At 63.6% G+C, this 55,833-nt stretch carries 56 protein-coding genes and 3 pseudogenes (1 of these 59 only partly in view); 18 read left to right on the plus strand and 41 right to left on the minus strand.

Annotation, left to right across the window (positions count from 1 at the left end; genetic code table 11):
* The 4 genes from CQ13_RS18760 to CQ13_RS18770 all read right to left on the minus strand — a co-directional run.
* On the minus strand, window positions 1-814 hold an 814-nt coding region (locus tag CQ13_RS18760), incomplete at its 3' end, for an NADP-dependent oxidoreductase (RefSeq protein ID WP_057844324.1).
* A 133-nt stretch (window positions 815-947) separates the two neighbouring features.
* The gene (locus CQ13_RS18765; RefSeq protein WP_057844325.1) at window positions 948-1,460 is read right to left on the minus strand and encodes a hypothetical protein; all 513 of its coding nucleotides are present in this window, start codon (window positions 1,458-1,460) and stop codon (window positions 948-950) included.
* Window positions 1,457-1,600, minus strand: coding sequence for a hypothetical protein (locus tag CQ13_RS43130; protein ID WP_156433748.1), 144 nt, complete (start codon window positions 1,598-1,600; stop codon window positions 1,457-1,459). Before CQ13_RS43130 ends, CQ13_RS18765 begins: the two co-directional genes overlap by 4 nt.
* Before the next feature lie 45 nt (window positions 1,601-1,645).
* Window positions 1,646-2,263 carry a cytochrome P460 family protein gene (locus tag CQ13_RS18770; RefSeq protein ID WP_082637536.1) on the minus strand — a complete coding sequence of 206 codons (618 nt, stop codon included), beginning with the start codon at window positions 2,261-2,263 and terminating at the stop codon, window positions 1,646-1,648.
* Between the two features lie 484 nt (window positions 2,264-2,747).
* Here CQ13_RS18770 and CQ13_RS18775 point away from each other — a divergent pair, with 484 nt between their 5' ends.
* The gene (locus CQ13_RS18775; protein WP_057844326.1) at window positions 2,748-4,112 is read left to right on the plus strand and encodes an MFS transporter; all 1,365 of its coding nucleotides are present in this window, start codon (window positions 2,748-2,750) and stop codon (window positions 4,110-4,112) included.
* 391 nt (window positions 4,113-4,503) lie between these two features.
* Here CQ13_RS18775 and CQ13_RS18780 read toward each other — a convergent pair.
* The 12 genes and pseudogenes from CQ13_RS18780 to CQ13_RS18840 form a co-directional block, all read right to left on the minus strand.
* A pseudogene (locus CQ13_RS18780) lies at window positions 4,504-4,935 on the minus strand (DUF1993 family protein); the annotation flags it as partial.
* Between the two features lie 271 nt (window positions 4,936-5,206).
* Complete coding sequence (locus CQ13_RS18790; RefSeq protein ID WP_057844329.1) at window positions 5,207-5,782, minus strand: cytochrome P460 family protein; 576 nt, start codon at window positions 5,780-5,782, stop codon at window positions 5,207-5,209.
* Window positions 5,783-6,004: 222 nt separating this feature from the next.
* A complete protein-coding gene (locus CQ13_RS18795) occupies window positions 6,005-6,289 on the minus strand; it encodes a GNAT family N-acetyltransferase (RefSeq protein WP_245309226.1) in 285 nt (94 codons plus the stop codon).
* A 15-nt stretch (window positions 6,290-6,304) separates the two neighbouring features.
* Window positions 6,305-7,039: a peroxiredoxin-like family protein gene (locus CQ13_RS18800; protein ID WP_057844331.1), complete on the minus strand. Its 735-nt coding sequence runs from the start codon at window positions 7,037-7,039 to the stop codon at window positions 6,305-6,307.
* A complete protein-coding gene (locus tag CQ13_RS18805) occupies window positions 7,036-7,971 on the minus strand; it encodes a LysR family transcriptional regulator (RefSeq protein WP_057844332.1) in 936 nt (311 codons plus the stop codon). The genes CQ13_RS18800 and CQ13_RS18805 overlap by 4 nt, the downstream gene beginning before the upstream one ends.
* 292 nt (window positions 7,972-8,263) lie before the next feature.
* Window positions 8,264-8,734, minus strand: a pseudogene (locus CQ13_RS41205) (carboxyl transferase domain-containing protein); the annotation flags it as partial.
* 99 nt (window positions 8,735-8,833) lie between these two features.
* A complete protein-coding gene (locus CQ13_RS18820; protein WP_430649696.1) occupies window positions 8,834-9,190 on the minus strand; it encodes an acyl-CoA dehydrogenase family protein in 357 nt (118 codons plus the stop codon).
* Between the two features lie 137 nt (window positions 9,191-9,327).
* Complete coding sequence (locus CQ13_RS18825; RefSeq protein WP_057844335.1) at window positions 9,328-10,014, minus strand: antibiotic biosynthesis monooxygenase family protein; 687 nt, start codon at window positions 10,012-10,014, stop codon at window positions 9,328-9,330.
* Window positions 10,015-10,029: 15 nt separating this feature from the next.
* Window positions 10,030-10,161 carry a hypothetical protein gene (locus CQ13_RS46465; RefSeq protein ID WP_283807511.1) on the minus strand — a complete coding sequence of 44 codons (132 nt, stop codon included), beginning with the start codon at window positions 10,159-10,161 and terminating at the stop codon, window positions 10,030-10,032.
* Between the two features lie 103 nt (window positions 10,162-10,264).
* Window positions 10,265-11,011 carry a ferredoxin reductase gene (locus CQ13_RS18830; protein WP_057844336.1) on the minus strand — a complete coding sequence of 249 codons (747 nt, stop codon included), beginning with the start codon at window positions 11,009-11,011 and terminating at the stop codon, window positions 10,265-10,267.
* A complete protein-coding gene (locus CQ13_RS18835) occupies window positions 11,004-11,609 on the minus strand; it encodes a sulfite oxidase-like oxidoreductase (protein WP_057844337.1) in 606 nt (201 codons plus the stop codon). Before CQ13_RS18835 ends, CQ13_RS18830 begins: the two co-directional genes overlap by 8 nt.
* Window positions 11,610-11,876: 267 nt before the next feature.
* A complete protein-coding gene (locus CQ13_RS18840; protein ID WP_057844338.1) occupies window positions 11,877-12,290 on the minus strand; it encodes a cupin domain-containing protein in 414 nt (137 codons plus the stop codon).
* 368 nt (window positions 12,291-12,658) lie between these two features.
* Here CQ13_RS18840 and CQ13_RS18845 point away from each other — a divergent pair, with 368 nt between their 5' ends.
* From CQ13_RS18845 to CQ13_RS18860, 4 genes and pseudogenes are all read left to right on the plus strand, one after another.
* Window positions 12,659-13,726 (plus strand): sensor histidine kinase, encoded by a 1,068-nt coding sequence (locus CQ13_RS18845; protein WP_057844339.1) that lies wholly within the window; start codon window positions 12,659-12,661, stop codon window positions 13,724-13,726.
* A 30-nt stretch (window positions 13,727-13,756) separates the two neighbouring features.
* Window positions 13,757-15,619, plus strand: coding sequence for a Na+/H+ antiporter NhaA (nhaA, locus tag CQ13_RS18850; RefSeq protein ID WP_057844340.1), 1,863 nt, complete (start codon window positions 13,757-13,759; stop codon window positions 15,617-15,619).
* A 15-nt stretch (window positions 15,620-15,634) separates the two neighbouring features.
* Window positions 15,635-16,039, plus strand: coding sequence for a baeRF12 domain-containing protein (locus CQ13_RS18855; protein WP_057844341.1), 405 nt, complete (start codon window positions 15,635-15,637; stop codon window positions 16,037-16,039).
* Between the two features lie 585 nt (window positions 16,040-16,624).
* Window positions 16,625-16,876: pseudogene (locus tag CQ13_RS18860) on the plus strand (transposase); the annotation flags it as partial.
* Between the two features lie 471 nt (window positions 16,877-17,347).
* Here CQ13_RS18860 and CQ13_RS18865 read toward each other — a convergent pair.
* The 9 genes from CQ13_RS18865 to CQ13_RS18905 form a co-directional block, all read right to left on the minus strand.
* The gene (locus CQ13_RS18865; protein ID WP_057844343.1) at window positions 17,348-18,226 is read right to left on the minus strand and encodes a LysR family transcriptional regulator; all 879 of its coding nucleotides are present in this window, start codon (window positions 18,224-18,226) and stop codon (window positions 17,348-17,350) included.
* A 1-nt stretch (window position 18,227) separates the two neighbouring features.
* Window positions 18,228-19,241, minus strand: a complete 1,014-nt coding sequence (locus CQ13_RS18870; RefSeq protein ID WP_057844344.1) for an NAD(P)-dependent oxidoreductase — start codon at window positions 19,239-19,241, stop codon at window positions 18,228-18,230.
* A gap of 10 nt (window positions 19,242-19,251) precedes the next feature.
* Window positions 19,252-20,058, minus strand: a complete 807-nt coding sequence (gene phnE / locus CQ13_RS18875) for a phosphonate ABC transporter, permease protein PhnE (protein WP_057844345.1) — start codon at window positions 20,056-20,058, stop codon at window positions 19,252-19,254.
* A 3-nt stretch (window positions 20,059-20,061) separates the two neighbouring features.
* A complete protein-coding gene (phnD, locus tag CQ13_RS18880) occupies window positions 20,062-20,934 on the minus strand; it encodes a phosphate/phosphite/phosphonate ABC transporter substrate-binding protein (protein WP_057844346.1) in 873 nt (290 codons plus the stop codon).
* 30 nt (window positions 20,935-20,964) lie between these two features.
* Complete coding sequence (gene phnC / locus CQ13_RS18885; RefSeq protein WP_082637538.1) at window positions 20,965-21,723, minus strand: phosphonate ABC transporter ATP-binding protein; 759 nt, start codon at window positions 21,721-21,723, stop codon at window positions 20,965-20,967.
* A 406-nt stretch (window positions 21,724-22,129) separates the two neighbouring features.
* Window positions 22,130-23,824, minus strand: coding sequence for a caspase family protein (locus CQ13_RS18890; RefSeq protein WP_057844347.1), 1,695 nt, complete (start codon window positions 23,822-23,824; stop codon window positions 22,130-22,132).
* Entirely contained in the window at window positions 23,821-24,348 is a 528-nt protein-coding gene (locus CQ13_RS18895) for a DUF3592 domain-containing protein (protein ID WP_057844348.1), read from the minus strand. The genes CQ13_RS18890 and CQ13_RS18895 overlap by 4 nt, the downstream gene beginning before the upstream one ends.
* Window positions 24,349-24,515: 167 nt before the next feature.
* Window positions 24,516-26,474, minus strand: a complete 1,959-nt coding sequence (locus CQ13_RS18900; RefSeq protein WP_057844349.1) for a peptidoglycan-binding domain-containing protein — start codon at window positions 26,472-26,474, stop codon at window positions 24,516-24,518.
* Window positions 26,475-26,954: 480 nt separating this feature from the next.
* Window positions 26,955-27,338 (minus strand): YybH family protein, encoded by a 384-nt coding sequence (locus tag CQ13_RS18905; protein WP_245309227.1) that lies wholly within the window; start codon window positions 27,336-27,338, stop codon window positions 26,955-26,957.
* A gap of 72 nt (window positions 27,339-27,410) precedes the next feature.
* Here CQ13_RS18905 and CQ13_RS41210 point away from each other — a divergent pair, with 72 nt between their 5' ends.
* Window positions 27,411-27,791, plus strand: a complete 381-nt coding sequence (locus CQ13_RS41210; protein ID WP_082637540.1) for a winged helix-turn-helix transcriptional regulator — start codon at window positions 27,411-27,413, stop codon at window positions 27,789-27,791.
* A gap of 165 nt (window positions 27,792-27,956) precedes the next feature.
* Window positions 27,957-28,313, plus strand: coding sequence for a VOC family protein (locus CQ13_RS41215; protein ID WP_197427369.1), 357 nt, complete (start codon window positions 27,957-27,959; stop codon window positions 28,311-28,313).
* 231 nt (window positions 28,314-28,544) lie between these two features.
* Here the strand turns inward: CQ13_RS41215 and CQ13_RS18910 are convergent, their stop codons facing one another.
* On the minus strand, window positions 28,545-30,335 hold the full coding sequence (locus CQ13_RS18910) for a peptide ABC transporter substrate-binding protein (protein WP_057844350.1): 1,791 nt from the start codon (window positions 30,333-30,335) through the stop codon (window positions 28,545-28,547).
* A 181-nt stretch (window positions 30,336-30,516) separates the two neighbouring features.
* On the opposite strand from CQ13_RS18910, the gene CQ13_RS18915 reads away from it, so the two are divergent.
* Window positions 30,517-31,680: a Kelch repeat-containing protein gene (locus CQ13_RS18915; RefSeq protein WP_082637541.1), complete on the plus strand. Its 1,164-nt coding sequence runs from the start codon at window positions 30,517-30,519 to the stop codon at window positions 31,678-31,680.
* A gap of 19 nt (window positions 31,681-31,699) precedes the next feature.
* Here the strand turns inward: CQ13_RS18915 and CQ13_RS18920 are convergent, their stop codons facing one another.
* From CQ13_RS18920 to CQ13_RS18930, 3 genes are all read right to left on the minus strand, one after another.
* On the minus strand, window positions 31,700-32,047 hold the full coding sequence (locus CQ13_RS18920) for a hypothetical protein (protein WP_057844351.1): 348 nt from the start codon (window positions 32,045-32,047) through the stop codon (window positions 31,700-31,702).
* A 91-nt stretch (window positions 32,048-32,138) separates the two neighbouring features.
* Entirely contained in the window at window positions 32,139-33,089 is a 951-nt protein-coding gene (locus CQ13_RS18925; protein WP_057844352.1) for an oxygenase MpaB family protein, read from the minus strand.
* Between the two features lie 57 nt (window positions 33,090-33,146).
* A complete protein-coding gene (locus CQ13_RS18930) occupies window positions 33,147-34,331 on the minus strand; it encodes an MFS transporter (RefSeq protein WP_057844353.1) in 1,185 nt (394 codons plus the stop codon).
* Window positions 34,332-34,606: 275 nt separating this feature from the next.
* On the opposite strand from CQ13_RS18930, the gene CQ13_RS18935 reads away from it, so the two are divergent.
* Window positions 34,607-35,491, plus strand: a complete 885-nt coding sequence (locus tag CQ13_RS18935) for a lytic transglycosylase domain-containing protein (protein ID WP_057844354.1) — start codon at window positions 34,607-34,609, stop codon at window positions 35,489-35,491.
* A 72-nt stretch (window positions 35,492-35,563) separates the two neighbouring features.
* On the opposite strand, the gene CQ13_RS18940 is transcribed toward CQ13_RS18935, so the two are convergent.
* On the minus strand, window positions 35,564-35,881 hold the full coding sequence (locus tag CQ13_RS18940; protein ID WP_057844411.1) for a hypothetical protein: 318 nt from the start codon (window positions 35,879-35,881) through the stop codon (window positions 35,564-35,566).
* 178 nt (window positions 35,882-36,059) lie between these two features.
* Here CQ13_RS18940 and CQ13_RS43135 point away from each other — a divergent pair, with 178 nt between their 5' ends.
* Window positions 36,060-36,269 carry a hypothetical protein gene (locus CQ13_RS43135; RefSeq protein ID WP_156433750.1) on the plus strand — a complete coding sequence of 70 codons (210 nt, stop codon included), beginning with the start codon at window positions 36,060-36,062 and terminating at the stop codon, window positions 36,267-36,269.
* Between the two features lie 30 nt (window positions 36,270-36,299).
* On the opposite strand, the gene CQ13_RS18945 is transcribed toward CQ13_RS43135, so the two are convergent.
* From CQ13_RS18945 to CQ13_RS18955, 3 genes are all read right to left on the minus strand, one after another.
* Window positions 36,300-37,127 carry an ABC transporter substrate-binding protein gene (locus tag CQ13_RS18945; RefSeq protein WP_156433755.1) on the minus strand — a complete coding sequence of 276 codons (828 nt, stop codon included), beginning with the start codon at window positions 37,125-37,127 and terminating at the stop codon, window positions 36,300-36,302.
* A gap of 74 nt (window positions 37,128-37,201) precedes the next feature.
* Window positions 37,202-37,924, minus strand: a complete 723-nt coding sequence (locus CQ13_RS18950; protein ID WP_156433751.1) for an ABC transporter ATP-binding protein — start codon at window positions 37,922-37,924, stop codon at window positions 37,202-37,204.
* Between the two features lie 2 nt (window positions 37,925-37,926).
* Window positions 37,927-38,619: an ABC transporter permease gene (locus tag CQ13_RS18955; protein WP_057844356.1), complete on the minus strand. Its 693-nt coding sequence runs from the start codon at window positions 38,617-38,619 to the stop codon at window positions 37,927-37,929.
* Between the two features lie 92 nt (window positions 38,620-38,711).
* On the opposite strand from CQ13_RS18955, the gene CQ13_RS18960 reads away from it, so the two are divergent.
* Both CQ13_RS18960 and CQ13_RS18965 read left to right on the plus strand, forming a co-directional pair.
* The gene (locus tag CQ13_RS18960; protein ID WP_057844413.1) at window positions 38,712-39,596 is read left to right on the plus strand and encodes a substrate-binding domain-containing protein; all 885 of its coding nucleotides are present in this window, start codon (window positions 38,712-38,714) and stop codon (window positions 39,594-39,596) included.
* Between the two features lie 155 nt (window positions 39,597-39,751).
* Window positions 39,752-40,405: a class I SAM-dependent methyltransferase gene (locus tag CQ13_RS18965; protein WP_197427370.1), complete on the plus strand. Its 654-nt coding sequence runs from the start codon at window positions 39,752-39,754 to the stop codon at window positions 40,403-40,405.
* A gap of 151 nt (window positions 40,406-40,556) precedes the next feature.
* Here CQ13_RS18965 and CQ13_RS18970 read toward each other — a convergent pair whose 3' ends face one another.
* Window positions 40,557-41,759 (minus strand): threonine ammonia-lyase, encoded by a 1,203-nt coding sequence (locus CQ13_RS18970; RefSeq protein ID WP_057844414.1) that lies wholly within the window; start codon window positions 41,757-41,759, stop codon window positions 40,557-40,559.
* A 226-nt stretch (window positions 41,760-41,985) separates the two neighbouring features.
* On the opposite strand from CQ13_RS18970, the gene CQ13_RS18975 reads away from it, so the two are divergent.
* Entirely contained in the window at window positions 41,986-42,663 is a 678-nt protein-coding gene (locus CQ13_RS18975) for a response regulator (protein WP_057844358.1), read from the plus strand.
* Window positions 42,660-44,606, plus strand: coding sequence for a sensor histidine kinase (locus tag CQ13_RS18980; protein WP_057844359.1), 1,947 nt, complete (start codon window positions 42,660-42,662; stop codon window positions 44,604-44,606). The genes CQ13_RS18975 and CQ13_RS18980 overlap by 4 nt, the downstream gene beginning before the upstream one ends.
* A gap of 93 nt (window positions 44,607-44,699) precedes the next feature.
* Here CQ13_RS18980 and CQ13_RS18985 read toward each other — a convergent pair whose 3' ends face one another.
* Window positions 44,700-45,005 (minus strand): hypothetical protein, encoded by a 306-nt coding sequence (locus CQ13_RS18985; protein WP_057844360.1) that lies wholly within the window; start codon window positions 45,003-45,005, stop codon window positions 44,700-44,702.
* A gap of 240 nt (window positions 45,006-45,245) precedes the next feature.
* Between CQ13_RS18985 and CQ13_RS18995 the strand changes: the two genes are divergently transcribed.
* On the plus strand, window positions 45,246-45,485 hold the full coding sequence (locus tag CQ13_RS18995; protein WP_156433756.1) for a cysteine rich repeat-containing protein: 240 nt from the start codon (window positions 45,246-45,248) through the stop codon (window positions 45,483-45,485).
* 200 nt (window positions 45,486-45,685) lie between these two features.
* Here CQ13_RS18995 and CQ13_RS19000 read toward each other — a convergent pair whose 3' ends face one another.
* From CQ13_RS19000 to CQ13_RS19010, 3 genes are all read right to left on the minus strand, one after another.
* Window positions 45,686-46,393, minus strand: a complete 708-nt coding sequence (locus tag CQ13_RS19000; protein ID WP_057844363.1) for a hypothetical protein — start codon at window positions 46,391-46,393, stop codon at window positions 45,686-45,688.
* 107 nt (window positions 46,394-46,500) lie between these two features.
* Complete coding sequence (locus CQ13_RS19005) at window positions 46,501-47,196, minus strand: hypothetical protein (protein WP_057844415.1); 696 nt, start codon at window positions 47,194-47,196, stop codon at window positions 46,501-46,503.
* Between the two features lie 130 nt (window positions 47,197-47,326).
* On the minus strand, window positions 47,327-47,572 hold the full coding sequence (locus CQ13_RS19010) for a hypothetical protein (RefSeq protein ID WP_057844364.1): 246 nt from the start codon (window positions 47,570-47,572) through the stop codon (window positions 47,327-47,329).
* 148 nt (window positions 47,573-47,720) lie between these two features.
* On the opposite strand from CQ13_RS19010, the gene CQ13_RS19015 reads away from it, so the two are divergent.
* Window positions 47,721-48,371 (plus strand): hypothetical protein, encoded by a 651-nt coding sequence (locus CQ13_RS19015; protein WP_057844365.1) that lies wholly within the window; start codon window positions 47,721-47,723, stop codon window positions 48,369-48,371.
* Here CQ13_RS19015 and CQ13_RS19020 read toward each other — a convergent pair.
* Window positions 48,368-49,276, minus strand: coding sequence for a DMT family transporter (locus CQ13_RS19020; RefSeq protein ID WP_057844416.1), 909 nt, complete (start codon window positions 49,274-49,276; stop codon window positions 48,368-48,370). The genes CQ13_RS19015 and CQ13_RS19020 overlap by 4 nt on opposite strands.
* Before the next feature lie 95 nt (window positions 49,277-49,371).
* Between CQ13_RS19020 and pdxR the strand changes: the two genes are divergently transcribed.
* A complete protein-coding gene (gene pdxR / locus CQ13_RS19025; RefSeq protein ID WP_245309228.1) occupies window positions 49,372-50,814 on the plus strand; it encodes a MocR-like pyridoxine biosynthesis transcription factor PdxR in 1,443 nt (480 codons plus the stop codon).
* Window positions 50,815-50,841: 27 nt separating this feature from the next.
* Here the strand turns inward: pdxR and CQ13_RS19030 are convergent, their stop codons facing one another.
* On the minus strand, window positions 50,842-53,181 hold the full coding sequence (locus CQ13_RS19030; RefSeq protein WP_057844367.1) for a mechanosensitive ion channel domain-containing protein: 2,340 nt from the start codon (window positions 53,179-53,181) through the stop codon (window positions 50,842-50,844).
* A 311-nt stretch (window positions 53,182-53,492) separates the two neighbouring features.
* Window positions 53,493-54,473, minus strand: a complete 981-nt coding sequence (locus tag CQ13_RS19035) for an NAD(P)H-dependent flavin oxidoreductase (protein ID WP_057844417.1) — start codon at window positions 54,471-54,473, stop codon at window positions 53,493-53,495.
* A gap of 92 nt (window positions 54,474-54,565) precedes the next feature.
* Between CQ13_RS19035 and CQ13_RS19040 the strand changes: the two genes are divergently transcribed.
* Window positions 54,566-55,833, plus strand: partial view of an AMP-binding protein gene (locus CQ13_RS19040; RefSeq protein ID WP_057844368.1) — the 5' portion only. The gene runs 295 nt beyond the window's last position; only the first 1,268 of its 1,563 coding nucleotides appear in the window; the start codon lies at window positions 54,566-54,568; its stop codon lies beyond the right edge, outside the window.

Genomic DNA, 55,833 nt, shown 5'->3' on the forward strand with positions numbered 1-55,833 from the left:
GTCGTCCGTCCCGCACCCGCTGGACGATCTCACCCAGTTGGGCGCGATCGGACTCGACCACGAAATCGACCGTCAAACCGCTGGCGGGCCGTGCCTCGGCCGGGCCGGCGATGGTCACCAGCGTTCCTCCGGCTCGAATCAGGGCTGCGGACCGCTTCCCGATGTCGCCGCCGAAGACATCGAAAACTAGATCGACTTCGCCGACGTCTTCAAGCGCGTCGTTCTCGAGGTCGACGAACTCATTCGCGCCGAAGTCGAGCACCGCCTGACGGTCGGCAGCGCGTCCGGTGCCGATGACGTAGGCGCCTGCCTCACGTGCGAGTTGCGTTACCATCGAACCGACTACGCCGGCCGCGCCGTGCGCGAGGACGATCTGCCCTGCCCAAAGGCGGCCGTGCACGATCAGTCCCTGCCACGCGGTCAGACCCGGCATCGGCAAGCTCGCGCCCACCGTGAAGTCGACATCGCCCGGCAGCGGCGCAAGGTTGCGCGCCTCGACGGCCACATACTCGGCTAGGGTGCCGTCGCGAGTCCAGTCCGTGAGGCCGAACACCCGCTGCCCAACCGACAGCCCCGTCGTGCCATAGCCGAGGGCGGTGACAACTCCGGCCAACTCGTGCCCAGGGATCGTCGGTGTTCGGTCACGATCGAGGCGATCGGTCCAGGTCGGGGGCCACGTCAGCTCATCCCAGGTGAATCCCGATGCATGAACCTGAACGACGACGTCGTTTATCGCTGCCCGCGGCTCGGGCCGCTCTACCAGCTTCATCCCGGCCGTTCCCGCGGCCTGGTCCGTTACAACAATCGCCTTCATGCGAATTGTCTCCTCGGTTATTTGCCTCTTTGCTGGATATGTTCCAGCGATAAAAGCCCGTTCGACATCTCATGCCAGCGGCCATGGGTAGCTTGCGAAAGCGAAAGTGGAAGAGCGCTTTGCCATTGGAGCATCATAGTAAAGTGTCGACGGTCCATCGCTTCGAGCCGGCGAGACCCAGAAATAGGGCGCAGCACATCGCAGCGAATACGGAGTAGTCGAATGGCGACTTGATCCCAAACGAGATCGCCATAGCTGAACCGAATAGGAAGAGCAGGCCCGCGCTGCCGAAAGCCGCCCACCGCAGCGCGAGTCCGAGTACCAGCGTAACGCCAAATAGGAGCTCCAGCACCGTCGCGGCCGTGCCGAGAAAGGGCATCATCCATGCCGGTGCGAATGCATTTACCTTGGCCGCGTAGTCCAAAAATAATGTTCCCCAGGAAACTCCGCGCTCGCCTGGATTGCCGTAGAACCCGAGCCGGTCGGTCACCGACAACAGGAACGAGACTCCCAGTGCTGCGCGGCTTCCCAGCGAAAGAAGATCGAGGGCAAGAGAAGCTCCTTGCTCCGCGGATTTCAGCTTGAGGATGGGGTCGCTACGCGAAGTGCGCAGGACGCTGCGAAGCGTTTCGGTTGTTACCATCATGGTGCAATCCTACGGGTGGGTGACGCAGCAACCTTGGGGATCGGTACTGTGAGCGCGCCGTTGCCGACATTGTCGGCGGTGACGGCGCCAATCACAAACAATCCTGCCAGGGCGACGCCCGAGGCAGCGACGACCCTCATGGCACTGCTCCCTGTGTTGGTGAACCGGTAGCGTTCTCCACGATTTCATTTGTCCAGCAGCGGATAGAACTGGGTCCAGACGTCGTCTTTCTTAGCGCTCGCCATGTGGCAGAACGCGCATTCCGACTTTGGCTGCAGCTTGGCTGTCGGCGCCTTCGGCTCGTGGTGATTGAAGTTGTAGTAACCCCAGCCTCCGGTGTCGGCGTAGCGCTTGCTATCCTTGACCGTAACGTCCGCGCCGTTCAGCTTTCCGGGGAAGAAGCCTCGCCCGGAGGCCTCGGTGCGAGATCCATCCGGATTCTCGGCTGGGAGCGTCAGCTGTAGTTCCTTGAAGAAGATCGTTCCCTCCGGGAACTCACCTGTCTTCTTGTAGATCTCGTATGAGCCTGGTTCGATATAGACGTTGTGAAATTCAGGAAAATTGGCCTTGCCGGCGTTGAGCGCGTTAGGAGTGAGCGGTGAGCCGACGAACACCCACTCATTGAAATTCTTCGGCAGGATCAGTTCACCCGATGCGGTATATTCTGGGAGATAGCGCTTCCTCGTCGGTGCGCTGCCGTTATTGGATTCGGACTGCGCGAATACAGCTGTTATAGCAACTGCGATGAAAACCGCTCCGGCGATCAGTAGGGTAAGGCGCCTACCTTTTTTCTCCACGACCATACTTTTTTCTCACGCAATTGAGTAATATCCGTCCAGGTTGCCCTGAGCATTACTCGATGAAATCTGCGACAGTGGTACCCGTTGATCGCAGCGCGGGACGAAATTTTCCAATAACCGTTATGTATAGTTTCCATGGCAGCGGGGAATACTGCTGCGACGGTCCTCTCTGCCGTTCGTAAATCAAGGCAAGTTGCGCAGGCTGCGACGGCATCACGCCGCACGGCGAGGCAATAACGATCGTCTATCGACTCTATGGCGTGAGGTGATTTCCCTCACCGGAGGTTCGAACGCCACGGTGTGAGACCGCTGTCACAAGCACCTACAGCCCAAAACGAGACTGCGAATGACCACTCCTACAAACCAGAGACGGCGAGCTTGTCGCCACGAGGCGCAGCCGTTTGTAGAGCCTTGCAGTCGCGGCGTGATCGATGCAGAACCCTGCCCGCGAGAGCTCGGGCGGGAAGCGCCGCCTCGGTGCCGGCGCATGGTGCTCGCCGCCTGCGTGCTCGCGTCGTCGATGGCGTTCATCGACGGAACAGCGCTGCCCGTTGCGTTACCGAGACTGCGCGCTGATTTCGGTGCGGACCTCGCCTCCGTTCAATGGGTTCTCAACGGGTATATGCTGGCGCTCGCCTCGCTGACATTGATCGGCGGCGCGCTCGCGGATGTTTATGGCAAGGCGCGCATGCTCGCGCTCGGCTGCATCCTGTTCGGTCTGGCATCCGCGGCTTGCGCGATGGCGCCTTCGCCCGCCTGGCTGATCGCTGCCCGCGTCGCGCAAGGAGCGGCCGCAGCGATCGTCACCCCCGCCAGCCTCGCCCTGATTGGGGCCACCTATCCGCGCTCGGAGCGGAACCGGGCGATCGGCATATGGGCCGCGGCATCGGCGCTCACCACCGCCGGAGGTCCTGTCCTGGGCGGTTGGCTGACCGAGACCTTTGGCTGGCCATCCGTGTTCTGGATCAACCCGCCGATCGCGGTCGTAGCAGTAGGAGTTCTGCTGGTCTTCGCACCTAAAGATGGCCGCATCCAGCGCAGGTTCGACGTGATTGGCGCCGCGATCCTGGCTTCGGCGCTCGGGGCGCTCGCCTGGGCGCTCAGCCAGATCGGCCCCGGTGAAGCTCAAGCTGCGGCGGACGCACCGGCCCAAATGGGCACGGTACTCACGATCGTCGCAGGGCTCGGCATTGTCGGTCTCGCCGTGTATGCGTTCTGGGAGCGCAGAAGCAAACACCCGATGACGCCACCTCGCCTGGTGGAGAACCGCGCCTTCCTCGGGCTGAACGTCGCGACCCTGATGATCTATGGGGCGGTTTCGATCATGTTCTTCCTGCTCCCATTCGATCTCGTCGACCGCCGCGCCCTGCGGGCGACCGATGCCGGTTTGGCGTTCTTGCCCTTCGCGCTCGGCGTCGGACTCCTGTCGGGCGTGTTCGGCGGGTTGGCGGACAAGATTGGCGCGCGGGCCATGCTCATCGCGGGGCCTGCAGGTGCGGCGCTTGCTTATGTCTGGATGGCGCTCGGCCGGGAAGAATCCCTGATGCTCGGCGTGATCGGGCCCATGACACTGCTTGGCCTGTCCTTCGCTGTGCTCGTGGCACCGCTTACCGCGTCCGTCCTGTCGAGCGTTGACCAGACAGACGAAGGGCTCGCCTCTGGCATCAACAATGCGGCAAGCCGGATTGCGCAGCTTGCCGGCGTGGCACTGGCCGCCGGTGTCGCGTCTTTCGAGTCCGGCTACGAAGTCGGTCTTGCCGTAGCCGCTGCGGCCTCGATCGGCGGCGCCTTTACAGCCTCAATAACCCCGACGCCGGCCGCGGCGAAAGCGGGCGGCTCGGGAGGGGCTTAGAATCTGTACCGACGAGCGCTGCTGGTAGCGGCTCCGATCAGAGCGGAGGCCATTCCGGCGACCAAACAAAAGACCGCGCCATGATCTCCGCCCAAGCCGAAGATCAGTGAGACCAAGGCGGAACCAAGTGACCATCCGACGTAGCGAGCCGCAGCATTCATCCCACTTGCGGCCCCGCTACGCCCTATGGGTCCAGCCGTCATCATCGCAGTGTTGTTCGGGGTCTGGAAAAGACCAAAGCCGATACCGCAAAGGGCCAGCCGCCATACGACATCCCACTTCGCCGGAGTTCATCAGCTCTCTCGTTAGAACAGGTGCGGCGCCCGAGCGATTCCGGCCATGACAACAACAATCTTGAAGGCCTCGGCCCGTGCCGCGCACCGCGCGCTTCTCACGAATAGTCACCGCCACTCTGCTGAGTGAGGTTGCCGAGGTAATCGCGCTTCCCGATCTTCGCTCCGAGGTGCCGAAGGATCGCGTGCGCAATCGAGATGTGGAAAAAGAAGTCGGGCAGCACCAGGTGCCGGATGTAGTCGTCGCCGCCGAACCACCCGCGCACGATAGGCGGCGTCAGCTCGTATGTGTGGGACTGCGCGCCGGCGATCTCGTCCGGCTGCACGTTTTCCAGGAAGCCGCGCGTCTCAAGGAGCCGCCCCTTCAATACCGGGTACATCATCGGGATGTTAGGGGGTGCTGGCCGATCGCGCTGCATCAACTTCGCCATGTGCGCGTCCACCTTGTTGCAGCTTACGGAGAACTGTTCTCCGAAAGTCAGCATGTCGAGCGCGAGCCGCTCGCGAAGGATCCTCCCGGGCTCAAACCCCTTGGTCCGCTCGAGCGCTTGAGATAGTCGTCCATCACGTTCAGTCCATGCATCATGACAGGGACCGTGATGTCGTAGACCGAGAAGGACACACCGACCTCCATGCGCTCGTTAGTATTTTGAACGTCGGTCGGACCGGAAAGGTCGATAACCGAAACGAATGGTCGCAATGAGCCCTTCAATCTTCCGGCTGCCCACATCGGCTCGCAGGATTCGCCACTGGATCTCCGGAAAGCCGTCGCGAGAGTAGAGCGCCAACGCTTGCGGCCGCCTATTGACGCAGGACGGGATATCCGTTCACGTAAATCCAGTCCGTGGCCTGGGCGGGCACGTGGCAACCCTGGCAATCGGAATGGTAGTCCGTCGAGGTGGTCTTGAGCGGCTTGTCTACGTCGAACCACGACCATCCCCACCCGTCGCCCCACAACGGGTTGCCGGGGTGCGTTCCCTTGCTGTCTTTCACCATCACGAACCAGCCCTTGAGCTTGTCGGCGTGGCTTACTGTGCCGGTGGTCAACTCGTTCGTCGAGGTCTCGAAGACCTCTTTCACCAGGACGGCGCCGTCCGGGAAGTGCCCCGTCTTCCGGTAGGCGTCGATCGCCCCCGGGGATACGTAGACGGTGTGCATTTCCTTCGAGCCTTGGCCGCTGTCGGCGGCAATCGCCCAGGTGCCGAGCGCTTGGTATAGGGTTCGGTAGTCCTCCGGCACGCGCAGGTGTCCGGCGGCGTCCACCACATTCGCGGTCGGGCCGGCCGGAGTCGTTCCGCTGATCCGCGCGAGCGCTGCCACGGCGCCGGCGACCAGCGAGACGGCGACAGCTACGCCGACAGTCCTCGGTAATTTCATGGGGGTCTCCTTTGCTGCTCGCGCACGGCACGGTGACTCGCAACGGCTTCGATCACTGTTTCAATCGCTGTGGAGCCGACCGCGTGTGCTCGGCCGGCCTAGCAGACCCAAAGATCGGACGCAGCCGACGAAATTAGAAATTCCCTTTGGACATGCATTCGATAGGCGTGAGATATCGTCGTCCAAAAGCGCCGGGCGTGCCGGCGTCCCGTCTGTCGGTGATCAGCCGTCGAGGAGTGCGGCGTACTCCGGGTGCCGGGCCGCCGCGTAGGAAGACATGAAGGGGCACTTCGCGATCACTCTTTTCCCGTCGCGTCGCAACGCTTCGAAAACGCCATGCGCCAGCCTCGATCCGTACCCTAGGCCGGACAGCTCTTGTGGCACCTCGGTGTGGAGCAGGACGACGCGGCCGTCTTCGACCTTATAGTAGGCGACTGCGAGGGCGCTGCCGCCGAGGGGCATTTCAAACCGGCTCATTGCCAGATTGTCCCGGATGTCGCTTTCCACCTTCCGCCTCCCTCACTAGGGCGCGGAAGCCGCTTGGCGCAGCGAGGCCAGGATTTGCGCCGGCTCCTCCCGTATCGTGAAGTCCGGCTCGACGAATGCGCCGCGGATCCGGCCTTCCGCGTCGATCACGTAGGTCGCCGGAATAGGCAACATCCAGACCGGTGACCCGTGTCGGGCGCCGAAGTCGAAGCCTAGCCCGGAATAGTGCGCTTTGGTCTCGTAAGGCACCCGGAATAGCACGCCATACGACATGGCAACGCCGTAGTCGACGTCGGAGAGCACCTTCAGGTCCAAGCCGAGGCTCCGCTTGAGCTGCCGCGGGAAGTCCCTCGTCTCGGGTGTCACCACTGCGAGGGTCGCGCCGACGCTCTCGAACTCTTCCTTCGCGGCCTGGAGGGCGCAGAGTTCAGCGGTGCAGAACGGACACCAGCCGCCTCGGAAGAAACTTAGGACGAGGGGGCCGTTGCGGCGCAGCTGTTCAGAGGAGTGGAGACGGCCGTCGGCGTCCGGCAGGAGGAAGTCCGGCGCGTCGTCTCCGACCTTCAATGCATGCGATGCCACGTCTGTATCGCGGAGCCAGCCCACGAGGTGGTTGTAGGACAACCAATCCGCAGCGCTGAACGTCGTCAACAGCTCGGTACGAATCTGGGCGAGTGTCTTGTTGGTCTGATTTGGCATGGGTTGGGAGTCATCAGGCTGAGGATCGATTGGCTGGAAGCGGTTGGCCGCCAGCGTGCGTGTCGTGGTCATGCGGGCGCCCTCGCCACCTCCGGGACCGCTGCGTGCGGCACGTCCCGGTCGGGGACTTCGACCGACCAGTCGCGAAGCCGAGCGACCTTGACGAAAGCGTCCAGCGCCGGCGAGTAGCGGCGCCCCTGCACAGCCAGTAGCCGCACCTCCCGCGAAACCGGGTCGCCTTCGAGCGGAATGGTCTTGAGCGTCGGAAGACGCGGCATGTGCTCGGGCGCGAGTATCACGCCGAAGCCAGCGGCGGCCATGTGTTGCAGGTGCAAGTCGTGACCGCTGCAGTGGCCGAGTTGGGGCGGTTTCTCGGGGAAAAACGATTGCTGGATCTTCGGGGCGACGTCGCATCCGGCGCGTTCCAGCAAGACGGTCTCGCGGAGGTCGTCGATGCCGATGGAGGGACGGTTTGCGAGCTGGTGTGTCGGTGCGAGAACTGCGACGTACCGCTCCTCGAACAACGACCAGTCGTCGATGCGGGCGGGCACGTCATGCACGTCCCCGACCATTGCGGCGTTGATCTCGCCCTCAAGCAAGAGGTCGACGAGCTTCTTCGCCGCGCCCTCGCGCAGCTCGACGTGAAGTCCAGGGAGGAACTTTGCGATCTCCGCGATCGGATCGAGGACGAGCGACGCCGAGATGGAGGGGGCGAGGCCAATCTTCAGTGGCGCGACGTCCTTGCGTTGGAACTCCTGGGCCCGGCGACGCACCGCCTCTGCCGAGGCCAGTGTGCGCTCCAGCATCGGAAGGACTTCCTTTCCAAGATCGGTGAGTTGGGTCAGCTGGCGTTCGCGGTAGATCAACTGGCCGCCGAGTTCCTGCTCGAGCTTCTGCACCCCCTTGGTCAGAGCGGGCTGCGTGACATTGCACTGCTCGGCCGCGCGGGTGAAGTTGAGCGTGGACGCGACGGCGAGGAAGTAGCGAACTTGATGAAGCTCCATGGGTTGTTCTCCGTCAAGGTGCGGCTGTCGATACTGACGAGCCTTTGCACTCGACGACGTGATGGGCACGTCGCAATTGTGGGACGTAGATGCAACTTGCGTGCACACGTTGGAACGGCTCGGCCTATTGATTTGGACGCATGGACACGCTTTCTGGAGTCTCTGAGAGCCGGGCTAGTGCGCGGCGCGTCCACCTCCATGGACATCCCGGCAACTGCCCGGTTCATCGGTGCTGAACGCGCAAGATGGGGCAAAATCATCAAGTCTGCCGCTATCACGATTGAATAGTAGCCCCATTCTGCCGCTCGTCCGGAAAGATCTCGTCCTGCATCGGCAGGAAGGCGCCGCCGGAATCGACCATGTAGACGCGGGGTAGGTTGTTCTGTCGCGCGATGTCCTGCGCGCGCAGATGCTTTTTCACGGTCATCGGATAGTAGGTGCCGCCCTTGATGGTGGCATCGTTGGCGACGATGACACATTCACGGCCCGAGATGCGGCCCACGCCCGTGACGACGCTCGCCGAACATCGCCGCCGTACAGGCCGCAAGCGGCGACAGGTCGATGAACGAGGTGCCGGGATCGACTAGAAGGTCGCCCCGATCGCGCGCCGGCATCTTGCCGCGCGATGTATGGCGGTTGCGCGAGGCCTCGCCGCCGGCGACTTGGCTCCGCTTCTCACGCAGATCGGCGATGAGCGAGCGCATTGCTTCGCATTGCGCGCAAAGTCTTGGGACGACGGATCGATACTGGAATGGAGCGGCATATTTCCCGCACTTCTCTTGACGTGGTGGGGTGCTGTTGAAAGTTTGGCGTGCCGCGGCAGGTTGAACCATTGCCGCGGTAATTCCAATTGCGTCAGGGCTCACGCCATTTCCGCCACCAGTTCGCAGCCGCTCAGCATGGCCGCGCCTCCGAGGTGCCCGCGCCGATCTCGTAGAGTTTTGCATTGCGCCAGAGACGGCCGGTCGGAAACTCGCTGGTGTACGCCGCCGAGTGCCTGGATCGCCTCGCCCGCCATCCACGTCGCCTTCTCGGCCGAGTAAAGGATCGCGGCGGCGGCGGCGCCAGCGCGGTCGCAAGCACGGCCGACGGCGTAGACATAGGCGCGTGGCCTGCCAAGTCGAATACATGTCGGCGAGCTTGCCCGCATGAGCTGGAAGTCGCCGATTGGCTGGCCGAACTGCTTGCGCTCGTGCATGCAGGGCACCACCACGTCCATGCAGGCCGCCATGATGCCGAGCGGGCCCGCCTGACAGCACGGCGCGTCTCGGGGAGCCCGGCCGGACGCATGAATGGCTGGCTGGGCCAACGCAGAGTCGAGCTCGCGGCAGGCCGGCCCTTCCCGACGGAGCGGTGTCAGGCGTGGAGGGTCTCGCCGCCCTTGGCATCTGCGTAATACTGAGGCGCCTCGCGACGGTCGTATTTCCCGTAGTCGCGCACGATCCGCACTTTCCGGACCCTCGCCTTGTCATTCGGCGCGGAAGCGTCCTCGTAGGCCTGCGCCGCAGCGGCGTCCTTCCAGGATATCAGCAGAATCAGGTCGCCGGGCGTGAGCATGGCGTCGAAGATGTCCCAGGACGTGCTGTCGGCCGCCCACGGGTTCAGGCCGAGCCACTCAGCGCAGTCGTACGGGTTATAGGTCTGCTTCCACTCCGCGGGGCGCCTCGCGTTGATCAGCGTGACCGTCGTTCCCTCCCCGACTTCGGTCTCGTCGAGCCGCTGCTCCGTGAGGGCGTACCCCGCGGGCACCTGATTGTCGGCAGTGATCTGGCCGACGCGGAGACGGTAGTCTGCGAAGATTTCGTCGCGGCCCTTCTGCTGGGCCTCGTGATGGCGCGTGCGGATGCGCCAGCGGACGAGCGACTTCTCGTCCCGCCAGTTCGAGAGCGAAAGGATCCAGCCCTCGCGGGTCAGGCTCTTGTAGCGGACGTTGTCGACGAAGCCTTCGACCTGCTCCAGCTCGGGGCGCAACATCTTGGCGTTGTCGAGGTAGTCAGCCCAGTTCCCTTGACTGGGGAGGACCTCGAAAATCACTGAAAACATAGTCGTACCTCGCTCCTAGAGTGCTGCGACGTAGTCGATCTCGATGTCGAAGTGCCCGGCCAGGCGCGCCGCCTTCACGGCAGAACACCTTAAGCCGCCGACATCGATCGTTTTGGACAGCATCCGCGTGGCTCCCGTCTTCTTCACCGACACGTCTCCTTGCGCCGGTATGATCGTAGCTGGCGCCGGCCAAGTGGATAATCTGGCGTTTGCGGAAACTAGCCTCTCGCAAGACGAGAGGGATCGTCTCTCAAGCGCCATAGCGTTCGGTCTTGATCGCTCCGGCTTCCAGTCCCAAAGCGAGCGCGGCGTCCACCGCGATGTCGACGAAGGCGTTCGACCCGCACACGAAGGCGCAGCCGGGGGACCCAGGCAGCCGCGCCGCGACGTCCGCGACCATTCCGGCGTCGATCCGCCTGCTGAAGTCGGTGCGGCGCGTCGCAGGCTCGCGTGTCAGCGCCAAGGCGAGCGCAAAATCGGGAAGCGAGCTCTCGAGCTCGAGGAGTTCGTCCCTGAACAGCACGTCACCCCAGGTCTGGGAGGAGAGCGACAGCGCGACAGGCACGGGCTCGCCGCTGGCCTTCCGATACCGGATCATGGCCATGAGCGGCACGACGCCGGAGCCGGCGCCGATCAAGAGCACTGGTTTGTTGGAAGGCCCCGGCCAGAGAAAGTGTCCGCCAAGCGGCCCGCGAAGCTCGATTGTGTCGCCTACTCGGGCGACGTCGTGGAAGAACGGGGAGACCTCACCGTCCGGAAGGCGCTCGATCGCCAACTCGATCACCTTGGAATCGCTCGGGGCCGAGGCGATCGAGTAGCTGCGCATAGCAACGTAGCCGTTGGGCGCAGTCAGCCGCACGTCAACGTGCTGTCCGGCCGTATAGTCGAACGTTTCGGAGAGGCGGAGAAAGAAGCTCTTGATAGCCGGCGTTCTCGTTGCGATCTCGACAATCGCACAGCTCTGCCATCGCGCGGTTGCGGCAATCGCTTCAGTCATTCGTGTATCGCTGCTCATTCCACGGATCGCCGTACATGTGGTACCCGCGCAGCTCCCAGAAGCCGGCCTCGTCGCGCTCCGTGAACTGAAGCCCGTTCACCCACTTCGCCGACTTCCAGAAGTAGAGATGCGGCACGAGAAGGCGCGCCGGCCCCCCGTGGTCGCGCGGCAGCGGCTGGCCTTCGTACTTGAGCGCGACCATCGCCTTCCCCGTTGCGAGGTCGGCGAGCGGCACGTTGGTGGAGTATCCGTCGTAGCAATGTGCGAGTGCAAACGGAGTGGGTGCGCTAAGGCCAGCGTCGGCGAGGATGTCGTCGACGGCCACGCCCTCCCAGGCGGTATTGAGCTTCGACCACGAGGTCACGCAGTGAATGTCTCGCGTCATCTTGGTTCGTGGAAGCGCGTTGAACTCAGACCAGTTCCACGCTTTGACCGGACGAGGTCCGACCTTGAGCGTGAAAGTCCAGTCCACGGGCTCAATTCGCGGCGTGGGTCCGGCCGTAAGCACCGGGAAATTGTCGACGAGGTGCTGTCCTGGGGGAATCCGGTCCGATGGTTCTGATCCGGATTGGCGGCCTGTGAAACCGCGAGTGACCATTGCGAATTTCCTCCGCCGGCGGGTGAAAGGAGCTTAGTCCCGCACAACACACTAAGCTGCTGCGCGCGGGATGAGCAGAGCGGGATTCTTGCAGACGACGAGGCGCGTTGGCGCACCTCACCACTCCTGCAGCGATGCGCTAGTTGGTCCGAAGCCGGGAGGCCGTTAGGCACACCTGGTCGGCGCGTGGGATCAATCATCTGGCGCGGCCGGCCCGGGCCCGAGCGGGCGCACGTCCGCGAACGCCGCACCCCGCGGTCGCCGCCCCTAGGGGAACGTCAGGCCGAAAGCGGCCGGATCGGGCTGCTCGCCTTTCCGGGGGACCAAGAGGCGCTCCAGCCCACCCGGCACGAAGCTGAGCAGCAGGGTCGCCTGGTCGCCGACCACCTCGATCGTATGCGGCACACCGCGGGGAAGAGCCGCGTAGGCGCCCGGCCCCACCTCGACGCGGGCATCGCCGACCCGCGCGATTAGCTGCCCCTGCACCACGTACACCAGCTCGTCCTCGCGCGAGTGGGTGTGCAGCGGCGGCTCCTCCCCGGCCCGCACCGTCCACAGGACAGCGCCATATTCGCCTCCGGTCTGGCTGCTCTCCACTTTCATTTCGACGCTCGAGCCCCCGCTCGAATTCACCGTCTCGCCGCCGTGGGGCGGCGTGAGAACCGGCTGCTTCACTGACATTTGTAGCCTCCTGATTGTGGACCCCTTGTTCGGGTGTCGGAGTGGCGGCGAAAGGTTGCCGCTCACGCTCGTCAGCATGGGATTGCGCGCGGCGAATGGGAAATGACGTCACGCCATGAAGTCGATACCCGCGCGTTATGATGCGGTCGCCGAGAGTTCTGCTCGGGCGAGTGCTAGCAGACGGAAGCGCCGCACTCGCTCCGCAGCGTCTCTCAGCCACTCCGATAACGGTCGGCTATCGACTCCATGGCGAGAGGTGATTTTCCTTTAGACCGTCATAGACTCAATCTTCGAGCTGTAGTCGCCCGCCCTCGTGTACGGGCCGAAGTCGGCGTTCCGTTGAACGATCGCAAGCCAGGAGGTCCGACATGCAGATCAAAGAGACACCCCACGTTTCCTTACCCGGCGTGGTCGAGAGCCCTCCGCTGGAGGATGTCGTCGTGCTCGCGGACAGCGCCGGCGTCGCGCTTGGAGTACAGCGTGCATTCGGCGCGAGGGTGCGGAGCGTCCGCAATGGTGGCAGCGGCCTCATCGCGTCCAGGTTCGTGGAGATTCCGCTCGTCGGGCGTGGCGGCGAGATCTCCGGGGTCCTGTGCCGGACTGTCCCACGGTCCGACACGCGCGGCGTGTTCTGCTCCCACGGGCCGGAGGGGGCGGGGGCGATCAGGGACGTGGCGCAGTTCGTGGTCCACGACATCAACAACCTTCTCGCTGTGATCGGCAGCGGCCTGCGGCTGCTTGACTGCCAGAGCGACGCCGCATACCGAAAGGCCATTGTTAGCAAAATGCAGCACGCGATCACGCAAACAGCGTTGCTCAGCCGTCAGCTCCTCGACGCTGCGCGACCACGCGCCGAGTCGATCGGCGGGTTCGTCGCAGGCAGCCGCCTTGCAGCGCTGGCGGGCACGCTTGACCAGGCGTTGCGTCCCGACATCACGGTCCGCACCGATATCGCCCCTGATTTGTGGGACTTCGACGCTGACCCGGAGGAGCTGTACTTCGCGCTGCTGAACCTCTACCGAAACGCGGCCGATGCTATGCCGAACGGCGGCACGATCACCGTCGCGGCGCGGAACGTCGAGCCGTCCGCCGGCGCGATCCGGGAGTTCGTCGAGATCGTCGTCGCCGACGACGGGGAGGGCATGACCGAGGAGGTCCTCTCGCAGGCGTTCATCCCTTATTTCACGACAAAGGGCGCTGGCAGCGGCACAGGCCTCGGACTTGCCCATGTCCGGCGATTCGCCGAAGGGCGAGGCGGCGCGATCGGTATAGAGAGCGAGCGAGGTGCCGGCACGCTGGTGCGTCTTTTCCTCCCGCGCGTGCACGCAGCCGGGCTCCCCAGCAGTATCGTCGGCACGGAGATCGCGTACACGCCGTCAGCCAACGGCGGAGTATTCCACATCGTCAACCCAGCGACAGCTACGCCGACGTCGTAGCCGGCGCGAACACCTGGAGACGGTTCAGCGATGGAGCTCATGATCCCGCCCGGCCGCCTCGACCGTCCGGTCGACCACGAGACGGACCACGTGCTCGGCCCCGCCGATGCCGAGATCACGCTCGTCGAGTACGGCAGCTACGCGTGCCCGCACTGCAGGGCTGCCAACGAGCCCATCGCGCAAGCACGCGACCAACTTGGCGACCGCGTCTGCTACGCCTTCCGCCACAGGCCGCTCACCGACAACAGCCTTGCGTTTCGGGCCGCCGAGCTTGCTGAGCTTGCCCAGACGCCCGAGGCGTTCTGGTCCGCGCACATCAAGCTGATGACGAGGTCGATGCAGCTCACAGAGGACGACCTCGTCGCGGTGGCCGCCGACCTCGGCGTGAACGCTGACTTCGTGCTCGGCGACAGCGACGCAGTGCGGCGCGCGAGGGCGAGGGTGGAGGCGGACGTCACAAGCGCACGCGCAAGCGGCGTAAGGTTCACGCCGACCTTCTACATCAACCGCCGGCGCTACGACGGGCCCTGGGACGAGAGCTCTCTCGTCGACGCGATGCTTGGCACGCTCGGCCACCGCGTCCGTACGGCCGCCCTGGACTTCGCGAGCTGGGGCCCATCCGCGGGTATTTTGCTGATCCTCGCGACCGTGGTGGCGATCGTCGTGACGAATTCTCCGATCGGGCCTGCGTTCGACGCGTTCTGGCGCCAGGAGCTCGGCGTGAGCTTGGGCGACGCGGCCTTCCGGATGTCCATCCTCCATTGGGTCGACGACGGCCTCCTGACGGTGTTCTTCCTCGTCGTTGGACTGGAAGTGAAGCGCGAGATGACGGTCGGTCACCTTGCGAGCCGCCGTTCCGCCGCGCTTCCGATTGCGTCCGCGCTTGGCGGCATGGTCGTGCCGGCAGTTCTGTATGTGCTGGTCATCCCTGCGGGCCCGTGGTCGCACGGTTGGGGCGTCCCGATGGCGACGGACACTGCGTTCGCGATTGCCTTGATCGCCGTGATGGGCGCCCGCGTCCCCGTCGAGCTGCGCATCTTCCTCACCGCGGCGGCCATCGTCGACGACATCGGTGCGATCGTGGTCGTCGCTGTGTTCTACTCCGGCGAGATCCATCCGGGCTACCTGGCCGCGGCTGCGGCGATGGTCGTTGCGCTGGCGCTTCTGAGCCGATCGAGGGTCTATCTGCTGTCGCCCTACATCCTGTTGGGCGTCGCGTTGTGGGCGTTCGTCTACGCGGGCGGCCTCCACGCTACGCTGGCCGGCGTGGTACTTGCACTGTTCATTCCGACGCGGCCGCCGGCCGACTTGGCCGCCCTGATGACGCAGGCCAGCACCATCATTGCCTCCGAGGCCCGGCACGAGGGCGAGGTTCTCAGGCACGGCCCCTCCACGCCGGCGCTGCACGCGCTTGACGCAATCTACGACAGACTTGAATCGCCCGCGGACCGGCTGCTGCGGCACGCCGGCGCGCGGACGAGCTACGCTGTCCTTCCGATCTTCGCACTGGCTAATGCGGGCGTGACGATCAACCCGAGCGTCTTCGCTGGGCATGGCTGGCTCATGGCCGCGATCGTCGCTGGCCTCGCCATAGGAAAGCCGCTCGGCGTCTTCCTCGCGGCCGCCGCGGCCGTGCGCGCAGGCGTAGCCGTCAAGCCGACGGAGTACACGTGGCGGCAGTTGACCGGGGCGGGGGCCCTCGCCGGCATCGGCTTCACGATGTCGCTCTTCATTGCCGGGCAGGCGTTTCCAAGCGCCACCGACTTCTCGGCCGCCAAGATCGCCGTGTTCGCCGCGTCGATTCTTTCGGCCGTCGTTGGGACTGCCCTGCTCTGGGGCGCTTCGCGCCAGGAGCTTATCGAAAAGGCGCCGCAGAGCGCCGGCATGCAGTGAACGGGAGGTCTTTCGATGATTCTACCTACCGGTACGACAGTAGCAGTCGCTGACGGCAAGACGATCCGCCTGTTCCACAATACAGGCGTGAAACCTGGGGTGCACTTGGTCGAGATCACAGCGGCGCCGCCTGCGCCCGCCCGCTCAGGCTCGGGTGCGCGACATCACACCGGCCCTGCCAACCCCGATGGCAGGCGGCTCGTCGAGGACGACTTCGCGGCAGCGACGGCCGCGTTCCTGAACAAGCTTAGCCTGGACGGGACCATAGAACACCTGGTCGTTGTCTCCGACCCCAGGACCCTGGGGGAGATGCGCAAGCACTTCCACCGCGACCTGAGAGGCAAGATCATAGGCGAGTTCGCGAAGGACTTCAGCCGGCGTCCGCTCGAGGACATCGCCTCACTGATCGCCAACGCCTGACGCGCCTCTGGAAATGGCTGCCGGCGCAAGCCTGTCCCGTCATAACCTGCGCGAATACCCGGTCCAAAGATTCCCCGAAGCGGATGCGGGAGGCGATCGCGAAGTCGGGCGTCGACATGGATCGTCTCGACGCCGATCTACAAACCCACGCCGGCGAAATCACTAAGCTCTTGGGACGCAACCTCGCTCAGGGGATTCGCTCGGCCTTATGGGGACGCCGGCATACATCGTCGGCCAGTACCGGGTGACGCAGGCCCTGAACTACGAAGGTTTCAATCGCGTCGCCGTCGACTCGCGCTCACGCGGCACGAAGAACTGAGGGCGCCGTCTTTGCCTTAAGGGCGATTTAAATTGAACATCGGAACAGTGAGAGAGTCAGTCGCGCCGCCTCGGGACCGACGTTGTGCTAGCAGATTCCGGTAACATCGACGCAAGCCAGAAATGCCCATTGTGTTAATAGGCGTCCAAGAGTAACCCCTCCACCGTTCGATACATCAATAGCTTAGCTCGCCCATCGGCGTCGGGACCCCAAGCCGATTGACAACGATCACTGCCGCCCGCCGTCGAGGCTCGCGTTCCCACCCATTCCACCTGATGATCCGGCGCGGAGCGGCCGTCGAGCTGTCGCCATGGATCGAGCGCGCCCGTGCCAGTCTCGTTGCCTCATTCGCCCGCGGCGTTACGATTGAAGAAGCCGCGGCTCGCGCGGCAATTACATCGCCCTGGTCCAACGGACAGACTGAAGGTCAGATCACCCGCTTCAAACTCGTCAGACGGCAAATGTACGGCCGCCGCAAAATCGATCTGCTTCAGGCCAGACTAATCGGCGCAGAATAGAGTGGAGCCGCACCAAAACTGCGTCAGAGCCAAATTTGACGCGGATTGACACTTTCGCGCACCAAGCGGAACCGAGTCGACCGCAGAAGTCGTCCAGTACGAGATGGATGTCTCGCTCGGCATCGCGGGGCGCAATGGATGGGGTACGCATGACAAGACCTTCCCTTGACCTCGCGATATTACGTTAGGTCGATCCTGCCGGGATTTCGAGTCGGAGCCGGGTTCGATTCCGTTCGGGGCGATCGTGGAGACCGGAATGGCGCGGGGCGGGCCTGACGCCGGGGCGTCCTCCTATTTTATTTTGCAAGCTAATACTGCGCGTCAGCTTGTTGGCATTCCTGTTGGTGTCGACAGCAATCGATGATGAAAATCATTTCAAATTCAATTGGTTATGGTATTAGGAGACTGCCGGCCAGGGGCACCACGCTTCGCTACTTTGCAGCTTCGATTGCGAGCACCCGCCAACGACAACTAGACGGGAAGACCTCGCTGCCAGCTCTGCGCCGCGTCGAACATTGCCATTGCCGGGGCGGTAGGAGGCAACGTCGCTGGCACGATCAACTTGATCTCCTTGTCGAGTTCGACCCCGTCGATACGAAGAGCGACAAGCCGCCCTGTCGCAACTTCGTCGGCAACAGAGGCTTCCATGACAATCGAGGCACCGCAGCCGGCGCGGACCGCGCGCTTGACAGCCTCGGTGCTGCCGAAACCATCGATGATGGTCAGTGATTTCGCGATTGGTCCCAGTTGTCGGCGCAAGAGATAACCGGTTCCGGTGCCGGATTCACCGCCCAGCAGCGGCTCGGTCCGCAAGTCAGTCACGGACACGGACCCGCGCCGGGCCCAACGATGCCCGGATCCCACGATGACGACGAGCGGCTCTCGCCTCCAGGTGCGCGCGGTAAAGCCCGGCCTTCCATCCCACCATTCCATTGCTGCAACGTCAGCTTCGCCTCGTTCCAGCCGGGCGACGACCTCCGAGTTCGATCCAATCCATTGTTCGACCGGGATGCCGGCACTTTGCCGAAAGGCTGCGATGTGAGGCTGCAACAAATAGGTACCAACGTTGCTCGATGCTGCCAGACGCAGCGCCGGAAGGTGAATCAGGCTGCGCACGCGGCCGGCCGTCTCGACCAGTGCGCGCGCCAGCGGAAGGAAGCGCGCGCCTTGATCCGTCGGCATGGCGCTGCCACGCTGACGTACCACCAGAGGCGCAGCCAAGACTTCCTCCAACTGGCGGATATGATCCACGATGGTGGATGGCGCCAGATCAAGCTCACGCGCCGCTGCGCGAACGCCCCGCGTCGCGATCACGGTCACGAAGGAGCGGGCATGGATCAGATTCAGCATTTCATTTCGTCAATGCAGGATTTCTGATTTGTCCCGCCGGGCTGTTGATGGCCCCGCGTGGCCACTTGCCGGCCAAGGCCTCGATGATGCTGGTCGCTGCGGACAACTCGATCTCTCGCCGCACCGACATCACCGCCGAGCCGATATGCGGCGTCAATACGGTTCGGGCACCCGGCCTGGTCAATCTCGTGTCGATTGACCTTGGCCGGTCGGGCCGCGCCCAGTCCTCGCATTCGAAGACATCGGCGGCATATCCTCCGAGCTGACCGCTCTCGATCGCATCGGCCACGGCGGCTTCATCGACGAGTGAATCCCGTGCGGGGTTGACGAGTAACGCGCCGCGCCGCATCCGGCCGATCGCTTCTGCATCGATCAAACCGATGGTGGCCTCGGTCAGCGGCAGACCCAGCACCACGATATCGGCTGATTTCAACACATTCTCGAGCGCCATCGCCTCGATACCTTCGCTCTCAAATGGCTCCGCATCGAACGCGACGATGCGGCAGCCGAACCCGGAGAGCAGGAGCGCGATGGCCTGGCCGACCCGACCGAAGCCGACGATCCCCACCGTCGAGTTGCCGATGCCGGTTCCGTAAAGCTGAGGCCGCCAACCGGCGAATCCTAATTTGCGAATTCCCGCATCACCGGCGGCAATATGCCGCCCCAGCGCGATCATCAATCCGACGGCCAGTTCAGCCGTCGGTTCGGTGAGAAGGTCCGGCACGATTGTTACCTGGATGCCGCGTTCGCTTGCGGCATCGACGTCGATATTGTCATAGCCCTTCAACGCGGCGCCGACGACTTTCAGGTTCGGGCATTGCTCGAGAAACGCCCGGTCGACGCAATCGGTCATGAATGCCATGAGCCCGGCTGCTTCCCTGCAGCGTTCGATCACCTCGTGATAGCTCCATGGTTCGGGCTCATCGTTTGCAACGATGCGAGCAACGCCGTCGAACGCGGCGCGGGTCTCGGGGAAGACCCGGTTTGTCAGAACGATGAGCGGCAACTCTGTCATCGAGGCGCGGCTACTTGAGCGATTTTCGCAAGTACGCGCCGACGCTGTCGACGATTACAACGCATGCGAGGATCGAAAGCAGGATGGCCGAAACCTGGTCGTAGTTCAGGAGGCGCAGAGCCGAGATCAGCTCGAAACCGATTCCCCCTGCGCCAACGATGCCGAGCACGGCGGAAGCGCGGAAATGATACTCCCAACGGTAGATCGTGACATCGGTGAGCTGCGGCAGGACTTGCGGCAGAACGGCGTGCTGGATGACCTGAAACGGCGTCGCGCCCGCGGCGCGAGCCGCTTCCAGCGGCTTGGGATCGACATGTTCGATTGCCTCGGCATAGAACTTGCCGACCATGCCGATCGAATGCAGCGCCAGCGCAAGAACGCCAGGCAGCGCGCCGAAACCGACCGCGGCGACAAACAGAACGCCAAGAATGATCTCCGGCACCGAACGCAGGAAGGCGAGGAACGTCCGAACCGCCAGATAAACGATCGGGTGCGGGCTGGTATTGGGAGCAGCCAGAAGAGCGAGCGGCAAGGACAAGGCCACGGCGAGTGCGGTCCCCGCGATCGACATCGCAAGCGTATCCAGAAGCGGCCTCAGCCATGTCCGCCAGCGGCTGAAATCTGGCGGCACCATTTCGGAGGCCAGCGTACCGATCGCAGGCCCGCTCTCCAGAAATCGCTGCGCGTCGAAAAAGCCTGTGGCCGCCAGCGCCGCCACGCACGCAGCGATGATCAAGCCGACGAGGCCCGCCCCGCGCAAGGCGGAGCGGCGTTGTTCTTCGAGAATGGCGTCAAACGTGTGCGAAACCGATTTCATGTTTCACAGCTTGGCAATATCGAGCTGGAGCACTTTCGCCATGTCGCGCAGCACGTCGTAATCCTTGTCGGTCGCCGTCGCGATCGCCTCGACGCGGAACAGCTTGAGAATGGCCGGATCCTTCAGGTTGAGGAACGCCCGCTTGATAGCGTCCTTGAGCTCGGGTTTCAGAAAGCCCTGCACGGTGAGTGGATAGTTCGGAATCGGTTCGGATAGCGCGAGCTGCCTGAGCTTGGTGGAATCGATCTTCTTGGTCTCGACCAAGATCCGGTAAATGGATTCGGATAGCGCCCCCGCAGGCACCTGCCCGGCAGCGACGGCACGCGCAACCGCATCGTGCTGGCCCAGATGGACGACCTTATAGTCGGCGTCTCCGATGAGCCCCTGCTTGGCTAGAAGGGCGCGCGGGGCAAGATGGCTCGACGTCGAAGCCCGGTCGCCGAACGCAAACGGCTTGCCCGTGATGTCGGCCAGTTCCTTCACCGGACCATCCGCGGTGGCGATCAGGATTGACTGGTAATTGGGTTTGCCCTTTTCGACGCCGACGCCGAAGGGTTCGATTTCCGGTGCCTTCGACTTGGCGAGCACATAGGAGAACGGGCCGAAATAGCCAACCTCGATGCGTCCGAACCGCATCGCCTCGATCATCGACGAATAGTCCGTGGTGACGATGATCTCGACGGGTTTCCTGAGCACCTCCTCAAGGTACTTCTTGAGCGGCTGTGCATTCTGAATGATGGTCGACGCGTTCTCGTCGGGAAGCAGTGCGATACGCAGCTTGTCGGGATCTGTCTTGTCGGCGGCAAATGCCGGAGCGGCGAGCACGCAGAGCCCGGCCGCGGCCGATGCAGCGAGGAAGTTGCGGCGCTGAATCATCTGATTTCTCCATCCAGATTGAGGGCTCGACTAAGCCGCTTTGGCCAAGCCTTTGCGTTCCGTCGCATAGATACGATCGAGGGTAACCGACCCGAGTTGATCCGGCGCCCCTTCGAAAACGATGCCGCCCTGCGCGAGGCCGATGATGTGATCGGCGAACCGACATGCCAGATCGACTTGATGCAGGCTGACGATCGCGGTGATCCCGTCCTCGCGGCAGATCCGATGAAGATCTTCGAGCACCCGGACGGACGTGGCAGGATCGAGGCTCGCGACGGGTTCATCGGCGAGCATGATTTCGGGCTTCTGGGCCATGGCGCGCGCGATGCCGACGCGTTGCTGTTGTCCCCCGGAAAGCTGATCGGCGCGATCCAGCGCCCTGTCGGCAAGTCCGACCCGGTCAAGCGCCTCCAGGGCCAGCAGGCGGTCAGCGCGCGGCAGCGGAAAAATCGACCGCGCCACACTGTGCGCAGCAAGCCGTCCCGTCAGCACGTTGTCGAGCGCCGACAGCCGGCCGATCAAATGATGTTGCTGGAACACCATTCCAGTCCGCCGCCGATGCGCCCGCAACTGTGTGCGGCTGGAGAAGATCGATCCACGCCCCTCGACGCAAACCTCACCCGACGTCGGCCGCACGAGCCCGTTGAGGCTGCGCAGCAATGTCGATTTTCCCGCCCCTGAGGTGCCGAGAAGAACGATGAACTTTCCCCGCTCGAACATGGCAGTGGTCGGCCGCAGCGCCATGACCCCATTGGGGTATGTAACTGTCACGTTCTGGAGCGACAACATCTCGAACCTCGCAGTGTTCGCTATTCCCGAACAAAGTCGTCAGTTGTTTGCTTAGTCCGACTATCAAGCGTCCATGACGTCAGGATGACACAGGCCCAAAGCCTGCTGGCCCGAGCTACTCTCTCAAGAATACGTCCCAATGCCCCCAAATCTGACCGTGCTTGATGCCGTGTTGGCCTGTCGGATTGGCATGGTTGGCGTAGTCGGGTTTCGGAAATCCGCTGCGCAAGAGCGCGTATGCTCCGCACGCGCAGGAGACGCAGGGCCCACACTGGCACCGCAGCCGCGCGTCTGGGATGTGAGTAACGCCGTGGCTAGGCGAGGATTTTGATATTTACAGAATCGTCGAAAACAACGGACCGCGCTGTTAGGTCGTGTTGGATTTTCTGTACGCGATTGATCCGCCTCACCGCGAAGCTGTCGCTGCGGTACGGAAATAAAAGGGCTCGCTCGGCAGCGAGCCGTAGACAAAAGGCTCCTGCTGCCGTCCGGTTGCGGCCATCACATCATCGCGGACGAAGCGAAAGAGCATGGAGATCTCCAGCCCCGGCTGCTTCAGCCGATTGAGCAGCGCTTTCATGAACGGAGAGTTCTCGTCGTCCCCGTCATTCGCCACCTGACCGGCTTTCGCCGCATAGGCGATCATGGTCCCGCCCTCGGGCTCCACGCGCGCCAGCCCCGTTCCGAGCGAGCGCGTGCTGTTGGTGAAGCGCATCTGCGGCGCGAAAGGATTGTCCCGGCATGCATCCAGCACGATGAGCCGCAATCCCCGCACGCCTTCAATCGCGGTGCTGAGCTCGTCGATCGACACTGCTTCGAGGCGCACGTCGCGATCGGTCTTCAACTGCGCATCGACAGGTGCGAGCCAGTTGATTCCGCCCATCTCGAGTCCGTGGCCGGCAAAATAGATGACGGCCCAGTCAGACGTTTCCGCCTCTCTGGCGAAGGCTCGCAGGGCGGCAAACATCTGTTCGCGCGTCTGATCGCGCAGCAGCGTCACCTTGCGGAAGCCAAGCGAGTCGAATTCCGCCGCCAGCGCTTCGGCGTCGCGGCCCGCATTCTTGAGGGGTGAAACGTTCTGATAGGCGGCATTGCCGATCACCAGCGCGACCCGATTGTTGCGCTCGCGCGACGGCGTTGCGCCCGGCGCGACCGGTTCGCCGCGGGGCGGCGCCATTGCGCTATCCACCTCGCGCACAAGCTGCTCCGCCTCGCGGAACACGTCGGCGGCGTCCGGGCTGGACAGCGGCAGCCGGCGCGCGGTGGACAGCGCATCGCGCGCAGCCGCGACATTGTTCGTTCGGGCCAATGCCACGCTCTTGAGGGCAAACGCTTCCGCATTGTTCGGGTCGATCTTGAGCAGCGCACCCAGCACAGGAAGGGATTCCGAATAGCGCTTCATCGCAACGAGGGATTTGCCGTGCAGCACGCCAATGTCGGAGTACATCTTCTGCTGCGAAAAATTGCTGGTGGCCCGGGTGGCGCGAGCACGCGCAACCTGTTGGAGCGCCTCATCGGGACGGCCGAGTTGCAGCAGGAAGTCGGCTTGATTAATGAAATTGTAGACATCACCAGGTTGCAGCCTGGCCGCCTGGTCGAGGTCGGCGCGACTCTCCGCGATGTTGCCACGCCGGACGAACGCTGCGGCGCGGTTGCGCAGCGCGCCGGCGCGGTCCGAATTGCTGTTCGCCATGGCGAACGCCTGAGTAGCGTCCTTGATGGCGAGATCGAATTGGCCGAGTCCACTGCGGATCGTGCTCCGGTTCAGCCAGGCGTCGACGAAGGATGGGTTATCTTCAAGTGACCGGTCGCAATTCGCCAGTGCATTGCTGTAGTCGTGCCGCAGGATGAACTTGTAGCATCGATTGTAGTAGGCAGTAGCGCGCTCGCGTTTTGGAATGCCGCGCGTGTTGATGATCGCCATACAGGCTGTGAGCCCCGCCTCGCCGTCGTTCGTCTGGCAGGTGTGCCAGAGCTTTGCGCGATTGTCGGAAGGTGCTGCCTCGGATGCGCCGGCACCGGGCAACATCAGCGCAAGCGCTAGCACCATGGCATGGCCCGGCCGAGCGGCCTGCCGATGACCGAACGGAAGCGCGATCATGAACGTGTCCTATTGAGAACGGCGACTTGCCTCTGCCCCGGCGAACCAACCACATCCGCGAGATGCGATGGCTGGTCGAGAGCCCGCGCCCCCCTCTTGATCAGCACGATCATGACCGTTGCGACGAACAGGAAAATCGACCCGATGAAAGCCAGGATGATCGGCATCATCCAAAGCGGCAGCACGCCCAGGATGGCGGCCGATTCCGGCACGCCGGGATCGTAAACAACAGGCACTTCCTGCCCGGTGCGGTAAAGGGGCGGATTGGTTCGCAGGCCGGACTGGAATTCGACGGTCCTGCCGTCAATGGTGTCGAAACGCACAATTGGCGTAAAGAGATAGCCGTTGTTCTCGCTGTCGCGCACACGCAGCATCTCGATCACGGTACCCTGTGTTTCAACGGCGCGGGCGAGCCACGCTTTCGTGCTCCAGACGCTAAAGCCCGCGCCGAACAGCAGCAGCAGCCCGATCGGTATCAGCGCGAACCTCGCGAGACGGCTGAGAAAAACTGCAGGATCTTCCATGAAAAGACGCGCCCTGCGGCAAGCACTGTTGTAGGCGTGGATGTGTCTTGGCGTGGACCGAAAGGTTCAATCGCCACGCAGGTGTTATGGCACCAGCGGCGAACACAATTTCCGAACAGCGCGTCGCGGACGCACCGAGGTTTACTCTTCCAACCTCCGGCCTTCCCTCATTTCTTCCCGAACGCGCCGATCAGCCCGCCCAACAGCTTCGATGCAATCCCACCGAGCGCGCCGAAGCCGCCGGTGGCGCCGATTACGCCGGTGATGATCGGAATCAAGGTTGCCATGGTCGAGCCTGAAACCGGCGCAGTTGTGGTTGGCGCCTGACCGGCGATCGCTCCCAGATTGAAGGGCAGATTGAGAATGCCGGCCGACTGCAGCAGGGTGACGATGCCGAGCATGCCGGCAGAAAGCTGTACGCTCGGCCGCGACATGGCCGGCGCGAGCGGCTCGGCGGGCTTGTCCGGTTTTTCGGTACCCGGGAATGGCTTGCCGGTCAGCCGCTCGTAGAGCAGCGGCATCAGCACGGTGATGAGATCGACCGGCGCCGCGGCGGCCGGCTGCTGCGGCGTTGCCGGTTGCGAGACGACCGGCGCCGGGACAGTGTTGACCGGCTGCGAAAGCACCGGCGCGTTGGCAATCGGCGTGACCGCCGGCGCCGGCTTGCCGGTCGCAAGCACGGTAAGAAGCTGCGTGATGTCGACCTGCTTGCCGGTGAGCGCCGACTGCAGAATCAGCGGCAGCAGCAGTTCGAGGCCTTGGCCCGGCTTGGCAGGATCGGCGGCCATCGGTTTCTCCTTCGATAGCAACATGAGAATGAGCGGGAGCAGTTGCTGCAGGTCGAGCGCGGGAGCGGCAGCGGCCAGACCCGTCTCCACCACCGCGACGCCAGGCTTGACCGTTTCGGCCGCAAGCGAAACGCCGAGCGCCGCCGCCGTCTCCGGCCCGACCGCGCCATCGACGACCATGCCCTCGGCTTCCTGGAAACGCAGCACGGCGGATTGCGTGTTCAATCCGAACTCGCCGTCGATCAGACCGGGATCGAAGCCTTTGGCAGCCAGTGCCGCCTGAATGCGCGCAACCACGGCCATATCCATGTTTGGCGCACCGAGTTCGTAGATGACGGCAGGCGGGTTGACCTTGATCGGCGCGGCACTGTCATAGGAGATGCCGGGAATCAGGATGCCGGTGTGCCAGCCGCGGCCATGCACAGTGTCGGCCACCACGCCGTAACGCCGGCCCTTTGCCTCGATGGTGCCGCCGCTGCCGTCGCATACGGCGATGTGGCCCATCTTGCCCGGCCCAGGCGGATAGCGGAGCACGATGCCACCGACGGTCGCCGCTGCCTCCTCCACCGAAACGCGCTTGCCGAGCCGCTCGAGGTCAGTCTTCCAGGCGCCAGTATAGGCATCGGCCTTGGCCGGCGATGCCGTGTGGTCGACGCAGCCGTAAAGCGTGCCGGCTTCCTGATAGACCAGCCACGAGACAAACTCGGCGCAGTCCCACGGGCCATGCCAATCCGGATCGTCCTTCGGCACCAGCGTGTTGACGTATTGCTCGCCGATATGCGCGCGGGCGCGCTGCACCAGGCCCGCCCCCGAAGGCACACCGCTCGCGGGTGGCTGGGCAACGGCTATCGCCGGCAGACCATTTAGGAAGGCGTCGGCGCTGCCGGCTTCGTACATTTGATGGGCCTGACGCCACTGCTCCTCGGTCAGGTTATTGCCCTTGCCCGACTCGCGCCCTGCGATGGCTTTCAGCAAGGCAATCGCCTGCACGGGATCGTCGACCATCTCCTTTGTCAGGATGGCGTTCGCGTCATAGCCGGGCACGCCGAAACCGTGGGCGCCGGTCCACTTCTTGCCGGCCTCGCCGATCCGCATGCCGACATAGCTGCGCGACAACAGGTCGAAGTTCGAGGCGGCGCCGTTCACCGGCGAGGGAAAGCGCGCGATCTTGTGGCCGCCGCCGATGATGCCATAGCCGATCTGGCCGAAGCGCGCGGCGCGCGCGCTGGGATATTGAGCGCCGGGATTGTTATAGCGGAACGAAGCGACTTCGCTGCCTGCAACGTCGTCGCGATTGTTAGCCGTTGAGGGGTCGGTAGACCTGCCGATTTGACCCATTGCGCGCTCCCCCGTTGGTGTGCCTGTTGCCAGTTTCCTCTTCGCCGATCGCTGCGTCCTCGGCCTCGGTTTGCTGCTCATTGGCCGGCCCAGATCTGCCCTTTCGGCACGATGATCCGATCGTCGCGGCCAGTGACAACCGGCCGGACGCGCTGTCCGCACTATCGATATTGGTTTGCGCAGCCGGAGCATTACCGCTCACGGCGAACCGTGAAGAGCTTACATTGTTTTGCAGCCTGCACGTGTGAGCTAGCTAACAGTTGCGATGCAGGTCACCTGCAATTCGACATTCCCATCTGCCGCGCCTGAACAGGAGAGCGTTCATTGCCGCGGCTGCCGGCGCGACAGTCGGTTGCGCGCCGGCGCTGGCGCAGCATGCGGGCCATGGCATTACGGTGGCGGTGCACTCAATTGGCGCGTCACGCCTTCGCTGGCATCATCTGCGATTAGGCACCGTAATTCGCATGATAACCCTTCCACTTAGATGATGCGTGGCAGGGTAGCGCCCGCTGCGTGGTCGATGACGTAGCGCCAGGTACCATCGGACTGGCGGCGGACCAACTCGACCGAACTGCCGGACGCCACGATGGAGCCGTCCTGGGTGCGCATCTCCCAATCTGCGCGCAGCAGAGCGACGTCACCGTGCTGGACGCAAAAGTTATTGCGCGACGTCATTGTGCCGGGCGCTTGCAGCAGACGCTGCAATCCACTAGCGATCGCGTCGAGCCCTATCAGACTTCGCTCGCTTCCATCCACGCGCAGGACGGCATCCACCTCGTAAAGCGAGAGCAGATTGTCTATGTCACGGCTGTTGAAAGCTTGAGCGAATGCCTCGTTCATCTGGGCTGGCTCAGTCACGGTCATGTTTCATCTCCTCGTTGGGGAGAAGAAAAAAGCACGCCCCTTCAGTGCTAACCAAACGGGAAGGAAGCCGCATTGTCATCTGCTGCGCTACGATTAGAACTCGACAATCCGAAACCGCGTCGTCCGGCAGATTGCCCGGTCGAGGATTGGCTGGCCTTCCTGGGCCACCGGTGGAACGCTCTTGTACTCTGGCACCTGAAGGACGGCCCGAAACGGCACGGAGAGTTGGCGGAGCTTCTACCGGGCGTATCTCCGAAGGTGCTTTCTGAGCGGTTGGATGGGCTTGAAGATCGAGGCCTGGTGCTGCGTTCCCCAACCACAGCGTTCCCACGGCGCGTGACCTACTCGCTCTCGCTCAAGGGCACCGAGCTCCTAAGCATCCTCGATCGGCTTGAGCTTTGGTCACGTCGGGATGATCGAGCGGCTGCTCGGTCGCATGATCACGCAAGCTGACGGAGTTAGCGTAGAATCGTGATCGCCCCCAAACATCCGAAGCTTGGCCTCATGCATTGCGGTGACACTGCCACCGTAATCGGGTTCGGGTGTGAACAACGCCGCTACCCGTAGCCGCCGGGAGAATGTGGTCACGAATAAGACCCACGTAGCGGAGACGCGGAGATGATCAGAATTGGCTCAATCGTGATCCATTGCTGTGAGTTTGAGCGCATGGTCGCATTTTGGCAGGGGGCCTTGCAATATACTCCGCGAGCGCCTGCGAGCGGTGGCTGGATTGTCCTTTGTGATCCTGAAGGCCATGAGCCCAACATATCGTTTCAGGCTCGCGATCGCCGCGGCTGGAGGAGAAGCTGGCTGCACTTGGACCTTTATACCGAGCACCAGCGGGAAGAAGTTCGTCGCCTGCTGACGATCGGAGCGAAACAGTATCCGTGGCGGTATCCGCAAAATGCTGATTACGTAGTATTACAGGATCCGGACGGCAATCTGTGTGGTGCAAAAGCCGAATGCCGAGCGTGAGGGAGAACCGGCTTGACTGCCGCGGGGCTTGCCCGCGAGCGGGTTGTGATCCTACGGACCTCGGGGTTTGGGCCAACGGGTTGGCATTACGGTGACGCTGACACCGTAATTCGATGATGGTATCGCACAGGCTCGGAGCCGCGATGGCAAGGCGCCGGAGAATCTATGTCCATCATCGTCCCGCCACCATCCGTTCAACCTTCAATATCAGGCACATCCGGACATCTTGCCTCACCCCTCCCGGTACCAGCTCGCGAGCTGCCACAGATCGTTGTCCCAGCCCGAGATATGCGCGGTCAGCTTGCCGCCGAGCGCCGCGACCCGAGTCCGGGAGACGATGGGCTGGATGTAATTGTCTGACACGACGAGGTCGTTGAGCTTGATGAATAGCGCCGCGCGCTTCACCGCGTCGAGCTCCCGCTCGACCTGCTTGTAGATCTCGTCGTATTCCTTGCTTTGCCAGCGCGAGACATTGCGCCCCTGCCACTTGTTTTCCTTGTTCGCCACCTGCCACGACGTGTACTGGTTCATGAAGAACTGTGGATCGGCCTGCGGCATGGTGGTGTTGTACATCTGCGCGTCGCAATAGAAATGCGTGTAGGTGTCGGGATTGGCGGCGTCGGAGGAGAAGAACACCGATCCCACCACCGACTTCAGCTCGACGTCGATGCCCGCTTTCTGGCACGCCTGCTTGACGATGGCCTGGGTCTTTTGCCTGGGCGCATTGATCGAGGTCTGGAACACGAACTTCAGCCGCTTGCCGTCCTTGGCGCGAATGCCGTCGCCGCCCTTTTTCCAGCCGGCGGTCTCGAGGATCTGGTTGGCCTTCTCGATGTTGAACTCGAATTTGGTGTTTTTCGACCGGAAGCGTTCTGGATTGTTGAGAAAGTTCGCGGTGGCCAACGCCGTGCGGCCATAGATGTGTTTCTCGATCGACGCACGATCGATCAATAGATTGATCGCCTGGCGCACGGCCGGATCGCTGAACAGCGGATGTTTGGTCTTTATGCTGGCGCGCTCGCCGTCGACCTCGACCGCGGGATCAGTCGAGTTGAGCTGCATGAATTCGACATTGCCTGACGGGGTGATGCTCACCTTGCCCTTTCCGACAGCCTCCAGCCTCAGCAGGATCTCGTCTTCGACCTGCATGTTCCAGGCATAGTCATATTCGCCGGTCTGCAGCACCGCGCGCGCCGCCGATACCGCGTCGCCGCCGCCCTTGACCTCCACCTCATCGAAATGCGGCCGGTTGGCGACGTGGTAATTGGGGTTGATCCTGGCGCGAAGCATGTCGCCCGGCTTGAAATCCACGAACAGATATGGGCCGGTGCCGACCGGCTTCAGATTGTTCGGCGCCTCGCGCGACTTGGCGCCGACGTAATCCTTGAACAGATGCTTCGGGATGATCATGCCGTAATTGCCAACGAAGGCGTCGGCCCAGAACGGCGTCGGTTTGGCAAAGGTGAGGCGGACGGTGAAGTCGTCGATCTTCTCGACCGTGATATCCTTGTAGTTGGCAATCGAGACCGCCGCGGTCTCCGGTGTTTTGGCATATTCCCAGGTGAAGACGACATCGTCGGCCGTGAACGGCATGCCGTCATGCCATTTGACGCCGCGTTTCAGCTTCCAAATCACCGAGCGGCCGTCCTCGGACAATCCATCATTCTCCTTGCTCGGAACCTCGGCCGCGAGGATCGGAACCAGGTTGCCGTCGCCATCCCATCCCGCCAGCGGCTCGTAGAAGATCCGGGAGCCTTCCTGATCCTTGGTGCCGACGGCGAAATGGGGATTGAGCAGGGTGATGGCCTGCCAATACATCAGTTTCAGCACGCCGCCGCCGCCGGCCTTGGTCGGCTTGTAGGGAAGCGCGGTCGCAGCCATCGCGACCCCGGACTGGCTCAGCATCATCCCGGCCATCGGCGCTGAAAGGCCTGCGGCGATCATTCGCTGGACAAAGGCCCGCCGCGACAGCCGGCCGGTCTTGACGTCTGCAATCAGGTCTCGAAGGTCCCGTTCTTTCATGGGCCGACTCCCTTAACTGGTGCCGAATGCTTGGTCACTCGCGACGCTGCAAATGGATCAGGTCAGCGCGAACCTGTCAAAGCAGGATCCGGGCCACCGCAGTTCACGGAGTTGTTGTCTTGACCGCACTCGCCTTTGTTACGACCATCGATGATCCAGCGCCTCTAGCCTAGGAGCTCTCATGTCTTCATCCGATCTGCCGCGCCTGAACAGGAGAGCTTTCGTTGCCGTGGCTGCCGGCGCGACCGTCGGTTGCGCGCCGGCGCTCGCCCAGCATGCGGGCCATGGCACGCCGTCAGGGACAGCGCTGCCTGAAGCAGCGCCCTCCTCCGATCCGTTCGCCCGGCTTCAGGGCGGCACGCCGCATCACCTCACCACCGAGCAGATTGCCCAGCGGAAGGTGGACAGTCCCGCGCCGAAGGGCCCGCAGGGGCGCTGGACACCGAAGGCGGCGTTGCCGCTGCCGCGAAGCGAAATGGCCTGGGCCACCGCCTGGGCGGGGCGCATGCATATTGTCGGCGGCTATGGCGAAGGCCGTGTCGACCGCGCCTATCATCATGTCTACGATCCGAAGGACGATCGATGGTTCAACGCCGCGCCATTGCCGCGCGGCGCCAACCATGTTGCCGTCGTGGCGGATGCGGGGCGCGTCTACGCGCTCGGCGGCTTCATCGAGCAGAACCGCAATCCCGATCCGAATGCGTTTTTCTACGACGTGGCCGCCGACAAGTGGACGACGATCGCACCTTTGCCGCGCTCGCGTGGCGCTGCCGCGGCAGTCGCACTCGATGGTAAGATACATCTGATCGGCGGCGCCGGCGCGCCAACCAACGAGCGCGCCAGTGTCGGCTGGCATGAGGTCTATGACCCGAAAACCGACAAGTGGGAAATTCGGAAGGCGCTCCCCGCCGCTCGCGACCATGTCGGCGCTGTCGCCTATAACGGCATGATCCACATCATCGGCGGCCGCTTCAACACCTTTGAATACAACACCGACCTTCACCACGTTTATCTGCCTGCGCTCGACACCTGGAAGGAGCGCGCGCCGCTGCCCATGGCACGGTCAGGCCACGGCCTCGTCGTCTACCGCGACCGCTTGTTCGCGATGGGCGGCGAATACGGCGTGCAGGACAGAGGCCAGATCTCGCAAGGCGTCGTATTCGGTCAGATGGAGAGTTACGATCCGCAAGAGAATACCTGGCAATCTCATGCGCCGATGCTGACACCGCGGCACGCGGTCGGCGCCACCACGATCGGCGATACCATCTACGTTGCGGGCGGAGGCGCCGTGACGGGCGGTGCGGTCCAGTCCTCCGTGCATGAGGCGTTTACGCTGGCTGTTTGATTCGCTTCGAAAGACCAACTCAGATCCGTTTCCTCATTTCGTCGCCGACCACGCGAAGATCGATCCTGCCGATCAGATCGGAACGAAGCGCCTCGGCCTCGCTGATGGCGGCCATGGTCTGCCGCAAGGTGCTGACGTTCGAGCCGAGCGACACGATGCCGCCCAGCACCGCGGCAATCGAGCCGAGGGCTGCGACCTGATTGGATCCGAGCAGGCCAAGCATCGTGACGAGCATCAATCCGGCGCCGGCCGCGATCACCGCCTTCGAGACCAGCGTGATCTTGCGGCAGCGCTCGGCGATCTCGGCCAGCTCCTCAAGCCGCGCTTCGATCCGCGAAATTTCGTCACTCGGGTCGTCCTCATCCATGAATATCAAAATCCGGTTCTGCAAGGTTCGTTTCAAGAATCGTCGGCGGGCAGATCTCTTACCGCAAATGACACGCCGATGCCCGTCGGCCTCACTTCTCCCGATGATCATCCAGCCGCGGTCGTCCGGTCCACGCCCGATTGAGCCATCGGGTAGCCAGCTCGAGGCGCGGCTTTCCCTGCAGCCGCGCCTGGGCCTCGTGATAGGGGCCGACGTAGCGGAGGCGGCTCGGCAGGTGAGGATATAGGCGACGTGTCCACTTGAGCGCGCGATCCGCGGCTCTCTGATCGCGTTCGTCGAGATCGAAGCCGAAGCCTGTGCGCAGCCGCTCGGGCAACATCCGTGCGCTCAGGGCAACGTACCAGCGTGGCGGCCGCAACCACGGACGTGCGCCGGTCAAGATGTGGTGGGCCACGTCACGCGCCGCGGTGCTGACGGACAGGGTATCCGATCGAGCCATCGCGGCGTTGTAATCGACGAAGGATGACCAATCCGCCGGCAGGTCCGCAGGGGTCAACCCGAACAATGCGCCGAACAGCCGGCTTTCGGCCCAATATTGCTCGCGCTCTTCGGGCGAGAGCGGAGGCAAGACGAGGTCGTGCGCGATGGCGGCGGTTTCGACGAGGGTAGCGTGGACCCAGCGCAGCGCGGCGATGTCGTTGGCATTGTAGGATGAGCCTTGCGCGAAGCAGCCGCTCGCCTCGGGCAACACGCCGGAGATCATCGCGTGCCGCCGGTGCAGGCGCCGGGCCGCTGCAGTCGCGCCATCGAGCGAACCGAACACCATTGTAAACATCAGCTCAAAGGTTCGATGAAAGCGGCCGACCGGATCGGCAAAGGTGCGCGAGTGCTCGGCAACGGCGGTCGCGACCCAGGGATGCGCCAGTTGAAGCAACAAGGCGCGCCCGGCTCCCAGAAAGATCACGGCTTCCCTGTCGATCCGCCACGTCATCGACGCCGGGCCAAAGATACCCTCAGCCGGCCCGGCGGCGCCGGCCCTGACGGCATCGAGAGTAGCGTCTAGATCGCTTTCCGAGACCAATTGGCAAACCTTCCAGACAGATCGACCTGTTTTTCGCGATGCGGATTCTATCGCAACTCAGCGTGCGCGGGCAGAAATATCCCGAGCATCGGTAAAGCCAAACCAGGCGAGCGGCAACGCGAGGCCGCAGAGCACCGCCATCGCAACGAACGCCCCTCCCCCATACCTGGCATAGAAAAGTCCTGAAAGCAGCGTCAGTGCGGCCGTCACCACGCCCGAACCAAACGCGTAGATTGCTTGAGCCGTTGCGGCCATTCTGGTGGGGACAAGAGCTGCCATCAACCGCATGCAAGAAAGATGCAGCAGCGCGAACGTCAATCCGTGCAGCGGCTGCACCATTGCGAGCGCCACAACGGAAGTCGTCGTCCCCGCGACCGACCAGCGGATGATTCCGGCTGTTGCCGCCAACGCCGCCGCACCACGCGCGCCGATCCGGTTGAGCAAGGCCGGTCCGATCAGAAAGAACACGATGACTTCTGCGGCGACGGCCTCCGACCACAAGACGCTTATGACGGAGGTATCTATTCCGGCATTGCTCCACCGGATCACCGCAAAGGCGTCATGCATGGCGTGGCTGCCATAGATCAGAGCGGAGACGAGGATCAGGATTCGGAATCGCGCGATTCCAAGGAGTCCACGAACCTCGCTCGCAAGCTGCGATACGCCGGTATGCGGCGCCGATGGAGCTGAAACCCTGGGTACCAACGTGGTTGCCCCAGCGGCAGCGACAAGCAGGGCTGCGTTCAGCCAGATCACACGCGTCAGGTCAGTGGACGTTATGAGTTGCCCGATGATCAGCGTACCGCAGACGAATGCCGCCGATGCCGAACCGCGGATCCAGCCGTATTCGAACGGCCGCCCGGCGATCTGCGGCCTGGCCGCGTTGACCGACAACGCGTCGGCCATCGACGTCGTAGGCGCCAGTGCCACGGCTTGAACCAGCGCCAAAAGCAGCAACCGCCAAAAGCCATCGGCCCACAGCAACGCCACAGCCGTTGCTGCTGCCAGGGCGGCGCAGAGTGCGAGCACGAGGCGCAACGATTGCAGGAAGTCTGCAAACATCCCGACGAGCGGACCGGCGACAAGACGCGCCAGCAACGCAGCCGCCAATATCGAGCCGATCTGCTCGGGCGTGAGCGCTCTGGTTTCAAAAAACTTCGGCCAGAACGGCGATGCCACGCCAAACGCCGCGTACAGCGCGGCGTAAAGAGCTATGTAGGCGACCGGCCCAGGAACGCGCATTTCTGAAAGTTCCTCTCGGTAGAATTACGGCCACAAAGAACACTGCTCTGCCGTAGTTCATCCGCGAAATCTCCACATCCAACTTCTATCCGACCGGCCTTCACAGAAATGGATGGAAGTTGATGCGATATCTTTTCGCCGCCGTGATTGCTGCGTTCGTAGTCGCGGTGGACTTTGAAAGTTCCGGAATCAAGTCAGTATGGATGGAACCATCTTTCGTTGTCGCCGAAGCGCAATCGGAACCCGCCACGACATCGAAATCTCACACAGGAGCTATGACCGCGTCGGTTGAATACTCGCAAGAACCGGACGCAACAAACGCCGTCACCGCGCCGCATGAGTCGGCAACGACAGCCGATGCCGCGACTCATGCAGCCGCTGCGGTCAACGAGGGGTCCGCGCCACCGAACCCGATCTGTGAAGCGGTCAGGAGTGCCGCTGAGGAACACGATATTCCGATCGGGTTTTTCGTGCGCCTGCTCTGGCAGGAAAGCAGGTTTAAAACGGCGGAGGTCAGTTCGGCAGGCGCGCAGGGTATTGCGCAATTCATGCCGCGAACGGCGGTCGAAATGGGCTTGAGAGATCCGTTCGATCCGCTGCAGGCGATTCCTGCGTCGGCAAGATTTCTTCGCAAGCTTTATAATCAGTTCGGAAATCTCGGGCTTGCGGCGGCAGCGTACAATGCAGGCGGCGGCAGGATCGAGAAGTGGTTATCGCGACGCGGCGCGTTGCCGAAGGAAACGCGCGCTTACGTCAAGATCATCACCGGCCACAAGGCCGAAGCCTGGACGGACGAAGACAATACCGTCCGCATGCCGACGGACCTGCCGGATAAGGCGCCATGTGAAGGGGTCGGTGGCCTGTCGAAGGAAGACCAGATCGCCGAAGTGCCGGTCGATCTGGCGCCTTCCATCAGCGGGATGTTGCGAAAGGCCGACATTGCCGAAGAGAACCACGCAGCTCTCAAAAAGCGACGGGTCGTTGCAAGCCGAACCGCAAGGGCCGTACGTACGGCATTCCGGAATGCGAATGCCCGGGTAACGCGGCTGGCAGCAAAGGCTGCGACACGGAAGCCCGGCAAGCAATCCGGCACCCGCTTGGCGTCGGCCGCCGGCAACGGCAGCCGGACAAAGTCATCGAAAGCATCGCGGGAATTATAGGCTCGGATCGACCCGCACGTTGATAAGCAAAAAAGCCCGCACTGCTGCGGGCTTTTTTCTCGCCAGCCTGTCTTACCAGCGGCCGGTGCCGAAGCTGAAGGTTATGCCAGGACCGCCGCCGTAATAGCGGGGACCGTAGTACCCGTACCGGCGCGGCGCGTAGTAGCCGTAGCTATCGTAGTACGGGCGATAGTGCCGGTGGCCCCAGCGGTGATGGTGGCCCCAGTGCCGATGACGCCAGTGGCGGCGATGGGCGCTGAAGTCAGTGGAAGACGACTGCACGGTATCCGTCGAAGGTTTCGCCTTCACCGCACTGTCGGCGGCGTTGGCGGCGGAACCGCCGATCAGCGCAGCAGCACCAACGGCAAACACGATGGCTAGTTTCTTCATCATCGAACTCCAGTGATTGTGTCGACTCTACCGAGTCTAATCACCGCGCCGCGATCACGTTCCGTCTGCGACATTAAGACCGTTACAGGTCCTTGAACAGATATTCATGAATATGAACGGTGGTTCCTTCGACGAGAGTAGCGTTGCACGGCTTCGCGCCGGGGCTTAAGCATCGTCGGTGATCGGAAATCAGCGACATTGCAGATGTGGCGCGATCTACCACCGCACCGAGGCGATGGCGGCCTCGCGCGAGATCGACAGTTTTGAGTGCACGGCTTGCGGCGCTACGCTCGAGAATTGGGACACTGCGTGGGTGCCGATCTATCGCCTGATCACGATTCCAGCAATCAAGCCTGACGAAACGCCGCCGACTGCAAGCGAACCGTGACTATTGCGCGGGACTGATCGCAGCCGGCAATCACGCGCCGGAATCGCTGGCGTTGGGATAGAACAACTGCTCGCCGTTGATCCTGTAATCGGCGATCGCCTTCTGTCCCTCTGATGACACCAGCCAGTCGATGAATTGTTGGCCGAGATCCTTCTTGACGCTCGGATGCTTCTCCGGATTCACCAGCATGACGCCGTACTGGTTGAACAGGCGCTTGTCGCCTTCGACGGCAATTCCGAGATCGCCGCGGTTCTTGAACGACAGCCAGGTGCCGCGATCGGCGAGCACATAGGCGTTCGCGGCGGAAGCGGTGTTGAGCGCAGCGCCCATGCCCTGCCCGATCTCCTTGTACCAGGGACCCTTCTCCTTGGCGATGTCGATGCCGGCGATCTTCCAGAGATTGAGCTCCGCCTGATGCGTGCCGGACTTGTCGCCGCGCGAGATGAAATCGGCCCCCTTCGCCTTGATCGCGGAGAGCGCAGCAACGATGTCTTTCGAGCCCTTGATGCCGGCCGGGTCACTCTTCGGCCCGATCAGGATGAAGTCGTTGTACATCACGGGATGGCGCCTGACGCCAAAACCCTCGAACACGAATTTTTCTTCCGCAGGTTTGGCGTGGACGAACACGACGTCGGCATCGCCGCGGCGGCCGGTATCGAGCGCTTGTCCCGTACCTTGCGCCACCACTTTGACGTCGATGCCGGTCCTGGCCTTGAACATCGGCAGGATATAGCCGAACAGGCCGGAATCCTGCGTCGAGGTGGTCGAAGCCACCACGATCGATTTATCCTGCGCGACGGCGTGGCTTGCGAAAACCAGGCTGGCGGTCGCCGCAATCAGCAGACGGCGCGTGAGCATGCTCATTTGATTTCCCTTCTTTAGTTTGCGCATGACTTTTCGGAAAACCGGTAACCACTTTTCCGGATCATGCGCTAAATCAATAGTTCGCCGGCGAGGAACGCTCCCGCCTCGGGGGTTTGCGGCGCGTCGAAGAACGATGCGGCTGCACCGGTTTCGACAATTCGGCCGCGGTGAAGCATGACGATTTCGCCGGCGAGCCTGCGCGCTTCGCCGAGATCGTGGGTCGCCATCACGACCTTGATGTTGCGCTCGCTGACGGCACGGATGATGTCTTCCACCGCCTTGGTGGCGATGGGGTCGAGGCTCGCGGTCGGCTCGTCCAAAAACAGCACCGCCGGATCGCGCGCTAGCGCCCGTGCCAGCGCCAGCCGCTGCTGCTCGCCGCCGGAGAGCCTTCGCGCCGCGCGGTCGGCGAGCGCGTGCAAGCCGACCAGTTCGAGCAACTCGGCTATGCGTCGCGCATGCTCCGCGTGCGGAATACCGGCGGCGCGCAGCGCAAAACGGAGATTGGCGGCGGCGCTGCGCCGGAGCATCGCCGGACGCTGAAACACGATCGCGCGCTTCAGCGGCGGGACGTGTTCAAGCCCGCCCCAGGTGATGCGCCCGCGCGAAGGTGCCAGCAGCCCCATCGCCAGGCGCAAGAGCGTCGATTTGCCCGAGCCGTTGGGGCCGATCAGCACCGTGGGCAGGCCCGGCGCCAGCGTGAGTGCGATGTCGTCGAGGATTGTGACCCCGCCAGCCGCTACCGTGACGCCATCAAATTTGATCGGCAGTTCGCTCGAAGGCGCGCGCATGGTCATCCCGCCAATCGCTCGCCGGCACGGCGCACGCTCCACGCCAGCGCGTTGACCGCGATCACGATCGAAATCAGCACGAGGCCGAGGCCGACCGCGAGCGGCAGGTCGCCCTTGGAAGTCTCCAGCGCAATCGCCGTCGTCATCGTGCGGGTGAAGCCTTCGATGTTGCCGCCGACGATGATGATGGCGCCGACCTCCGCCGCCGCGCGGCCGAAGCCGGCGAGCAGCGCCGTGACCAGGCTGAAGCGCGCGTCCCAGATCAGCGCCATGATGCGGCCGAGGGGCCCGAGGTTCATCGCGGTGAGTTCGTCGCGGTATTCGAGCCAGAGATCCTCGATGGTCTGGCGCGTCAGCGCAGCGATGATCGGCGTGACCAGCACCGTCTGCGCGACGATCATGGCGCTCGCGGTGAACAACAGGCCAAACGCGCCGAGTGGCCCGGAGCGCGACAGCGCGAGATACACCGCGAGGCCGACAACGACCGGCGGCAGGCCCATCAAGGCGTTGAGCAGGACGATGATGCCCTGGCGACCGGGAAATCTCGTCAGCGCGATCCAGGCGCCCAACGGAATGCCGATCAGCGCGGCCAGCGCCACCGCTGATAGGCTGACGTAAAGCGACAGCCGCACGATCGCGAACAGCGCAGGATCGCCGGAGAGCACGAGTTGAAGGGCAGATGGGCCGTCTGGCATTTGTAATTCCAAGCTGGTACGTACATCTTGCGCAGATAGCGGCGATATGGTCAATTTCTGTAGTAACTGCACTTCAATGCATACTGGTGCCGATGCCGGAGCTCCTCACGACAGACGAAGCGGCGGATTATCTGCGGCTCTCCGAGCGCAAGCTCTACGAGCTGGTGGCAAACCGCGCGGTACCCTGCAGCAAGGTGACCGGCCGCTGGCTGTTTCCGCGCACGGCGCTGGACCGCTGGGTGTCCGCTGGACTCATTGCGCCTGCTGGCCTGGCACAGGTCGCGCCGCCGATCGTCGGCGGCAGCCACGATCCGCTGCTGGAATGGGGCTTACGTGAGAGCAATTCCGGCCTCGCCAGCCTGGCCGAAGGCAGCGAGGAAGGCCTGCGTCGGCTGACGCGTGGCGAGGTGATGGTCGCAGCGATCCATCTGCACCGGCTCGACGGCGATGACGACAGAGCCAATGTCGAGGCGGTCGCCGACGCGCCGGGCTTGCATGATGCAGTCGTGCTCGGCTTTGCGCGGCGCGAGCAGGGCATTCTGGTCGCATCAGGCAATCCGCTTGATCTCAGCGACATGGCCTCGATCGCGACCTTGCGCGCGCGGATGGCGCAACGCCCGCCCGGTGCCGGCGCGCAATTGCTGCTGCTCGCGCTACTGGCGCGCGCGGGCATCACGCTCGACGATCTGAAATTGGCAAAGCCCGCCTTCCCCACGGGACCCGATATCGCCCAAGCCATCCGCGCCGGCCGCATCGATTGCGGCATCGCGACGCGAAGCGTGGCGAAATCGGCAGGGCTCGATTTCGTCCCCGTCACCTGGGAGCGCTTCGACCTGGTGATGCGGCAGCGCGACTACTTCATGAAGGGACCGCAGGCCCTGTTCGACTTCATGCGCGGGCCGAGCTTCCGCGATCGCGCGGGCGAGCTCAGCGGGTACGACGTCAGCGACGCCGGCACGGTGCGACTGGTGAATTGAGGGGCGGACTCATTGGCGCCTAGCCAAATATGCGGATCAACGCGAGCATTTCATGGAACAGAACGGCCTCTACGATCGCCCTGATCTGTACGACTTGTTAGCGCCACGTGATCCGGCCTTGGAACAGTTCTACGTCGAGGTGGCTCGCGAACGAGGTGGTCGCGTCCTCCGATCTCGCGTGTGGAAGCGGTCGTCTCACCATTCCGCTGGCCCGATCGGGCCTACAAGTGACTGGAGGCGATCTATCCGCCACGATGCTCGAGCATGCGCGACGTTCCGCCGAGGCACAGGCGGTCCAGCTCGATCTGGTGCAGTTGGACATGCGCCATTTCGACCTTAATGGACGCACCTTCGACACCACCATTGTTGCCGTGAATTCGGTTCTGCACCTGCATAGCCTGGACGATTTCAAGGGCTTTTTTCAATCAGTGGCACGGCACCTATCACCGAAGGGCAGGCTTGTGTTCGACGCTTTCTTCCCGAATGTGGCCATGCTCAGCAGCGATCCTGACAGACGCCAACTAGTCGGAGCGATTGTCCATGACACTCAAGGCAAAATAATCGTCGAGGAGACTCTCAGATACGAACCTCTCACCCAAATCAGTCACGTGGATTGGTATTGGTCGACATCGGCAAAGAAAGATTTCTGGAGGACTCCTTTGCAGGTGCGAAACATCTTTCCGCAAGAGATGCCGCTGCTAATAGCATCAGGTGGCTTGCGCCTCGTCGATCGCTTTGGTGATTTTGACCGCAGCCCGCTTGCGGCTGGGAGCGCGCGACAAGTATGCGTGTGTGCTGACCAGGGATGATAAAATAGTACCGACAAGTGGGGCGTCGGCTGAGACCTGCAGCAACTGAGCTGGAAGGCCGTTTTGCCATGCATGTGGCTTTGCTTGATGTAGAGGCGGCTCCTGCTTGTGGCTCTTCTCGGGCGACATGCTTTGCTCAAAAACGACATGCCTACCTTCGCCCCGGCAGCCACGCGACAAACCCCGCCTCCCCAAGCCGCTTCATCACCTCGTCCAGATGCGCGCGATCCCTGGTCTCGATGACGACTTCGAGCAAGGTCCCCTTGGCGGGCAGATCCGAGAACGTCCGTTGGTGCGAGACTTCGATGATGTTGGCGCCGGCTTCGGCGAGCAGCGCCGAGACGGCGGCGAGCTGGCCGGGCCGGTCGACGATGTCGATCGCAATCTGGGTCAGCCGGCCCTCGCGCGCGAGTTCGCGGGTCAGCACGGAGGCGATCAGCCGGGTATCGATGTTGCCGCCGGTTAGCACAAGGCCGACATTGCGGCCGGCAAAACGCTCCGGCGCTGCCAGCACCGCCGCAAGGCCTGTGGCGCCGGCGCCCTCGACCACGGTCTTTTCGATCGCGATCAGCATCGCCACCGCCCGCTCGATCTGGTCTTCGGTAACGAGAACGATGTCGTCGACGAGATGGCGGATGATTTCGGTGGTGATTCGGCCCGGCACCTTAACCGCAATGCCCTCGGCAAGCGTATCGCCGCGCATCGGCAGACGATCGCCCTTGATGGCGTTGTACATCGAGGGATAGAGCTGCGCCTGCACGCCGACGATCTGCAGATCCGGCTTCAGCGATTTGGCCGCAACCGCCATGCCGGAAATCAGCCCGCCACCGCCGATCGGCACCACCAGCGTATCGAGCTGCGGCGCCGCCCGGAGCATTTCCAGCGCGATGGTGCCCTGCCCCGCGATGATCAAGGGATCATCGTACGGATGGATCATGATCATGCCGTGCGCCTCGCCATGAGTGCGCGCGAATTCGCCGGCCTCTTCCAGCGTCTTGCCGGAGATGATCGTATTCGCGCCGTGACGTCGCGTGTTCTCGATCTTCACCATTGGGGTGCCGATCGGCATCACGATCGCTGCGGGTATGCCGAGTCGGTTGGCATGATAGGCCACGCCCTGCGCGTGGTTGCCGGCCGACATCGCGATCACGCCGCGCCGCCGCTCCTCCGGCGATAGCGCCAGCAGCCGGTTGAGCGCGCCGCGCTCCTTGAAGGTCGAGGTGAACTGCAGGTTCTCGAATTTGAGCCAAAGGTTGCAGCCGCAGATCTCGCTCAGCGTCCGGCTCTGGTCGCATTCGGTAACGAGGACTGACCCGGCAATGGACGCGCCCGCGGCCGTGATGTCCTCGGGCATGACGGCAAGGCGGCCGGGTTCGGAACCGACTTTCGTCGGCGGTACATTTTTAGGAGGATTCGGCATTTCGGTGGCCTCGTTGAGAGGCAATCGTATAGGCTTTTTCCGCTCCCTTCGCCTCCCTCGAATCTCGTAAAAATCCCGCCCCATGAACATGGGTGTCGCAAAAAACTGCCACGGGGTTACACTTGCGCGGGCTGCAGGGACAGGCAGCCGGAGTTTTCAGATGAATTCATTGAGCGACGGGCCCAAGGCGGAAGCCATCACGGTCGTGCTGGTCGAGGACGACGCGCCGACGCTTTGGCGGCTGCAGGACGCGCTGGCCAAAGCCGGATACCAGGTCAGGGCCGCCGGCACGCTCGCGGAAGCCCGCGCCTGTCTCGCGCAAGGCGCGCCAAAGGTGCTGCTGACCGACCTTCAGTTGCCGGACGGTCATGGCGTCGACCTGATTCGCGAGACCCGCCGGCGCTTTCCCGATACCGAGATCATGGTGATCTCGATCCTCGGCGACGAGGAAAGCGTGATTTCGGCGATCACCGTCGGCGCGACAGGCTATCTGCTCAAGGACGCCTTCCCGACCGACATCGCCGCCACCGTGCGCGACCTCGTCGCCGGCCATTCGCCGATCTCGGCCTCGATCGCGCGTTTCATCGTGCGCCGGACCCAGAGCACGCCGGAGCCGCCGCCCGGCCCAGTACTCAACACCGCCAAACTGACGCCGCGCGAAATCGACATTCTCTGGGGCATCGCCAAGGGCTTTAGCTATGCCGAGATCGCCAGCCATCTCGGCCTGTCACGGCAAACCGTGCCCGGGCATATCAAGAGCATCTATCGCAAGCTCGAAGTTCATACCCGGGGCGAGGCGGTGTTCGAGGCGGTCCAGCAGGGCTTGATCAAGTTGTGAACGATCACGGCGACGACGTGCAACCGGAGCTGCCCGGCCGCGCGCGGCGTCGGCTGCGGTCGTCCCGTCTCATCCGGTATCTGCTGCTGCAGGCGGTGATCGCCGTCGCCGGCGTCACGGTGCTTCTGCAATCGCTGCCCGGACCTCCCGCGCAATATCAAGTGACGGCCTTTCAGCTCACCGAAGCCGGCGCCGAGCGGGCGGTGACGCTGCCGTACTTCTCACCGTTGCGGAATGCGATGAACGATCCGCCCCGCTTCAGGGGACACTTCATCCGCCCGGCCGACGAAGCCTCGCGGGCCTGGTCGGTGTTCCTGCCGCGTTTCACCAACGGCGTCGAGGTTACCGTCAACGATGTCGTGATCCTCGACAGCCGACGCGATCCCGCCGCCAACCGCCCCGACCGCAACACGCCGGCGATTGCGGTGATCCCCGCTTCCGTGCTGCGCGATGGCGACAACGCCATCTCGATCCGGCTGTTCATCTGGGGTCCGATCACAGGCTTCCTCGATCGCATCTGGGTCGGCCCGGACGAAGAGTTGCGCCCGACCTACAATCTCAGAACGCTGGTGTTCGTGACGTTGCCGGTTGTGTTCTCATCCTGGCAGGCGATTCTGGCGGTCATCCTCGGCATCATGTGGGTGATGCGTCGCCACGAGCCGGCCTACGGCGTTCTGGCGGCGGCGATGGCCGTGGGTGTCGGCCAGGCGTTCCTGCAAACGCCGATGGGTGAGACGCCGTTTTCCAGGTTCAATGTGATCCTGATTTCCTCCGCGCCGATCGAAAGCGCACTGGTGCTGGTCTTTGCGCTGCTGCTCTCGGGCTGGAAGTGGCAGCGCTACGCCTGGATCATCTTCATTCCGGGCATCGCATTGGCGCTGGCCGGCCTGTTCGGAAATCAGGCGCTGGTGCGCGCCCTCTTTCTGATTCTCGCCGTACCGATGGTCGGCATCTCCCTTCTCATTATGGCCGTCGTTACCGCGCGATCGGCGCTGCAACGGCAGAACGTCGCGAGCTTCCTGCTCGGCTGCGCGGTCACGATCATGCTGACCTGCTGGATCGTCGACCTGCTCTCGGTGTTTCAGATGATGCCCAACCGCATCTTCACCGCGCGGCTGTCCTATTCGGCGATGCTGGTCGCGATCGGCGCCGGGCTCACCTGGCGGTTCGCCCGGGCGCTGAACCAGATCGATGGCTTTGCCGGTCGCCTCGTCACCCAGGTGCGCGAGGCGGAGGAGAAGCTGAAGGCCAGTTTCGCCCGCGAGGAGGAGCGCGCCCGCGCCGCGGCGCTGGCGCGGGAGCGCACGCGCCTGATGCGCGACCTGCATGACGGGCTCGGCGGCCAGCTCGTAAGCATCGTGGCCTTGAGCGAACGCGGCAATGGCAGCGCGGGGATCGGCGAAGCGGCGCGCGCCGCGCTGAAGGATTTGCGCCTCGTCATCGACTCCATGGACGACATCGGCGGCGATCTGATGCTGGCGCTGGGCTCCTGGCGCGAACGCGCCATGGCGCAGCTTCGTCCGCATGACATCGCGCTCGACTGGCGCGCGGTCACCGCGCAGGGCCTGCCGGTTCATCCCGAGCTGCGACCGTGGCACGTCATCCAGATCGTGCGGCTGTTGGATGAAGCGGTGACCAATGCGGTCAAGCACGCCGAGGCGCGGCGCATTACGGTGAGGATCGAGACACTGGCGGGCGCCGACGGCCTCGAGCGCGGCTGCATCACCGTCGAGGATGACGGCAGGGGGTTTGAGATCGCGCCTGACGGCGGAGCCGCCGGAGCGGCGAAAACGGCGCGCGGCCTGCGCAACATGCGAAGCCGTGCCGCGCGCTGCGGCGCGGAGCTGGAACTGAGCTCCTGCGCCCAAGGGACTAACAAGGGCACGCGCGTGAGGCTGACCTTGCCCCACCGCTTTCCCGACAGCGATGGCGCTGCCGGTTAGCATGCACATTTTTAGTTACGCGTTTTCTTTACGCGAACCGGTGCCACCCACGGATCAAGTCCGAGGGCATGCTTCGCTTGAAAACGCATTGCCTCAGCGGCGGCCGACGCGGTTCACCGGGCCACCGCGGTTCATCGGCGTGCCGGGACGAACACCGACGCCCCGAACTCCGACGCCGACAGCGCCGACGCCGACACGGGCAACGCCAACGACCGGTGTCACGACCGCAGCCGCTGCAACCGGCGTCGGGCGCGCGACGCAGCCCTTCGGCACGCCAACCGTCTTGCAATAAACCACTGCAGCCTGGGCAGAGCCTACGCCGCCGACTGCAAAGGAAGCTACGGCCGAAAACGCCGCGAGCGTCAGACCTGCGCTCAGCCAACCTGTCTTCTTCAACATGTCATCTCTCCCGAATTGGGCGTGCAGCTCTTTGCGATGTGCCGATCGGTCACCGCAGCCGACGCGAGATGTACATGGTCCATCGAGGTGCCCGGCAACATCCCATGAAAATGGTGTGGGTGCGCGCGGGGTGATTTGCGACCCGCTTTCGACGCCATGAACATGGCATGGACCGCCGGCGCAACCTCGACGAGTTTTCGCGCGCTTTCAATCTCCATTCTCGTCAAAAGGTGATCCATGATGAAATCCATTCATGCCGTGGCCGCGACCGCAGCCCTGATCCTGTCGCTCGGCGCAGGCTCGCTGGCTCAGGCGCAATCCGGCCCCACTCCCCAGGAGCAGATGGCCTGCCGTTCGGATGCCGGAAAATTCTGCGCCGAGCATATCGGCAAGCCGCCGCAGATGAATGCCTGCCTGAAGGCGAACAAGACGAAGCTGTCGGATGGCTGCCGCAAGGTGGTGGAAGCGCGCGGCGGCTAAGGCGTAATGATTAGTTTGATTTGACTGAGCGGCACGATCCGCCCGCGTTCCCCGGATGCTGCGCAGCGCGCCGCACCTAGTGGCGTGGTGCGCTGCTGATCCGGGGTCCACCACGCGCCAGTGGTCCCGGCTCTGCGGTGCAGCGTTTCACGCTGCACGGCGTCCGGGACACGGATACCCCGTTCGCAGGAAGCGATCGATCAATCCTGATCGAACAACCTGATCCGGGGCATTTCGATTCGTGCCGGCTCGCCGGCGAACGCTTCTTCGCGGATGATGATGCGCCGCGGCTCGGTTGCTTCGCGGACCTGCGCCTCGACCCCCTCGAGGTCCTGCCCTCGAGGCTGCTGGAAGCGGCGCTTGTCGGCCCAGCGCTGGCGCCGCTCGGCGCGCCGCTGTTCGGCGGCAGCGCGTTTGAGATCGGCATCACGCGCCTTGGCAAACGCCTCCTGGGGCGCAGCAGCCTTCTCCGGCGGAGCAGTGTTTTCGCCGGCCTGTTCGGCGGGCTTCGAGGGTTTCGGCGGTGGCGGTACAGGTTGAGCGGCCGCTGCGTTATTGGCCGTCTTCTCTTCGGTGGAAGCATTATTGGCAGCCGGCGCTGCCGCCGCCGTTTGCGGCTGTGGTTGCGTTTGCGGCTGTAATGGCTGCGTCTGTTGGGGCTGCGTTTGCGGCTGCTCCTGGGCAGGCGCGGTATTGGCCGCAGCCGCCGTCGCCGCGAGATAGGGCACCGGCTGCGATGGCTCCGTCGAGACCGGTATCGGCTCCGCTGACATCCGGCGTTCCAGTTTCGAGATCACCTGCGTCGGCGGGCTGACGATGTTGGCAGCCAGGTATCCACCGCCGAGACCGGCGGCGACCGCGACGACCACGGTTCCTGCCCCCGCAAAAAAGGCCGTTGATGCGCGCATCTGCAAACTCCCTCATCCACGCCGGCAACGCGTGGGGTAGGGCGATGTTCCGGTGCGGCGTTGGGTGTAGGAGTTCTGCGGAACCAGCGACCGATGCAGATCGCCGCTCAGATCATTGCGGCGACTTTTTCCAGCCCGATGATGCGGGCAAGCGAGCGCACTTCGCTCTTCTGGTCCTCACGCAACTGGAACAGCAGCGGCATCGCCGCCGATTTCAATTGCTGGACTTCCGCGGACTCTGGATCGATGGGCACGCCCGTCGCATTCGGGTTGGCCTGCCGGCCCGCATGAATCTTGCGGGCAACGGCGCGCAGCGCGGTCTCTACGGGAGGCCAGTAGTACTCTTGCGATGCCGTCAGTTTCAGGCGGTCCTTGATGCCGGCGATCTGGCCATCGCTCAATAGCGTGTAGCTCTTCTGCGGCTGGGGCTTGGCTGCGGCCTTGGGCTTTGCGGGCGCAGGCGCCGTGCTCGGCGCGACGGTGGACGTCGTGGGCGGGACGGTCGGAGCCGCGATTTCCTTTGGCATGGCCATATCGACTGGTGACGTCGAGGCATAGGCCCGGCGCAGCGACTCGTTCAGCGCGGGATCCCTGGGCTGGGGCTCAACCGCGGCGGTGGCGTAGCTTAGGACCGCCAGGCGATCCTTTTTGCCTTCCTTGTTCGAGACCGGAGCCTGGACGGAGGAAGCCGACGCCAGTTCGAACCGGGCGGCAGGCACGCTGTCGCGGCCGACAATGGCGGTGACGGCGGCGCCGGCCACGAGAAAACAGATCAGCGCGACAATCGTCATAGTCTTGGTCAAAAAGGTCTCCATTCCCGCCGACGTTTGGCCCTTTTGCTGAAAACTGGATGATAATTGAGGCTATACGATGCCAATCGCCGCGCCGACGCGGTCGAAAAGATGGGGAAAAAGTCCCAAAATTGTCCCGGAATCAGGCCGCTGCGGCCAATTCATACGCCTCCTGGATATCGGCGACGATATCGGAGGCTTCCCACAGGGCGTCGGGGGCGACCTGCTGCAGGGTGACGGTCCAGTTGCACTTGCGGTTGCGCGGCATGCTGACGACGTCGAATTCGATACCGCGGCACAGCGGATGCCGATCGAGCGCAAACATCACCCGGCGCCGGATCTCGTCGAGGGTTGCCGGGGTTTTGGCAAAATACCGGTCGAAATCCATTCCATACCCCTTTCGATTTGCCGTCCGACCGTGGCGGCGGACCATCGTCTGGGGCTATTGTTGGGGCCGATATGGTTAACGGCGCGTTAAGCCTTCGGAATGGCAAGGGCCGGGACCCGAGCAAACGGCGGAGCGGAATAGCCCGGGCATGGCTGAAGCGACATCCCAGACGACGTCGGTCGCCACCGGGCCATCGGTTCGCCCCGCGCTGGTGGCGGCGATCGCGATTTCAGCCTTCACGCTGTCGATCGCGACGTTCGAACTGTCGATGGCGGACTGGCCCTCCGGCTTCGTCCTGCTTGTCGTCGTGCCGCTGGTCGCCCTGGTGTTCTTCGCCTGCCTGGTGTGGTCGGCTTCGCTGCTCCCCAGGATCCGAACCAGTGGCGCGAAGTTCGCCCTCCCCTTCCTGATCTGCGCGCTGACGCTCTCCATTCTCGCCTACGCCCCGCTGCACCAGGTCGCCCTCCAGCAGAATTTCCGCTGGCACCGGGCCGACCGCGAACAGATCGTGGCGCGCATCAAAGCCGGCGAGCTGAAACCTAACGTCTCCTACAACAAGAACCTGGTTGCGCTCGGCGACCGCGAGCCAAATGTTTCCGTCGGCAACGACATCGTCGTCGACGGGACGGAAGAAGGCACCTATGTGCTGTTTTTGACCTCACGCGGCCTGAAGCACTATTTCACCGGCTTCCTGCACGTGCCTCCGGGCGGCGATCCCAAAAACTTCTTCGAATTCGCCGACAAGTCGCCGAGCCGGCTCGAGCGCTACGACGAGAATTGGTATTTCGTGGCGAATTAAGTCGCATTCGCCCGGAGTGCCCCGCCGGTGATGGTGCCAAGCGCGATGCCGCCGATGATCAGCGCCATCGCCAGAAACAGCGAAGGCTCCAGCGGCTCGTTCAGGATGGCGGTGGCGCTGACGATGCCGAGCAGCGGCGTCGCCAGCAGGCACAGCGAGGTGGTGACGGCCGGCAGGCTGCGGTTCACCATCGTCATCGCCCAGTTGGCGAATGCGGTGCAGACGATGCCGCTATAGAGCATCAGGGCGGCAAGGCGCCATGTCCACGCGATCTGCGGCCGGCCTTCCGCGAACCACGCGATTAGCGACAGCAGTGCCGCCGCCAGCAGCACCTGCCAGAACACGAGCTGAAAGGGCGTCGATATCCATTTGTGGGCCCTGACATAGACGATGTTGCCGGCCCAGCAGAACGCGGCAATCAAAATCAGGCCGCTGCCGAACAGCGCGTTGCGGTCAGCCCAGTTCAGCGCCTGCGGATTGAAGATGACCGCGAGGCCCGCCAGGCCGCAGCCGATACCGATCGCGCGCCGGCGGGTGATGTGCTCCGACAGAAACATGGCTGCTCCGATCGCGACCCATAGCGGCGTCGTATAGCCAAGCACGATCGCCCTGCCCGCCGGCACGAATTGCAGCCCGGCCGCCACCAGCGCGGAAAACGCCACCAGATGCAGAATCGAGGTGCAGAACACGACCGGCAAATCGCCGCGCTTCGGCACGATGAACGTCCCCTGCGCCCACAACATCGGCGCCAGCGTCGCGGCGGCGATCATGCAGCGCAGCGCCGTCGCCCATAGCGGGGACACGTCGTGCACGATTATCTTCGTCACCGGCCAGTTGGTCCCCCACGCGAACACGACGCCGGCAAGCAGCGCCGCCGCGCTGCGGGTTGAAAGTCCACTGGCCATCTCGAACACGCCCCGTCATAAGCCGCTCGGCATTGCCTAGCCCTTCAACTGGCTCTAATGAAAGAACCAGTTTTTACGATTGAATGGGGCCAGTTGTGGACGACCTGATTCCCGGAATGCTGCATCTGGCGCGCGACAACGGCGCGACCTTGACGCGCCAGCTCACCGACCAGTTGCGGCACCTCATCACGGAAGGACGCCTCGCGCCCGGCCAGCGCCTGCCCTCGAGCCGGCAACTGGCGCAATCGCTCGCCCTCTCACGCAACACCGTCTCGTTTGCGATCGAGCAATTGGCCGCGGAAGGCTATCTCTCGCTCTCCGCCGGACGCCGTCCGGTCGTCGCCGAAGGCCTGTCGCTCGATCGCCGCAAGATGTCGCCGCGAAGCAGCCGGTCCGGAAGCGAGCGGATAGGCCTGTCGTCCTGGGCGCGCGGCCTGCAGCGGGCGGGCTGGCCGCCTGTTCACGACGGACGGCCGCGGCCGTTTCAACCCGGGCTGGCGGACGAGCGCGAGTTTCCGCACGATGTGTGGAGCCGCTGCCTGCGGCGCGCGGCGCGAAACGCACCGCTACGCCGCGACCGGCCCATCAACCATCGACCGCTGCAGGAAGCGCTGCTCGGGCATCTCGTGGTTCATCGCGGCATCAAAGCCAAGGCCAATCAGATATTGATCGCACCGACGGCGCAATCCGGTCTGACGCTGATAGCAGATGCGCTGCTCGAGCGCCGCGATCACGCCTGGATCGAAAGCCCGGGCTATGGCGGCGCCAACGTTGCATTGCATGCCGCCGGCGCCATCGTTTCCGCCATACCGCTCGACGCGCAAGGCATGGCCGTCTCATCCCGCAAGGAGGCGCCGCGGCTGATCTTCGTCACGCCGTCGCATCAATATCCGACCGGCCGGCTGATGCCGATCGGCCGCCGTCTCGAACTGCTGCGTTTCGCCGAAGCCACGGGCGCTTGCATCATCGAGGACGACTACGACGGCGAATTTCACTATGAGGCCCGCCCGGTGGCCGCCTTGCAGGGGCTCGCAACATCGCCGCGCGTGTTCTATCTCGGCACCTTTTCGAAGGCAACGTATGCGGACATTCGCTTCGGTTACCTCGTCGTCCCGGAAGCACTGATCGGTCACTTCGAACTGGCGCAGCGCCACATGGGAATGCTGACGTCGATTACCATGCAGGACGCGCTGGCCGAGTTCATCGCATCCGGCGCTTATCTCGGCCACATCAGAAGGATGACGCGGCTCTACAAGGGCCGGCGCGACCGCATGCTGCAGGCGCTTGCCGCGGAAGCCGGCGACCGTCTCGCGATCGAAGCCCCGGCCGGCGGCATGCAATTGCTGGCAAGGTGCAGCGGGCCGGCAAACGACCGGCAGTTGTCGGCGCGCCTGCTCGACGCCGGCGTCGCCAGCCGGCCGTTATCGAGCATGCTGTATCACAAGACCAACGAGCAGGGCCTGTTTCTCGGCTTTGCGGCATGGAATGAAAAAGAGATCGATCAGGCGGCGCGCATCCTTGGTCGAAACCTGCGTTGAGACACGCTGAGGACATTGCGTGAAGAACTAACCCGCCGCCCGCCTCGGCTGCGCATTCGCGGCGGCATCGGCAGGCGCTGGAACCTGCATCAAAATGGTATGACTAGCGGGCGCGATCTCCACGCCGCACTGCTGGTATCGCCGCTTCATGCGGCGGTTGAATTCCCGCTGCACCGGCCAGCGGCCGGCATCGCTACAGCGGATCTGGCCGACGATCGAAGCCATCGCGCCGTCTACCTTGTCGACGCCCCACAGTTCGAGATCGCCGCGGATCAGGTGCTGGAATTCGGGCTCGCGCCGCATTTCGGCGACGATATCCTTCAGGATCTGGCCGGCGCGGTCGGTGTCTTCCTTGTAGGCCACGTTGACGCTGACGGCCGCGTTGCCGGCGCCGCGGCTTGAATTGGTGATCGTCGTCACCGCGCTGAACGGCACGATATGCACGGAGCCGTCGCTGGCGCGCAGGCGAAGGGTGCGGATCGAAACATTTTCCACAACCCCAGAAAGACCCGACAGCGTGACGTTGTCCCCGACCTGGACGGTGTTCTCGATCAGGAGAAACAGCCCGGTAATGAGGTCCTGCACCAGTTTCTGCGAGCCGAAGCCGATGGCGATACCGACGATACCGGCGCCGGCGAGCAGCGGCGCGACATTGACGCCGATCTCGCTGAGCGCCGTGAGGCCAACGACGACGACGATCAGGCACAACAGTGCCGTTCGCAGCATCGGCTGAAAGGTGCGCAGCCGCGCCGCGCGCGCGTAGTGTCCCTCGCGCGACAGTGCGGTAACCTTGCGGTCCAGCAACGCGTTGCTGATTTCCCAGATCGCCGCAGCAGCCAGCGCTGCAATGCCGACGGTGACCACCGCAGACAACAGCCGGCTGCCGATCTGGCCGCCGTAGAACCAGACGATGGCGTCGATGCCCCAGACTTCCAGCAGCGCGACAAAGCCGATGAAGGCGATCGCGGCCGAGATGACGTTGCGCAACAGCGGCAGATAGCGGTTGGCGCGGTTCTCCAGGCCCGGGAAGCGGCGCAGGAGTTCCGGACTGATGCGGAAGCCACGATCGATCAAGCTCAGCACCAGCATGGTGGAAAGACGCACGATCAGCGCAACTGCGACGGTGCCGACGAAATACTGCAGGAGCAGCGCGTAGCCGTTGCGGATATTGAGCGCCCACACTGCCCACAAGGCGAGGTCGAGCGCGATCGCAAGATAGTGCCACAGGCCGGCGACGCGGTTGCGCACCCTGGCGGCTGTGCCGTCGCGCCCGGCCGGCGCGCGAATAGCATCCGCAACCTGGCGGCGGCACTGCAGGATAATGACGACGATGAAGAGATGGACGACCAGCATCACCAGGCGCAGCAACGCCATGTAGCCACCGCGATGCAAGCCCAGCAGCAACGCCACATTGGCGAAGGCAATGCCTGAGACACCGACGGTGACGATGCGCCGCGCCCAGATCTCGATATAGGCTGCGGTCTCGGCGCGAACGCGAAACAGGCCGAAAGGTCCGGCCAGCGCCCGTACCACGCAGATCAGCCCGCGCGTCAGCGCATAGGCGTTGACGACCGCGAGGATTACGAGCCGGGTGGTTGCGAGATCGCCGATCCCGGTGCCCAGCAACATCGTGGCGGTCCCGACAAAGACGAGCACCGGGAGCAGTTCGAGCGCGAGACGTCCCAACACAAAGGGCAACCTGACCAGCGACTGCCAGGTGCGCGCCAGACTGAGGCGCCGCCGATGCAGCTCGGGCGCGGCCGTGACGTCAGCCACGGAGGATGGCGGATCGGCCACCGCCAAAGTCGCCACCGGCGCGCGCGCCGTTTGCGGCAGGCGCGCTTCCAACAGCGCCACCGGGCGCTTGATCAGGCGGAAAACCAGCCACTCGGCAGCGAGGGCGCAAAGAAACACCAGCGCCAGCTTCCACGCGATGTCGAACAACTGGTGATAGGCGGACGGATCGTTGGCGGTCCGCGCGAACCAGTAATAGAATGCCCGAAAGTCCGTCAGTGTCCGCGCCACATCGGCGACCTCGCGCGAGATCTCGCCGACTTGCTCGGATACTGTCAGCAGGAGCTGTGCGCCGAGGCTGTCCGCCGTGAGCGGCATCGCGGATTTCTGTTCGGGCGCTGGAGCCGCGCCTTGCGGTGGCGGCGAGGCACTGGCGATCGCACGTAGCGTCTCGATGACTTGCGCGCGCTTCTTGTCATCGGAAAGCGTATCGAGCGCCCGCTTCGCCTGATCGGGCGTCAGGACGTCAGCTTTATCGGTAGGGGCGGCAGGCGCAGCGCCGGGCTGCGCGAAAACCGGGAAGGTAAACAGCGCGCCGATGAGCAGGATCGCGGAGAAGAGCTTGTGCGACACGAAGGCCTCGCTGAATAAAATGCGCCCGGCGACGAAACCTGGAATCGGCCTCGCCTTCGCGCGTGCGTCATGTCGGATTGCTTGTTTTCGCCGTCATCCTGTGTCGGAAGTTTGCCAGCGCGGCGGCTTTCTCTTGGCATTTGCCGTCGGGCGCGCCTGGCATTGCTGCATCACAAAAATGCAGTGGCTGGATCGCCGGGAACCTTTTGCGCGCTAGAGCCCGGTTCTGATTGAGTCAGAACCGGGCCCTACATTCTCGCTTTGACGCGTTTTCTTGACGCGAAGCGGCGTCCAATTCGCTGGAAAACGCTCTAGCTCAATCGCAGGCGCGTGGCAGCGTTCCGATATTCCGCCGCTGTGCGCGCAACCATCTCGTCGACCGAAAGCACCTCCGTCACACCCGAGACGGAATGTCCCGCACTCCAGACATCCTTCCAGCGCTTCGGGCGGTTCTCGCGCGCGCCGATGTCGATATCCTTGCCGATATCGATCGCGCCTCGCTCGGGAAGATCGTCCGGATCGAGGCCGGCGGCCTCGATCGAGGGGCGCAGCATGTTAGTCAGCAGGCCCGTGAATGCCTTGGTCAGCAGGATGTCGTCGGCGCTGCTGGCGGCCAGCATCTCCTTGTAGCGCGCGTCTGCCATGCTTTCCCACGTGGCGATGAATTTGGTACCCATGTAGGCGAGATCGCAGCCGAGCGCCTCGGCCGCGCGCAGGGCGTGACCATCCGCGATGCCGCCCGCTAGCACCAGGGGTCCATCGAAGAAGGCGCGCACCGCGCGCACGAACACGAAGGGATTGAGCCAGCCGGTCTGGCCGCCCGCGCCTGCCGTCAGCAGCACCAGCCCATCGGCACCGGCGGCCGCCGCGCGCTCGGCGTGGCGGATGGATGCGACGTCGGCAAACACCAGCGCGCCGGCATCGCGCAACGGCTTCAATACCGGCGCCGGCGAGCCGACGGAGGTGATAACCATTTCCGGCCGGTGATGCAGCAGCACCTGCAGATCCTGCTCCAGCCGCGCATTGGAGCGATGCACGATCAGATTGGCGCATACAGGCGCTGCGGGCTTGCCGCTTGCATCCGAGTGCTCCTTCAGCCGGTCATCGATGTCCGTCAGCCATTGATCGAGTTGTTCGGGGCTGCGGCAATTCACGGTCGGAAACGAACCGATCACGCCGTTGCGGCAGGCGGCTACCACCAATTCGACGCCGGAGACGAGAAACATCGGCGCCGCAATCAGCGGCAGGCTAAGGCGATCGCGAAAACGCGCAAGAGCATCGGTTGGTTGCATCATCCTAGCTTGAGCAGTGTGCCTGTTGTGTTAGCGTTACCCAACATTGGCACGGGCGAAGGCCAATTACAAAACAAGCAGGAGGAAGAAAGATGGGCAATCCGCTCTACGCGTTTCCGGCGGCATGCGAGCAGACGTTGCTGGCGCTGGCGCGCTACCCGGAGCGCACAGCGTTCGCGTGGCCGGGCGGATCGCTCACCTATCGCGGCGCAACCGACATGATCGGGCGCATGCAGGCCGTGTTCATGAAGCTGGGCTTTCAGCCCGGCAGCCGCGTCGCGTTTCTCACCGCCAACCGCGCCGACACCTGGTGCGCCGGTGTCGCCGCGCAGCTCTCGCGATTGGCGATTACCTGGCTGCATCCTTTGGGTTCGCTGGACGACCAACTGTTTCAGCTCGAGGATTCCGAAGCGCAGATGCTGGTGGTCGACGGGGTTACCTTCCGCGACCGCGGCGGCGAACTCGCGGCCAAAGCGACCGGCGTGAAGACGGTGTTCACGCTCGGCCCCGCCAGCTACGGCGCCGATATGTTGCAGGCGATTGAAGCCGCCGGCAGCGCCACGGCGCGCAGCTTTGCCGAGCCCGACGACATCGCCACGCTCAATTACACTGGCGGCACCACCGGCAAATCCAAGGGCGCGCTGCGGCACCACCGGGAATATGGCGGCTGGGCCAGTGCGATCCTGGCCGATTTCGAAATTCCGGATACGCCGCGCTATCTCACCGTCGCGCCGATCAGCCATGTCGCGGGGACAAAAGTGCTGCCGACGCTGATGCGCGGCGGCACCGTTCACATGCTGAAAGGCTTTGATCCCGAAGCCGTGTTCAAGACCATCGAGCGCGAGAGGATCAATTTCACGCTGTTCGTGCCGACGATGATCTACGTCATGCTGGATCATCCCTCCCTCGACAAGACTGACCTCTCCTCGCTCGAACTCTTGCTGTACGGCGCGTCTGCGATGTCGCCCAGCCGGCTGGTCGAGGGCATCGAGCGGATCGGGCCCGTGTTCTCGCAGCTCTACGGCCAGACCGAATGTTATCCGGTATCCGTGCTGCGCAAGGCCGACCACGATCCCAGGACGCCGGAGCTGTTCCTGTCCTGCGGATTCCCGATCGCCGCTTGCCAGGTGAAGATCCTCGACAATGACGACCAGGAAGTAGCAACCGGCGAGGCCGGCGAGATCTGCGTGCGCGGCACGCATGTGATGGCCGAGTACTGGAAACGGCCCGACGTGACCGCGGAGACGCTGAAGAACGGCTGGCTGCACACCGGCGACATCGCGCGATCGGACGAACGCGGCTACATGTTCATCCTCGACCGCAAGAAGGACATGATCGTCTCCGGCGGCTTCAACATCTT

Source organism: Bradyrhizobium retamae (genome assembly GCF_001440415.1).
Taxonomy (GTDB): Bacteria; Pseudomonadota; Alphaproteobacteria; order Rhizobiales; family Xanthobacteraceae; genus Bradyrhizobium; species Bradyrhizobium retamae.

Coding starts and splice junctions, on each gene's coding strand:
- CQ13_RS18765 (WP_057844325.1), bottom strand. CDS start 1,460: ATGATGGTAACAACCGAAACGCTTCGCAGCGTCCTGCGCACTTCGCGT.
- CQ13_RS43130 (WP_156433748.1), bottom strand. CDS start 1,600: ATGAGGGTCGTCGCTGCCTCGGGCGTCGCCCTGGCAGGATTGTTTGTG.
- CQ13_RS18770 (WP_082637536.1), bottom strand. CDS start 2,263: ATGGTCGTGGAGAAAAAAGGTAGGCGCCTTACCCTACTGATCGCCGGA.
- CQ13_RS18775 (WP_057844326.1), top strand. CDS start 2,748: ATGGTGCTCGCCGCCTGCGTGCTCGCGTCGTCGATGGCGTTCATCGAC.
- CQ13_RS18790 (WP_057844329.1), bottom strand. CDS start 5,782: ATGAAATTACCGAGGACTGTCGGCGTAGCTGTCGCCGTCTCGCTGGTC.
- CQ13_RS18800 (WP_057844331.1), bottom strand. CDS start 7,039: ATGACCACGACACGCACGCTGGCGGCCAACCGCTTCCAGCCAATCGAT.
- CQ13_RS18805 (WP_057844332.1), bottom strand. CDS start 7,971: ATGGAGCTTCATCAAGTTCGCTACTTCCTCGCCGTCGCGTCCACGCTC.
- CQ13_RS18820 (WP_430649696.1), bottom strand. CDS start 9,190: ATGGACGTGGTGGTGCCCTGCATGCACGAGCGCAAGCAGTTCGGCCAG.
- CQ13_RS18825 (WP_057844335.1), bottom strand. CDS start 10,014: ATGTTTTCAGTGATTTTCGAGGTCCTCCCCAGTCAAGGGAACTGGGCT.
- CQ13_RS18830 (WP_057844336.1), bottom strand. CDS start 11,011: ATGACTGAAGCGATTGCCGCAACCGCGCGATGGCAGAGCTGTGCGATT.
- CQ13_RS18835 (WP_057844337.1), bottom strand. CDS start 11,609: ATGGTCACTCGCGGTTTCACAGGCCGCCAATCCGGATCAGAACCATCG.
- CQ13_RS18840 (WP_057844338.1), bottom strand. CDS start 12,290: ATGTCAGTGAAGCAGCCGGTTCTCACGCCGCCCCACGGCGGCGAGACG.
- CQ13_RS18845 (WP_057844339.1), top strand. CDS start 12,659: ATGCAGATCAAAGAGACACCCCACGTTTCCTTACCCGGCGTGGTCGAG.
- nhaA (WP_057844340.1), top strand. CDS start 13,757: ATGGAGCTCATGATCCCGCCCGGCCGCCTCGACCGTCCGGTCGACCAC.
- CQ13_RS18855 (WP_057844341.1), top strand. CDS start 15,635: ATGATTCTACCTACCGGTACGACAGTAGCAGTCGCTGACGGCAAGACG.
- CQ13_RS18865 (WP_057844343.1), bottom strand. CDS start 18,226: ATGCTGAATCTGATCCATGCCCGCTCCTTCGTGACCGTGATCGCGACG.
- CQ13_RS18870 (WP_057844344.1), bottom strand. CDS start 19,241: ATGACAGAGTTGCCGCTCATCGTTCTGACAAACCGGGTCTTCCCCGAG.
- phnE (WP_057844345.1), bottom strand. CDS start 20,058: ATGAAATCGGTTTCGCACACGTTTGACGCCATTCTCGAAGAACAACGC.
- phnD (WP_057844346.1), bottom strand. CDS start 20,934: ATGATTCAGCGCCGCAACTTCCTCGCTGCATCGGCCGCGGCCGGGCTC.
- phnC (WP_082637538.1), bottom strand. CDS start 21,723: ATGTTGTCGCTCCAGAACGTGACAGTTACATACCCCAATGGGGTCATG.
- CQ13_RS18890 (WP_057844347.1), bottom strand. CDS start 23,824: ATGATCGCGCTTCCGTTCGGTCATCGGCAGGCCGCTCGGCCGGGCCAT.
- CQ13_RS18895 (WP_057844348.1), bottom strand. CDS start 24,348: ATGGAAGATCCTGCAGTTTTTCTCAGCCGTCTCGCGAGGTTCGCGCTG.
- CQ13_RS18900 (WP_057844349.1), bottom strand. CDS start 26,474: ATGGGTCAAATCGGCAGGTCTACCGACCCCTCAACGGCTAACAATCGC.
- CQ13_RS18905 (WP_245309227.1), bottom strand. CDS start 27,338: ATGACCGTGACTGAGCCAGCCCAGATGAACGAGGCATTCGCTCAAGCT.
- CQ13_RS41215 (WP_197427369.1), top strand. CDS start 27,957: ATGATCAGAATTGGCTCAATCGTGATCCATTGCTGTGAGTTTGAGCGC.
- CQ13_RS18910 (WP_057844350.1), bottom strand. CDS start 30,335: ATGAAAGAACGGGACCTTCGAGACCTGATTGCAGACGTCAAGACCGGC.
- CQ13_RS18915 (WP_082637541.1), top strand. CDS start 30,517: ATGTCTTCATCCGATCTGCCGCGCCTGAACAGGAGAGCTTTCGTTGCC.
- CQ13_RS18920 (WP_057844351.1), bottom strand. CDS start 32,047: ATGGATGAGGACGACCCGAGTGACGAAATTTCGCGGATCGAAGCGCGG.
- CQ13_RS18930 (WP_057844353.1), bottom strand. CDS start 34,331: ATGCGCGTTCCTGGGCCGGTCGCCTACATAGCTCTTTACGCCGCGCTG.
- CQ13_RS18935 (WP_057844354.1), top strand. CDS start 34,607: ATGACCGCGTCGGTTGAATACTCGCAAGAACCGGACGCAACAAACGCC.
- CQ13_RS18940 (WP_057844411.1), bottom strand. CDS start 35,881: ATGAAGAAACTAGCCATCGTGTTTGCCGTTGGTGCTGCTGCGCTGATC.
- CQ13_RS18945 (WP_156433755.1), bottom strand. CDS start 37,127: ATGCTCACGCGCCGTCTGCTGATTGCGGCGACCGCCAGCCTGGTTTTC.
- CQ13_RS18950 (WP_156433751.1), bottom strand. CDS start 37,924: ATGCGCGCGCCTTCGAGCGAACTGCCGATCAAATTTGATGGCGTCACG.
- CQ13_RS18955 (WP_057844356.1), bottom strand. CDS start 38,619: ATGCCAGACGGCCCATCTGCCCTTCAACTCGTGCTCTCCGGCGATCCT.
- CQ13_RS18960 (WP_057844413.1), top strand. CDS start 38,712: ATGCCGGAGCTCCTCACGACAGACGAAGCGGCGGATTATCTGCGGCTC.
- CQ13_RS18970 (WP_057844414.1), bottom strand. CDS start 41,759: ATGCCCGAGGACATCACGGCCGCGGGCGCGTCCATTGCCGGGTCAGTC.
- CQ13_RS18975 (WP_057844358.1), top strand. CDS start 41,986: ATGAATTCATTGAGCGACGGGCCCAAGGCGGAAGCCATCACGGTCGTG.
- CQ13_RS18985 (WP_057844360.1), bottom strand. CDS start 45,005: ATGTTGAAGAAGACAGGTTGGCTGAGCGCAGGTCTGACGCTCGCGGCG.
- CQ13_RS18995 (WP_156433756.1), top strand. CDS start 45,246: ATGAAATCCATTCATGCCGTGGCCGCGACCGCAGCCCTGATCCTGTCG.
- CQ13_RS19000 (WP_057844363.1), bottom strand. CDS start 46,393: ATGCGCGCATCAACGGCCTTTTTTGCGGGGGCAGGAACCGTGGTCGTC.
- CQ13_RS19010 (WP_057844364.1), bottom strand. CDS start 47,572: ATGGATTTCGACCGGTATTTTGCCAAAACCCCGGCAACCCTCGACGAG.
- CQ13_RS19015 (WP_057844365.1), top strand. CDS start 47,721: ATGGCTGAAGCGACATCCCAGACGACGTCGGTCGCCACCGGGCCATCG.
- CQ13_RS19020 (WP_057844416.1), bottom strand. CDS start 49,276: ATGGCCAGTGGACTTTCAACCCGCAGCGCGGCGGCGCTGCTTGCCGGC.
- CQ13_RS19035 (WP_057844417.1), bottom strand. CDS start 54,473: ATGCAACCAACCGATGCTCTTGCGCGTTTTCGCGATCGCCTTAGCCTG.